Annotated in this window: 45 protein-coding genes, 1 tRNA gene, 1 rRNA gene and 1 pseudogene; 30 read left to right on the top strand and 18 right to left on the bottom strand. The window is 72.7% G+C overall.

What is annotated here, in order from left to right; translation table 11 throughout:
• Positions 1-145: 145 nt before the first annotated feature.
• Positions 146-262, top strand: a 5S ribosomal RNA gene (gene rrf, locus ACWEJX_RS22105).
• A 5-nt stretch (positions 263-267) separates the two neighbouring features.
• A tRNA-Thr gene (locus ACWEJX_RS22110) sits at positions 268-340 on the top strand.
• Between the two features lie 106 nt (positions 341-446).
• Here ACWEJX_RS22110 and ACWEJX_RS22115 read toward each other — a convergent pair.
• Positions 447-3,101 (bottom strand): SpoIIE family protein phosphatase, encoded by a 2,655-nt coding sequence (locus ACWEJX_RS22115; protein ID WP_451609131.1) that lies wholly within the window; start codon positions 3,099-3,101, stop codon positions 447-449.
• Positions 3,102-3,389: 288 nt separating this feature from the next.
• Between ACWEJX_RS22115 and ACWEJX_RS22120 the strand changes: the two genes are divergently transcribed.
• The 9 genes from ACWEJX_RS22120 (at position 3,390) to ACWEJX_RS22160 (ending at position 17,790) form a co-directional block, all read left to right on the top strand.
• Positions 3,390-8,891 (top strand): HAMP domain-containing protein, encoded by a 5,502-nt coding sequence (locus ACWEJX_RS22120; RefSeq protein WP_451609132.1) that lies wholly within the window; start codon positions 3,390-3,392, stop codon positions 8,889-8,891.
• A gap of 306 nt (positions 8,892-9,197) precedes the next feature.
• Positions 9,198-9,872 (top strand): response regulator, encoded by a 675-nt coding sequence (locus tag ACWEJX_RS22125; protein ID WP_403798631.1) that lies wholly within the window; start codon positions 9,198-9,200, stop codon positions 9,870-9,872.
• Positions 9,873-9,989: 117 nt separating this feature from the next.
• Complete coding sequence (locus ACWEJX_RS22130) at positions 9,990-12,806, top strand: DNA translocase FtsK (RefSeq protein ID WP_451609133.1); 2,817 nt, start codon at positions 9,990-9,992, stop codon at positions 12,804-12,806.
• Between the two features lie 259 nt (positions 12,807-13,065).
• Positions 13,066-13,914: a RodZ domain-containing protein gene (locus ACWEJX_RS22135; RefSeq protein ID WP_451609134.1), complete on the top strand. Its 849-nt coding sequence runs from the start codon at positions 13,066-13,068 to the stop codon at positions 13,912-13,914.
• Positions 13,915-13,996: 82 nt separating this feature from the next.
• Positions 13,997-15,523 (top strand): 30S ribosomal protein S12 methylthiotransferase RimO, encoded by a 1,527-nt coding sequence (rimO, locus tag ACWEJX_RS22140; protein WP_451609135.1) that lies wholly within the window; start codon positions 13,997-13,999, stop codon positions 15,521-15,523.
• The gene (gene pgsA / locus ACWEJX_RS22145; RefSeq protein WP_451609136.1) at positions 15,520-16,239 is read left to right on the top strand and encodes a CDP-diacylglycerol--glycerol-3-phosphate 3-phosphatidyltransferase; all 720 of its coding nucleotides are present in this window, start codon (positions 15,520-15,522) and stop codon (positions 16,237-16,239) included. The genes rimO and pgsA overlap by 4 nt, the downstream gene beginning before the upstream one ends.
• Complete coding sequence (locus tag ACWEJX_RS22150; RefSeq protein ID WP_451609137.1) at positions 16,236-16,778, top strand: CinA family protein; 543 nt, start codon at positions 16,236-16,238, stop codon at positions 16,776-16,778. The genes pgsA and ACWEJX_RS22150 overlap by 4 nt, the downstream gene beginning before the upstream one ends.
• Positions 16,779-16,887: 109 nt before the next feature.
• Positions 16,888-17,268, top strand: coding sequence for a helix-turn-helix domain-containing protein (locus ACWEJX_RS22155; protein WP_403798648.1), 381 nt, complete (start codon positions 16,888-16,890; stop codon positions 17,266-17,268).
• A gap of 252 nt (positions 17,269-17,520) precedes the next feature.
• Positions 17,521-17,790, top strand: coding sequence for a hypothetical protein (locus tag ACWEJX_RS22160; protein WP_451609138.1), 270 nt, complete (start codon positions 17,521-17,523; stop codon positions 17,788-17,790).
• On the opposite strand, the gene ACWEJX_RS22165 is transcribed toward ACWEJX_RS22160, so the two are convergent.
• The 3 genes from ACWEJX_RS22165 to ACWEJX_RS22175 all read right to left on the bottom strand — a co-directional run bounded on the left by ACWEJX_RS22165 (position 17,738) and on the right by ACWEJX_RS22175 (position 24,107).
• Entirely contained in the window at positions 17,738-18,511 is a 774-nt protein-coding gene (locus ACWEJX_RS22165; protein WP_451609139.1) for an SDR family NAD(P)-dependent oxidoreductase, read from the bottom strand. The two genes, ACWEJX_RS22160 and ACWEJX_RS22165, sit on opposite strands and share 53 nt — an antisense overlap.
• A 99-nt stretch (positions 18,512-18,610) precedes the next feature.
• A complete protein-coding gene (locus ACWEJX_RS22170; protein ID WP_451609140.1) occupies positions 18,611-19,402 on the bottom strand; it encodes a DNA-formamidopyrimidine glycosylase family protein in 792 nt (263 codons plus the stop codon).
• Between the two features lie 67 nt (positions 19,403-19,469).
• Positions 19,470-24,107, bottom strand: a complete 4,638-nt coding sequence (locus ACWEJX_RS22175) for an ATP-dependent helicase (protein WP_451609141.1) — start codon at positions 24,105-24,107, stop codon at positions 19,470-19,472.
• Positions 24,108-24,444: 337 nt separating this feature from the next.
• On the opposite strand from ACWEJX_RS22175, the gene ACWEJX_RS22180 reads away from it, so the two are divergent.
• The 3 genes from ACWEJX_RS22180 (at position 24,445) to ACWEJX_RS22190 (ending at position 26,552) form a co-directional block, all read left to right on the top strand.
• The gene (locus tag ACWEJX_RS22180) at positions 24,445-25,227 is read left to right on the top strand and encodes an AraC family transcriptional regulator (RefSeq protein ID WP_451609167.1); all 783 of its coding nucleotides are present in this window, start codon (positions 24,445-24,447) and stop codon (positions 25,225-25,227) included.
• Between the two features lie 138 nt (positions 25,228-25,365).
• Positions 25,366-26,247 carry an AzlC family ABC transporter permease gene (locus tag ACWEJX_RS22185; RefSeq protein ID WP_451609142.1) on the top strand — a complete coding sequence of 294 codons (882 nt, stop codon included), beginning with the start codon at positions 25,366-25,368 and terminating at the stop codon, positions 26,245-26,247.
• A complete protein-coding gene (locus ACWEJX_RS22190) occupies positions 26,244-26,552 on the top strand; it encodes an AzlD domain-containing protein (RefSeq protein WP_451609143.1) in 309 nt (102 codons plus the stop codon). Before ACWEJX_RS22185 ends, ACWEJX_RS22190 begins: the two co-directional genes overlap by 4 nt.
• Before the next feature lie 47 nt (positions 26,553-26,599).
• On the opposite strand, the gene ACWEJX_RS22195 is transcribed toward ACWEJX_RS22190, so the two are convergent.
• Positions 26,600-27,571, bottom strand: coding sequence for a hypothetical protein (locus tag ACWEJX_RS22195; RefSeq protein WP_451609144.1), 972 nt, complete (start codon positions 27,569-27,571; stop codon positions 26,600-26,602).
• Between the two features lie 79 nt (positions 27,572-27,650).
• On the opposite strand from ACWEJX_RS22195, the gene ACWEJX_RS22200 reads away from it, so the two are divergent.
• From ACWEJX_RS22200 to recX, 4 genes are all read left to right on the top strand, one after another.
• Positions 27,651-27,845, top strand: coding sequence for a DUF3046 domain-containing protein (locus tag ACWEJX_RS22200; RefSeq protein WP_403798673.1), 195 nt, complete (start codon positions 27,651-27,653; stop codon positions 27,843-27,845).
• A 331-nt stretch (positions 27,846-28,176) separates the two neighbouring features.
• On the top strand, positions 28,177-29,292 hold the full coding sequence (locus ACWEJX_RS22205; protein WP_451609168.1) for an AI-2E family transporter: 1,116 nt from the start codon (positions 28,177-28,179) through the stop codon (positions 29,290-29,292).
• 199 nt (positions 29,293-29,491) lie between these two features.
• On the top strand, positions 29,492-30,625 hold the full coding sequence (recA, locus tag ACWEJX_RS22210) for a recombinase RecA (protein WP_451609145.1): 1,134 nt from the start codon (positions 29,492-29,494) through the stop codon (positions 30,623-30,625).
• Positions 30,626-30,628: 3 nt separating this feature from the next.
• A complete protein-coding gene (gene recX / locus ACWEJX_RS22215; protein WP_451609146.1) occupies positions 30,629-31,195 on the top strand; it encodes a recombination regulator RecX in 567 nt (188 codons plus the stop codon).
• Positions 31,196-31,202: 7 nt separating this feature from the next.
• On the opposite strand, the gene ACWEJX_RS22220 is transcribed toward recX, so the two are convergent.
• The 8 genes from ACWEJX_RS22220 to ACWEJX_RS22255 all read right to left on the bottom strand — a co-directional run bounded on the left by ACWEJX_RS22220 (position 31,203) and on the right by ACWEJX_RS22255 (position 37,800).
• Positions 31,203-31,601 carry a rhodanese-like domain-containing protein gene (locus ACWEJX_RS22220; protein WP_451609169.1) on the bottom strand — a complete coding sequence of 133 codons (399 nt, stop codon included), beginning with the start codon at positions 31,599-31,601 and terminating at the stop codon, positions 31,203-31,205.
• 83 nt (positions 31,602-31,684) lie between these two features.
• Positions 31,685-32,248, bottom strand: a complete 564-nt coding sequence (locus tag ACWEJX_RS22225; RefSeq protein WP_451609147.1) for a cysteine dioxygenase — start codon at positions 32,246-32,248, stop codon at positions 31,685-31,687.
• Between the two features lie 43 nt (positions 32,249-32,291).
• Positions 32,292-32,399, bottom strand: a complete 108-nt coding sequence (locus ACWEJX_RS22230) for a putative leader peptide (RefSeq protein ID WP_403798682.1) — start codon at positions 32,397-32,399, stop codon at positions 32,292-32,294.
• An 11-nt stretch (positions 32,400-32,410) separates the two neighbouring features.
• Positions 32,411-34,069: an FAD-dependent monooxygenase gene (locus tag ACWEJX_RS22235; protein ID WP_451609148.1), complete on the bottom strand. Its 1,659-nt coding sequence runs from the start codon at positions 34,067-34,069 to the stop codon at positions 32,411-32,413.
• A gap of 191 nt (positions 34,070-34,260) precedes the next feature.
• Positions 34,261-35,163, bottom strand: coding sequence for an amino acid ABC transporter permease (locus ACWEJX_RS22240; protein ID WP_451609149.1), 903 nt, complete (start codon positions 35,161-35,163; stop codon positions 34,261-34,263).
• Positions 35,160-35,807 carry an amino acid ABC transporter permease gene (locus tag ACWEJX_RS22245; protein ID WP_403798690.1) on the bottom strand — a complete coding sequence of 216 codons (648 nt, stop codon included), beginning with the start codon at positions 35,805-35,807 and terminating at the stop codon, positions 35,160-35,162. The genes ACWEJX_RS22240 and ACWEJX_RS22245 overlap by 4 nt, the downstream gene beginning before the upstream one ends.
• Before the next feature lie 133 nt (positions 35,808-35,940).
• On the bottom strand, positions 35,941-36,858 hold the full coding sequence (locus ACWEJX_RS22250; RefSeq protein WP_451609150.1) for a glutamate ABC transporter substrate-binding protein: 918 nt from the start codon (positions 36,856-36,858) through the stop codon (positions 35,941-35,943).
• 156 nt (positions 36,859-37,014) lie between these two features.
• Positions 37,015-37,800, bottom strand: coding sequence for an amino acid ABC transporter ATP-binding protein (locus ACWEJX_RS22255; RefSeq protein ID WP_451609151.1), 786 nt, complete (start codon positions 37,798-37,800; stop codon positions 37,015-37,017).
• A 246-nt stretch (positions 37,801-38,046) separates the two neighbouring features.
• On the opposite strand from ACWEJX_RS22255, the gene ACWEJX_RS22260 reads away from it, so the two are divergent.
• Both ACWEJX_RS22260 and ACWEJX_RS22265 read left to right on the top strand, forming a co-directional pair.
• Positions 38,047-38,754: a response regulator transcription factor gene (locus tag ACWEJX_RS22260; protein ID WP_451609152.1), complete on the top strand. Its 708-nt coding sequence runs from the start codon at positions 38,047-38,049 to the stop codon at positions 38,752-38,754.
• A gap of 18 nt (positions 38,755-38,772) precedes the next feature.
• Positions 38,773-40,176, top strand: a complete 1,404-nt coding sequence (locus ACWEJX_RS22265; protein ID WP_451609153.1) for a HAMP domain-containing sensor histidine kinase — start codon at positions 38,773-38,775, stop codon at positions 40,174-40,176.
• 21 nt (positions 40,177-40,197) lie between these two features.
• On the opposite strand, the gene ACWEJX_RS22270 is transcribed toward ACWEJX_RS22265, so the two are convergent.
• The 4 genes from ACWEJX_RS22270 to ACWEJX_RS22285 form a co-directional block, all read right to left on the bottom strand.
• On the bottom strand, positions 40,198-41,196 hold the full coding sequence (locus tag ACWEJX_RS22270) for a TAXI family TRAP transporter solute-binding subunit (protein ID WP_451609154.1): 999 nt from the start codon (positions 41,194-41,196) through the stop codon (positions 40,198-40,200).
• 90 nt (positions 41,197-41,286) lie between these two features.
• A complete protein-coding gene (locus ACWEJX_RS22275) occupies positions 41,287-42,480 on the bottom strand; it encodes an RCC1 domain-containing protein (RefSeq protein ID WP_451609155.1) in 1,194 nt (397 codons plus the stop codon).
• Positions 42,481-42,531: 51 nt separating this feature from the next.
• Positions 42,532-43,695, bottom strand: a complete 1,164-nt coding sequence (locus ACWEJX_RS22280) for an RCC1 domain-containing protein (RefSeq protein WP_451609156.1) — start codon at positions 43,693-43,695, stop codon at positions 42,532-42,534.
• A 16-nt stretch (positions 43,696-43,711) separates the two neighbouring features.
• Positions 43,712-44,941 carry an RCC1-like domain-containing protein gene (locus ACWEJX_RS22285; protein WP_451609157.1) on the bottom strand — a complete coding sequence of 410 codons (1,230 nt, stop codon included), beginning with the start codon at positions 44,939-44,941 and terminating at the stop codon, positions 43,712-43,714.
• Between the two features lie 637 nt (positions 44,942-45,578).
• On the opposite strand from ACWEJX_RS22285, the gene ACWEJX_RS22290 reads away from it, so the two are divergent.
• The 3 genes from ACWEJX_RS22290 to ACWEJX_RS22300 are packed head-to-tail and all read left to right on the top strand — an operon-like array spanning position 45,579 to position 48,545.
• Entirely contained in the window at positions 45,579-46,103 is a 525-nt protein-coding gene (locus ACWEJX_RS22290; protein WP_451609158.1) for a hypothetical protein, read from the top strand.
• A gap of 56 nt (positions 46,104-46,159) precedes the next feature.
• Positions 46,160-47,113 (top strand): hypothetical protein, encoded by a 954-nt coding sequence (locus tag ACWEJX_RS22295; RefSeq protein WP_451609159.1) that lies wholly within the window; start codon positions 46,160-46,162, stop codon positions 47,111-47,113.
• A 58-nt stretch (positions 47,114-47,171) separates the two neighbouring features.
• Positions 47,172-48,545 carry a hypothetical protein gene (locus ACWEJX_RS22300; protein ID WP_451609160.1) on the top strand — a complete coding sequence of 458 codons (1,374 nt, stop codon included), beginning with the start codon at positions 47,172-47,174 and terminating at the stop codon, positions 48,543-48,545.
• Here ACWEJX_RS22300 and ACWEJX_RS22305 read toward each other — a convergent pair.
• Entirely contained in the window at positions 48,538-49,449 is a 912-nt protein-coding gene (locus ACWEJX_RS22305) for a LysR family transcriptional regulator (protein ID WP_451609161.1), read from the bottom strand. The two genes, ACWEJX_RS22300 and ACWEJX_RS22305, sit on opposite strands and share 8 nt — an antisense overlap.
• Positions 49,450-49,568: 119 nt before the next feature.
• On the opposite strand from ACWEJX_RS22305, the gene ACWEJX_RS22310 reads away from it, so the two are divergent.
• The 7 genes and pseudogenes from ACWEJX_RS22310 to ACWEJX_RS22340 form a co-directional block, all read left to right on the top strand.
• Complete coding sequence (locus tag ACWEJX_RS22310; protein ID WP_451609162.1) at positions 49,569-50,666, top strand: four-carbon acid sugar kinase family protein; 1,098 nt, start codon at positions 49,569-49,571, stop codon at positions 50,664-50,666.
• Positions 50,663-51,727, top strand: a complete 1,065-nt coding sequence (gene pdxA, locus ACWEJX_RS22315) for a 4-hydroxythreonine-4-phosphate dehydrogenase PdxA (RefSeq protein ID WP_451609163.1) — start codon at positions 50,663-50,665, stop codon at positions 51,725-51,727. Before ACWEJX_RS22310 ends, pdxA begins: the two co-directional genes overlap by 4 nt.
• A complete protein-coding gene (locus tag ACWEJX_RS22320; RefSeq protein WP_451609164.1) occupies positions 51,727-52,428 on the top strand; it encodes a HisA/HisF-related TIM barrel protein in 702 nt (233 codons plus the stop codon). Before pdxA ends, ACWEJX_RS22320 begins: the two co-directional genes overlap by 1 nt.
• Positions 52,429-52,447: 19 nt before the next feature.
• Entirely contained in the window at positions 52,448-53,980 is a 1,533-nt protein-coding gene (miaB, locus tag ACWEJX_RS22325) for a tRNA (N6-isopentenyl adenosine(37)-C2)-methylthiotransferase MiaB (protein ID WP_403798732.1), read from the top strand.
• Positions 53,981-54,009: 29 nt separating this feature from the next.
• A complete protein-coding gene (locus ACWEJX_RS22330; protein WP_451609165.1) occupies positions 54,010-54,333 on the top strand; it encodes a hypothetical protein in 324 nt (107 codons plus the stop codon).
• Between the two features lie 19 nt (positions 54,334-54,352).
• Complete coding sequence (locus ACWEJX_RS22335) at positions 54,353-55,060, top strand: class III extradiol dioxygenase subunit B-like domain-containing protein (protein ID WP_451609166.1); 708 nt, start codon at positions 54,353-54,355, stop codon at positions 55,058-55,060.
• Positions 55,061-55,122: 62 nt separating this feature from the next.
• A pseudogene (locus ACWEJX_RS22340) lies at positions 55,123-55,197 on the top strand (SCO4402 family protein); the annotation flags it as partial.

Below are 55,197 nucleotides of genomic sequence, written 5' to 3' on the forward strand. Positions count from 1 at the left end.
CGGATGTGGAAGCCCAGTAATGGGTGGAGCTGACCGGTACTAATAGGCCGAGGGCTTGTCCTCAGTTGCTCGCGTCCACTGTGTTAGTTCTGAAGTAACGAACACGCCCCCCTTCGGGGTGCGCGGCGGTTCAACTTCATAGTGTTTCGGTGGTCATAGCGTTAGGGAAACGCCCGGTTACATTCCGAACCCGGAAGCTAAGCCTTTCAGCGCCGATGGTACTGCAGGGGGGACCCTGTGGGAGAGTAGGACGCCGCCGAACAACCCGCCCTTTTAGCTCAGTCGGCAGAGCGTCTCCATGGTAAGGAGAAGGTCAACGGTTCGATTCCGTTAAAGGGCTCAGAGAAAAGGCCCCCGCCATCAGGCGGGGGCCTTTTTGCGTTCCCGGACAGCATCCGACCAAGAAGAGGCCGGCCCCCGAACCGGGGGCCGGCTTCCTTCCCTGCCTACTGGTGGTGCGGCTCCGGGATGCGCAGGGCCAGGATGGCCATGTCGTCGGAGGCCGGTGCCTGGGCGAAGCGCTCGACCGCCCGCAGCACGCGGGAGGCGACCGCCCCGGCCGTCAGGCCCGTACAGGAGCGGAGGACTTCGGCGAGGCCGTCGTCGCCCAGCATCCTGGTGCCCTCGCGGCGTTCGGTGACGCCGTCCGTGACGCACAGGAGGACGTCGCCCGGGTCGAGGGTGACCGTCTGCTCGTACAGCTCGAGGTCGTCCATGACGCCGAGGAGCGGCTGCGGGTCCGCGGCCGGGCGGACCGTGCCGTCCTGGCTGAGGCGGAGCGGCAGCGGGTGGCCGGCGCAGACGACCTTGAGGACCGCGGAGCCGTCCTCCTGGGGGCGCATCTCGCCGTAGAGGAGGGTGAGGAAGCGGCTGCGGGCGCCCTCGTCGAGGATGGCCGCGTTGAGGCGCTCCAGGACCGCGGGGCCGCCGAAGCCCTCGCGGGCGAGGAGGCGCAGGGCGTGCCGGGCCAGGCCGGTGACGGCGGCGGCCTCGGGGCCCGTACCGCAGACGTCGCCGATGGCGAAGCCGTACGCGCCGTCGCGGATGGGGAAGAGGTCGTAGAAGTCGCCGCCGACCTCGTTGCCCTCGCCGGCCGCGCGGTAGATGACGTCGACCTCGACGCCGGGGATGTCCGGGAGGCCGGGCGGCAGCAGGCTGCGCTGGAGCGACTGGCTGATGGCCATGCGCTCGGAGTAGAGGCGGGCGTTGTCCAGGGCCAGGGCGGCTCGGCGCGAGAGGTCCTCGGCGAGTTCCAGGCTCTCCTGGCGGAAGTGGTCGTCGGTGGGCCGGCCGAGCGTCAGCATGCCGATGACGCGGTTGCGGGCCACGAGCGGCAGCACGACGGTCTCGCCGCCGACGGCGGCCGCCGTGGCGAGCGCCGTGTGGATGCCGGAGGAGACCGGGCCGGCGGGGCCGTCGAGTTCGCGCATCGAGGCGCTGAGCGCGGAGCGGTGGGCGGCGTCGGCGGGGGCGGTCCAGACGCGGGCGCCCGGGGTGGGCACCGGGTCCGGCGGGTCGATGGAGGAGAGCAGGGCCTTCAGACCGTCGATCAGGTCCTCGTCCTCGTGCAGGACATAGGAGAGGTACGGGTCGGAGGCCTGGTCGGCGATCGTGTAGACGGCGCACCAGGTAGCCAGGGTGGGGACCGTCATCTGGGCCATCAGGGCCAGCGTCTGGTCCCGGTCGAGGGTGCCGGCCAGGAGGTCGGACGCCTCGACGAGGAAGCTGAGGGAGCCGCGGCGGAGCCGTTCGAGTTCGCCGAGGCGGGCGGATTCCACCGCCAGGGCGATGCGGTCGGCGGCGAACTGGAGGCGCAGGGCCTCCTCGTTGGAGTAGCGGTTGGCGGTCTCGGCCGCGACGCCGAGGGAGCCGGTGAGGCGGCCCTCGACCTTGAGCGGGACGGTGACGACCGAGCGCATGCCGGTGCCTTCGAGGAGGGGCACGGCGCCGGGGACGGCGGCCAGGTCCTCGTGGACGGCGGGCATGCGGGCGGAGCCGTAGCGGCTGGCGCCGGTCTCGACGGGGACGCGGGCGAAGCGCTGGCGGGCGGAGGGCAGGCCCGTGGTGGCCCGTACCTCCAGTTCGGTCTCGTCGTCGGTGGCGAGGAGCAGGAAGGCGGAGTCGCCGTCGAGCATGTCGCGGGCGCGTTCGACCGTGCGCTGGAGGAGGCCGTCGAGGTCGTCGGGGGCCGGGGAGCCGATGAAGACCTCGAAGGGGTCGGCGGCGGTGCCGCGGGCCTCGGGGCCGGTCTCGGCGCCGGCGGGGCGCTGCGGGGTCTGGAGGACCGCGCGCTCGTACTCACGGACGAGGAGGCAGACGGTGGACGGCTCGCCCTGGGCGTCGCGGACGCGGAGGTGCGAGGCGTAGACGGGGATGACGCGGCCGTCGGCGCAGCGGATGCCGTAGCTGCCCTCCCAGCGGGAGAGGCGGAGGGCCTCGGCGAGGCCGGTGCCGATGCCGGGCGTGTGCGGCCAGGCGGCGAGGTCGCCGAGGGGTTTGCCGGTGACCTGCTCGGAGGCGTATCCGAAGAGTTCCTCGGCGTGCTCGTTCCAGGAGGTGATGGCGCCTTCGGCGTCGAGCTGGACGACGGCGACGCGGACCCGGCTGTCGGTGAGGGGGAGCAGCGGGTCGGGCAGGACGGGGCCGGCGGAGCGGGTGCCGACGGGGCGCTCGGGGAGGTCGAGGTGGAACCAGACGTGTTTGCGGGTGGGGCTGTAGTCGACGCCCCAGCGGGAGGCGAGCGCGGCGCACAGCAGCAGGCCCCGGCCGTTCTCGCGGTCGTGGCTGTGCGCGGTGCGGCTCTGCTGGACGGGGATCTCGCGCTCGGGGTAGCGGTCGGCGACCTCGATGCGGACGCCGTCGTCGCGGCGCAGGCAGAGCACGTCGGCGGCGGTGCCGGCGTGGACGACGGCGTTGGTGACGAGTTCGCTGGTGAGGACGACCGCGTCGTCGACGACCTCGGCGTAGCCCCAGCCCTGGAGCGTGTCCCGGACGAAGGCGCGGGCGGTCGCGACGGACCGCCCGACGGGTTCGAAACTGGCAGCCGCCCGCGCGGTGATCACTGAACTCCTCGTACGCGTTTCGACGCCCGGCTCTGCCATGGTCGGTCTGCCCCTCCCGCTGTCCGTGCTCGCTTCGCGCCGTCTCGCCCCCGCCGGGCGGTCCGGGGCGGTTGGACAGCCGGATGCCAGGTTACTTACCTTCACTGCCCCGGCGGATGCCGGTCACGCACTTTGCGTCCCCGTTTGCGTTCTTGTTTGCGTCCCTCGGACGTGGGGACGTTGTGCGAAGCTGCCGAACTGTTATGGCCTGGTTCGGACCCGGTGAAACACTGGGCAGGCTGAAGCGAGAGACCGAACGGTCCGGTCGACCCCCTCGGGAGGGACACGGTGGAGTCTGGCACGACGACGCGGCGCGGTGGCGGTGCGCGGCCGAAGGGCGGCGGCCGGTCCCGGGGCGGGGGCACGGTGCAGGTGGACGCGGCGGCGCTGCAGCGCTTGCTCGCCGCGCTGGTGTCGATGCGGGACGGGAACTTCCGCAAGCGGCTGACGGTCTCGGGCGACGGGATCATGGCGGAGGTCGCTGCCGTCTTCAACGAGGTCGCGGACCGGCAGACGCATCTGACCGGGGAGATCTCGCGGGTGCGCCGGGTGGTGGGCCGCGAGGGCAAGCTGTCGGAGCGGCTCGAGACGGGCGCCGGCGAGGGGGCGTGGGCCTCGGCGGTCGAGGCGGCGAACGCGCTGGTGGACGAGCTGGCGCGGCCGGTGTCCGAGGTGAGCCGGGTGCTCTCGGCGGTGGCCGAGGGTGACCTCGGGCAGCGGATGGAGCTGCGTTCGGAGGGTACGGACGGTACGACGCGGCCGCTGCGCGGCGAGTTCCTGAAGGTCGCCCGTACGGTGAACAACCTGGTCGACCAGTTGTCGGTGTTCGCGGACGAGGTGACGCGGGTCGCCCTTGAGGTGGGCACCGAGGGCATTCTGGGCGGTCAGGCCCAGGTGCGCGGGATGTCGGGTTCGTGGAAGGACCTGACGGACTCGGTCAACACGATGGCCAACCAGCTGACGGCGCAGGTGCGGGACATCGCGCTGGTCACGACGGCGGTGGCCAACGGTGATCTGTCGCAGAAGGTCACGGCGAACGTGGCCGGCGAGATGCTGGAGCTGAAGAACACCGTCAACACGATGGTGGACCAGCTGTCCTCGTTCTCGTCCGAGGTGACGAGGGTGGCCCGCGAGGTGGGCACGGAGGGCGAGCTGGGCGGTCAGGCCGATGTGGCCGGGGTCGCCGGTGTGTGGAAGGACCTCACCGACTCCGTCAACACGATGGCCGGAAATCTCACCAATCAGGTGAGAGGGATCGCGGAGGTGACCACCGCGGTCGCCAACGGCGACCTGTCGCAGAAGGTACGGGTGTCGGCGCGCGGCGAGATCGCGCAACTCGCGGACACCATCAACCAGATGACGGAGACGCTGCGGACCTTCGCGGACGAGGTGACGCGCGTGTCCGGCGAGGTCGGCGCGCAGGGCATTCTGGGCGGTCAGGCGCAGGTGCCGGGTGCGGCGGGCACCTGGAAGGACCTCACGGACTCGGTCAACACGGTCTTCCGGAACATCACCACGCAGGTGCGGGACATCGCGCAGGTGACGACGGCGGTCGCCAGCGGCGATCTGTCGCAGAAGGTCACGGTCGATGTGGCCGGCGAGATGCTGGAGTTGAAGAACACCGTCAACACGATGGTGGACCAGCTGTCGGCGTTCGGTTCCGAGGTGACCCGGGTGGCCCGGGAGGTCGGCGTCGAGGGTCTGCTCGGCGGCCAGGCGCACGTGCCGGGTGCGGCGGGCACCTGGAAGGACCTCACCGACTCGGTGAACACCGCGTTCCGCAACCTGACCGGCCAGGTGCGGGACATCGCGCAGGTGACGACGGCGGTGGCCAACGGCGATCTGTCGCAGAAGGTCACGGTCGACGTGGCCGGTGAGATGCTGGAGTTGAAGAACACCGTCAACACGATGGTGTCGCAGCTCTCCTCGTTCGCCGACCAGGTGACCCGGATGGCGCGGGACGTGGGCACCGAGGGCCGGCTGGGCGGTCAGGCCCGGGTGGACGGCGTGTCGGGCCGGTGGCGCGAGCTGACCGACTCGGTGAACTTCATGGCCGGCAACCTGACCTCGCAGGTGCGGCAGATCGCCCAGGTGACGACGGCCGTGGCGCGCGGTGACCTGTCGCAGAAGATCGACGTGGACGCGCGCGGCGAGATCCTGGAGCTGAAGAACACCATCAACACGATGGTCGACCAGCTGTCCGCGTTCGCGGACCAGGTGACGCGGGTGGCCCGCGAGGTGGGCACGGACGGGCGGCTGGGCGGTCAGGCGCAGGTGCCGGGTGTCGCCGGTGTGTGGCGGGACCTGACGGACTCGGTGAACGGCATGGCCGGGAACCTGACGGCCCAGGTGCGCAACATCGCGCAGGTCGCCACCGCGGTCGCCCGCGGTGACCTGTCGCAGAAGATCGACGTGGACGCGCGCGGCGAGATCCTGGAGCTGAAGAACACCCTCAACACGATGGTCGACCAGCTCTCCAGCTTCGCCGACCAGGTGACGCGGGTGGCCCGCGAGGTGGGCACCGAGGGCATCCTGGGCGGTCAGGCCGAGGTGCAGGGGGTCTCCGGCACCTGGAAGGACCTGACCCAGTCGGTGAACATGATGGCGAACAACCTGACCTTCCAGGTCCGGAACATCGCCGAGGTCACCACGGCGGTCGCGAAGGGTGACCTGTCGAAGAAGATCACCGTCGACGCCAAGGGCGAGATCCTGGAGCTGGTGACGACCGTCAACACGATGGTCGACCAGCTGTCGAACTTCGCCGACGAGGTGACGCGGGTGGCCCGCGAGGTGGGCACCGAGGGCATCCTCGGCGGCCAGGCCCGGGTGCGCGGGGTCACCGGCATCTGGAAGGACCTCAGCGACAACGTCAACCTGATGGCCAACAACCTGACCAACCAGGTGCGGAACATCTCCCGGGTCTCCGCGGCCGTCGCCAACGGCGACCTGACGAAGAAGGTCACGGTCGAGGCCCGCGGCGAGGTCGCCGAGCTCGCCGACACCGTCAACACGATGGTGACGACGCTGTCGTCGTTCGCCGACGAGGTGACCCGGGTGGCCCGTGAGGTGGGCACCGAGGGCGAGCTGGGCGGCCAGGCGCGGGTGCCCGGCGTGTCGGGCACCTGGAAGGACCTGACCGAGTCGGTGAACTCGATGGCCGACAACCTGACCGGTCAGGTGCGCCAGATCGCCGCCGTCACCACCGCCATCGCCAAGGGCGATCTCACCAAGAAGATCGACATCGACGCGCGCGGCGAGATCCTGGAGCTGAAGAGCACCATCAACACGATGGTCGACCAGCTGTCGAACTTCGCCGAGGAGGTCACCCGGGTGGCCCGCGAGGTGGGCACCGACGGCCAGCTCGGCGGTCAGGCCCGGGTCCGGGACGTCGAGGGCACCTGGTGGGACCTGACCGAGTCCGTGAACGAGATGGCGGGGAACCTGACCCGGCAGGTGCGGGCCATCGCGGCCGTCGCCACCGCGGTGACCCGCGGCGACCTCAACGTCAAGATCGACGGTGTGGACGCGGCCGGTGAGATCCAGGCCCTCCAGGACAACATCAACACCATGATCGCCAACCTGCGCGACACCACCCTCGCCAACGACGAGCAGGACTGGCTGAAGGGCAACCTGGCCCGCATCTCCGGCCTGATGCAGGGCCGTCGGGACCTGGAGGACGTCGCCTCGCTCATCATGAGCGAGCTGACGCCCGTCGTCTCCGCGCAGCACGGCGCCTTCTTCGTGGCGATGCCGACCGGTTCCGCCAACAGCGACGCCGAACCGGTGGGCGAGGGCGAGGGCTCGTACGAGCTGCGGATGCGCGGCAGTTACGGCTACTCCGCCGGCTCCATGCCGACCTCCTTCCGGCCGGGCGAGACGCTCATCGGGACGGCCGCCGAGGAGAAGCGGACCATCCAGGTCAACGTGCCGCCGGGCTATCTGAAGATCTCCTCCGGTCTCGGCGAGGCCGCCCCGGCCCATGTGATCGTGCTGCCGGTGCTGTTCGAGGGCCGTGTCCTCGGCGTCATCGAGCTGGCGTCCTTCCAGCCGTTCACCCAGATCCAGCGCGACTTCCTCAACCAGATCGCCGAGCTGATCGCCACCACCGTCAACACCATCAGCGTCAACAGCCGCACCGAGATGCTGCTCAAGCAGTCGCAGGAGCTCACCGAGCAGCTGCGGGAGCGGTCGGCGGAGCTGGAGAACCGGCAGCTGGAGCTGCAGAACTCCAACGAGGAGCTGGAGGAGAAGGCCGAGCTGCTCGCCCGGCAGAACCGGGACATCGAGGTGAAGAACACCGAGATCGAGGAGGCCCGGCAGGTCCTGGAGGAGCGCGCCGAACAGCTCGCGGTCTCCATGCGCTACAAGTCCGAGTTCCTGGCCAACATGTCGCACGAGCTGCGCACCCCGCTCAACTCGCTGCTGATCCTCGCCAAGCTGCTCGCCGACAACGCCGACACCAACCTGACGCCCAAGCAGGTCGAGTTCGCCGAGACCATCCACGGCGCCGGCTCCGACCTGCTCCAGCTGATCAACGACATCCTCGACCTGTCGAAGGTCGAGGCGGGCAAGATGGACGTCTCGCCCACCCGGATCGCGCTGGTGCAGCTCGTCGACTACGTGGAGGCCACCTTCCGCCCGCTCACCGCGGAGAAGGGGCTGGACTTCTCGGTGCGGGTCTCGCCGGAACTGCCCGCCACGCTCCACACCGACGAGCAGCGGCTCCTGCAGGTGCTGCGCAACCTCCTGTCGAACGCGGTGAAGTTCACCGACACCGGCGCCGTCGAGCTGGTCATCCGGCCGGCCGGCGCGGACGTGCCGCAGTCGATCCGGGAGCAGCTCCTGGAGGCCGGGACGCTGCGCGACCCGGACGCCGACATGATCGCGTTCTCGGTGACGGACACCGGCATCGGCATCGCGGCCGGCAAGATGCGGGTCATCTTCGAGGCGTTCAAGCAGGCCGACGGCACCACCAGCCGCAAGTACGGCGGTACGGGCCTGGGCCTGTCCATCAGCCGGGAGATCGCCCGCCTGCTCGGCGGCGAGATCTACGCGGCGAGCGAGCCGGGCCGCGGTTCGACCTTCACCCTGTACCTGCCGCTGAGCCCGACGGCGCCCGCGCAGTCGGGCACCGGCCAGGACGCCATGGAGGGGTACGAGGGCCCCGACGGCCAGGACGGCCGCTACGGGCACGAGGGCGGCGCCGGGTTCGCCGAGGGCATGGTGCACTTCGCACCCGCACCCGCGCCGGCCGAGGCCCGCTCGGGGGCCGGCGCGCTCTTCCGGCACCGCCGCAAGACGTCCCCGCAGCGGGCACAGCTGCCCGGACAGGCCGGGCAGTCCGGAAACGGCGAGCACGCCGCGGGCGACGAGCGGGCGGAGGCCGATCCGCGTCCGGTGTTCTCGTTCGCGGGCGAGAAGGTGCTGATCGTCGACGACGACATCCGCAACGTGTTCGCGCTGACCAGCGTCCTGGAGCAGAACGGGCTCGCGGTGCTCTACGCGGAGAACGGCCGGGAGGGCATCGAGGTCCTGGAACAGCACGAGGACGTGTCCGTGGTGCTGATGGACATCATGATGCCCGAGATGGACGGATACGCGACGACCAGCGCGATCCGGCGGATGCCGCAGTTCGCCGGCCTGCCGATCATCGCGCTGACCGCCAAGGCGATGAAGGGCGACCGGGAGAAGGCCATCGACTCCGGCGCCTCCGACTACGTCACCAAGCCGGTCGACCCGGACCATCTGCTCACGGTCATGGAGCAGTGGATGCGGGCGGAGGGGCGCTAGGGGGTGTCCGACGGCTCCGGGCCGGGGCCGGGCCCCGCGGGCCCGGCCCCGGCGGACCGTCGCCAGGCGGGTGTGAGAGCCCGTCGGACGGGGAACCTTCTGGTCTCCCGCCGCGTTCGACGTACGGGCAGAGACTGTGTGCTCCGTGACAATGCGGTGACAGGGTGTGGCGACGGGTGGGGTGCGGCTACGATGACCGGCACAAGGACGGACGGCGCATGGGAGCCGTCATCTGGGGCGGCGCCCGGTGCTGTCCCCGGCTCACGGAGCCGGAGCGAGGCAGTGCCGGGACGAGGAGGACGGGGCATGGTGCAGAAGGCCAAGATCCTCCTGGTCGATGACCGGCCGGAGAATCTGCTGGCGCTGGAGGCCATTCTCTCCGCGCTCGATCAGACACTGGTGCGGGCATCCTCCGGGGAGGAAGCGCTCAAGGCGCTGCTGACCGACGATTTCGCGGTCATCCTGCTGGACGTCCAGATGCCCGGCATGGACGGATTCGAGACGGCCGCGCACATCAAGCGGCGGGAGCGGACCCGGGACATCCCGATCATCTTCCTCACCGCGATCAACCACGGCCCCCACCACACCTTCCGGGGGTACGCGGCGGGCGCGGTCGACTACATCTCCAAGCCGTTCGACCCGTGGGTGCTGCGCGCCAAGGTGTCGGTCTTCGTCGAGCTGTACATGAAGAACTGTCAGCTCCGCGAGCAGGCCGCGCTGCTCCGGCTCCAGCTGGAGGGCAGCGGCCCCGGCGGCCAGACGAAGGAGTCCGCGGGGCTGCTCGCCGAGCTGTCGGCCCGGCTCGCCGCCGTCGAGGAGCAGGCCGAGGCGCTCTCCAAGCAGCTCGACGACGACTCGGCCGACGCGGCCGCCGTCGCCACCGCGGCGCACCTGGAGCGCAAGCTCACCGGGCTGCGCCGGGCGCTCGACGCGCTGGAGCCGGGGGCGGGTGCGGCACCGACGCTGCCCGCACAGAACTGACGCAGGGTCACCTCGTCGGCGCCCACCGTGAGCGGGCGTCAGTTTCGTGCCCCGGCAGGCACGACACGAACGGGTGAGCGTGTTTCCCCGGTGGCGTACACCGGTAACCTCAGCACCATGGCCTCACGTACGTCCGGCAAGGGTTCCCAGGGCACGGCGGGCACCGCGAAGCGAGCCGCCGGCCGTACGAGCGGCACCGCGAAGAAGGCGGCGCCCGCCAAGTCCGCCGCCAAGTCCCCGGCCAAGCCTCCCGCGAAGAAGGCGCCCGCCAGGAAGGCCGCCGCAGGCGGGCGCGCGCCCGCGCGCAAGACCGCGGCGAAGAAGCCCGCACCGCGCCCGGCGCCGTCCCCGACCGGGGGCGTCTACCGGCTGGCGCGCGGCCTCTGGCTCGGCCTCGCCCACGGCGTCGGGGCGATGTTCCGGGGGATAGGGCGGGGCGCCAAGGGCCTCGACCCGGCGCACCGCAAGGACGGACTCGCGCTGCTGCTGCTCGGCGTCGCCCTGATCGTCGCCGCCGGCACCTGGTCCAATCTGCGCGGCCCCGTCGGTGACCTGGTGGAGATGCTGGTCACCGGCGCCTTCGGCCGGCTCGACCTGCTCGTGCCCCTGCTGCTCGGCGCGATCGCCGTCCGGCTGATCCTCTACCCGGAGAAGCCGGAGGCCAACGGCCGCATCGTCATCGGCCTGTCCGCGCTGGTCATCGGCGTGCTCGGGCAGGTCCACATCGCCTGCGGCTCGCCCGGCCGCGGCGACGGCACGCAGGCCATGCAGGACGCCGGCGGGCTCATCGGCTGGGCCGCCTCCAAGCCGCTCGTCTTCATGACGGGCGAGGTCCTGGCGGTGCCGCTGCTCGTGCTGCTCACGATCTTCGGACTGCTCGTCGTCACCGCCACCCCCGTCAACGCCATCCCGCAGCGTCTCCGCGCGCTCGGCGCCCGGCTCGGCATCGTCGAACCGGAGTACGACCCCGAGGAGGCCGGCGGGTACGAGGAGTACGGCGACGACTGGCGGGACGACGTGCCCCGGGCCGCCCGCCCGGCCCGCCGCCGCGCCCCGGGGCCGGGGCGGGAGTACGACCCCGACCGCGCCGAGGCCGACGCCCTGGAGCGGCGCGGCCGGCGCCGTACGCCGCCCGCGTCCGCGTTCGACACGGGCGGGCTCGACCCGGTCGACGTCGCCGCCGCGGCGGCCGCCGCGCTCGACGGGGTCGTGCTGGGCGGCATGCCGCCGTCCCCGCTGGTCGCCGACCTGACCCGGGACGTCACCGCCGAGCGGGCCGCCGCCCGGGCCGCCGCCCCGGCCGAGGCCCCCGAACCGGTCGACGAGGCCCCGGCCGCCGCGCCCGTGCCGACCGCGCGGGGCGCCGCCAAGGACCGGACCGGCGGTGCGGTGCCCGACCTGACGAAGCCGGCGCCCGAGCCGACCGACCTGCCGCCACGTGCCGAGCAGCTGCAGCTCGCCGGCGACATCACGTACTCCCTGCCCTCCATGGACCTCCTGGAGCGCGGCGGCCCCGGCAAGACCCGCAGCGCCGCCAACGACGCCGTCGTCGAGTCGCTGACCAACGTCTTCTCCGAGTTCAAGGTCGACGCGGCCGTCACCGGCTTCACCCGCGGCCCGACGGTCACCCGCTACGAGGTCGAGCTCGGCCCGGCCGTCAAGGTCGAGAAGATCACCGCGCTCACCAAGAACATCGCGTACGCCGTGGCCAGCCCCGACGTGCGGATCATCTCGCCGATCCCGGGCAAGTCCGCGGTCGGCATCGAGATCCCCAACACCGACCGCGAGATGGTCAACCTCGGCGACGTGCTGCGGCTCGCCGAGGCCGCGGAGGACGACCATCCGATGCTCGTGGCGCTCGGCAAGGACGTCGAGGGCGGCTATGTGATGGCCAACCTGGCGAAGATGCCGCACATCCTGGTCGCCGGCGCCACCGGCTCCGGCAAGTCCTCCTGCATCAACTGCCTGATCACCTCGGTGATGATAAGAGCGACCCCGGAGGACGTCCGGATGGTCCTCGTCGACCCCAAGCGGGTCGAGCTCACCGCGTACGAGGGCATCCCGCACCTGATCACGCCGATCATCACCAACCCCAAGCGGGCCGCCGAGGCGCTGCAGTGGGTCGTGCGCGAGATGGACCTGCGCTACGACGACCTCGCCGCCTTCGGCTTCCGGCACATCGACGACTTCAACCAGGCGATCCGGGACGGCAAGGTGCAGCTGCCGCCGGGCAGCGAGCGCGAGCTCCAGCCGTACCCGTACCTCCTGGTGATCGTCGACGAGCTCGCCGACCTGATGATGGTCGCGCCCAGGGACGTCGAGGACGCGATCGTCCGCATCACCCAGCTGGCCCGCGCGGCCGGCATCCACCTGGTGCTCGCCACCCAGCGGCCCTCCGTGGACGTCGTCACCGGCCTGATCAAGGCGAACGTGCCCTCGCGGCTCGCCTTCGCCACGTCCTCGCTCGCCGACAGCCGGGTCATCCTCGACCAGCCGGGCGCCGAGAAGCTGATCGGCAAGGGCGACGGCCTGTTCCTGCCGATGGGCGCCAACAAGCCGACCCGCATGCAGGGCGCCTTCGTCACCGAGCACGAGGTCGCCGCCGTCGTCCAGCACTGCAAGGACCAGATGACGCCGGTCTTCCGGGACGACGTCACCGTCGGCACCAAGCAGAAGAAGGAGATCGACGAGGAGATCGGCGACGACCTCGACCTGCTGTGCCAGGCCGCCGAGCTGGTCGTCTCGACCCAGTTCGGCTCCACCTCGATGCTCCAGCGGAAGCTGCGGGTGGGCTTCGCGAAGGCCGGCCGGCTGATGGACCTGATGGAGTCGCGGAACATCGTCGGACCGAGCGAGGGCTCGAAGGCACGGGACGTACTGGTCAAGCCGGACGAGCTGGACGGGGTACTCGCGCTGATCCGCGGCGGGGAGTAAGGGGCGCGGGGCAAGGGGGAGTCAGGGGCCCGGGCGGACGGGGCTGCCGTAACGAGACCCGGCCGAGACTCACTCGTAAGGGAACGAGGGCAACCGTTTCCCTTGGCCGTACGTCAAGTTGGAGGGAGGGGGAAGCCCGTGTCCCCGCCCTCGGGCCGTACGAACGGCGTACAAACGCGCCCGCCCGGTTGCCCCACCCTTTCGTACCACCCATAGACTGAACATCCAGCAGGTGGCTACACGCTCGAAAGGCGCTCCCGTGTCCATCGGCAACTCCCCCGAATCCCCCGAGGACGACCGGAACTTCCCGGCAGATGACCGGGATTCGATCGGTCGTGCCCTTCAGCAGGCCCGTGTCGCCGCCGGTCTCACCGTCGAAGAAGTCAGCGCCTCCACCCGGGTGCGCGTTCCGATCGTGCACGCGATCGAGGAGGACGACTTCTCGCGCTGCGGCGGCGACGTCTACGCCCGCGGGCACGTCCGTACGCTCGCGCGCGCCGTCGGGCTCGATCCGGCACCGCTGATCGAGCAGTACGACGCGCAGCACGGCGGCCGTCCCTCGCCCACCCCCGCCGCCCCGCTGTTCGAGGCGGAACGCATCCGCCCCGAGCCCCGCCGCCCCAACTGGACCGCCGCCATGGTCGCGGCGATCGTGGCCGTCGTCGGCTTCGTCGGCTTCACGATGTTCAACGGGGCCGAGCCGGGCACCGGCGGCGCCGTCGCGGAGGGCCCCGCCCCGGCGACCAAGGCCGGCACGACGGCACCCGCGCCCGCCAAGCCCAAGCCGGTCAAGCCGGCCCCGGCCAAGCCCGTGCCGTCCGAGAGCGCCATCGCGGCGGTCCCGGCGGACAAAGTCACGGTCAAGCTGACCGCGGTCGGCGACAAGAGCTGGATCTCGGCCAAGGCCCACGACGGCAAGCTGCTCTTCGACGGGCTGCTGCTCGCGGGCGAGTCCAAGACCTTCCAGGACGACGAGCGCATCGATCTCATCCTCGGCAACGCCGGCCCGATCGAGCTCTACGTCAACGGGAAGAAGATCGAGGACACCTTCGAGTCCGGCCAGGTGCAGCGCCTGACGTACACCAAGGGCGACCCCGAGGCGGGCTGAGCCCCGCGCAGGATGTGACGGCCGTCGCGCAGGTGAACCCTGCGCGACGGAGGTACGGCCGGGACGAAGTAGTCTTGAGTCCATGCCCGAACGCCGTACCGTCGCCCTTGTCACTCTCGGCTGCGCCCGTAACGAGGTGGACTCGGAGGAGCTCGCAGGCCGCTTGGCAGCGGACGGCTGGGAGCTCGTCGAGAACGCCGAGGACGCAGACGTCGCCGTCGTCAACACCTGTGGCTTCGTCGAGGCCGCCAAGAAGGACTCCGTCGACGCCCTCCTCGAAGCCAATGATCTGAAGGACCACGGCCGCACCCAGGCCGTCGTCGCCGTCGGCTGCATGGCCGAGCGCTACGGCAAGGAGCTCGCCGACGCGCTGCCCGAGGCCGACGGCGTGCTCGGCTTCGACGACTACGCCGACATCTCCAACCGCCTCCAGGTCATCCTCAGCGGTGGCAGCGTCGAGGCGCACACCCCGCGCGACCGGCGCAAGCTGCTGCCGCTGTCGCCCGTGGAGCGCCAGCAGGCCGCCGCGTCCGTGGCCCTGCCGGGGCACGGGGACACCGTCGAGGCGCCCGAGGCCGCCGTGACGGCCGTGGCGCCGGAGAACGTGCCCGCCGACCTCCCCGAGGGCCTCGCGCCCGCCTCCGGGCCGCGTGCGCCGCTCCGCCGCCGTCTGGACACCAGCCCCGTCGCCTCCGTGAAGCTGGCCTCCGGCTGCGACCGGCGCTGCTCCTTCTGCGCCATCCCGTCCTTCCGCGGCTCCTTCGTCTCGCGCCGCCCGTCCGACGTGCTGAACGAGACCCGCTGGCTCGCCGAGCAGGGCGTGAAGGAGATCATGCTGGTCTCCGAGAACAACACCTCGTACGGCAAGGACCTCGGCGACATCCGCCTCCTGGAGAGCCTGCTGCCCGAGCTGGCCGCCGTCGACGGCCTGGAGCGCGTCCGGGTCAGCTACCTGCAGCCCGCCGAGATGCGCCCCGGTCTGATCGACGTGCTCACCTCGACCGAGAAGGTCGTGCCGTACTTCGACCTGTCCTTCCAGCACAGCGCTCCCGACGTGCTGCGGGCGATGCGCCGCTTCGGCGACACCGACCGCTTCCTGGAGCTCCTGGAGACCATCCGCTCCAAGGCCCCGACCGCCGGTGCCCGCTCCAACTTCATCGTCGGCTTCCCCGGCGAGACCGAGGCGGACTTCAAGGAGCTGGAACGCTTCGTCACCCACGCCCGGCTCGACGCCATCGGCGTCTTCGGCTACTCCGACGAGGACGGCACCGAGGCCGCCACGTACGAGCACAAGCTGCCGCAGGACGTGGTCGACGAGCGCCTCGCCCATCTGTCCCGGCTCGCGGAGGAGCTCACCGCGCAGCGCGCGGAGGAGCGGATCGGCGAGACCCTGGAGGTACTGGTCGAGTCCTTCGACGAGGAGGAGGACGGCTGGATCGGCCGCGCCGCCCACCAGGCGCCGGAGACCGACGGCCAGGTGGTCGTCACGGCGGACTCGGCCGAGGGCCTCGGCCTCGCTCCGGGCCGTATGGTCAGGGCCGAGGTGGTCGCCACCGAGGGCGTCGACCTCGTGGCCGAGTGTCTGATGGCTGAGGAGGCGGGCAGATGACCGGAGTGCCGGCATCCGCGACGGACGGGACCGGAAGGCCTGCGCCCCGCGGGAAGCTGGGCGCTGCCGCCGTCAATCAGGCCAGCCTCTGGAACATCGCCAACATCCTCACCATGATCCGCCTGGTGCTCGTGCCCGGCTTCGTGGTGCTGCTGCTCCAGGACGGCGGACACGACCCCGCCTGGCGTGCCTGGGCGTGGGCGGCGTTCGCGGTGGCCATGATCACGGACGTCTTCGACGGGCATCTGGCACGCACGTACAACCTGGTCACGGACTTCGGGAAGATCGCCGACCCGATCGCCGACAAGGCGATCATGGCGGCCGGGCTGATCTGCCTGTCCTCCCTCGGCGACCTGCCGTGGTGGGTGACCGGGGTGATCCTCGCCCGGGAGCTCGGCATCACGCTGATGCGGTTCTGGGTGATCCGGCACGGGGTCATTCCGGCCAGTCGTGGCGGCAAGATGAAGACCCTCGCGCAGGGCACGGCGGTCGGCATGTACGTGCTCGCGCTCGTCGGTCCGCTCGCCACCCTGCGCTGGTGGGTGATGGCGGTCGCCGTCGTGCTGACGGTCGTCACCGGTCTGGACTATGTGCGACAGGCGGTCGTGCTGCGCCGGCGTGGACTCGCCGCGGAACGGGCGGCGGCCGCGGAGACGGCCGGGAGCACGGCCGGTGGAACGTCCGGCGGAACGTCCGGAGGGACGGAGACACGATGAACCAGGCCGCCCGGGTGCTGGAGCTGCTCGCGGAGCGTGGTCACACGCTGGCCGTCGCGGAGTCCCTCACGGGTGGTCTGGTGGCCGCGACGCTCGTGGACGCGCCCGGGGCCTCCAAAGCCTTCCGCGGCTCCGTCACGGCCTACGCCACGCCCCTCAAGGAGCAGCTGCTCGGCGTGGACGGCACCCTTCTGGCGGAGCGCGGTGCGGTCGACCCGGACGTCGCGCTGCAGATGGCGGCCGGTGTGCGGGACCGGCTCGGCGCCGACTGGGGCGCCGCGACGACGGGCGTGGCCGGGCCCGAGCCGCAGGACGGGCAGCCCGTGGGGACGGTCTACGTGGCCGTGGCGGGTCCGCCCGGGGAGGCCGCGGGGGCGGTCGGAGCGCGGAAGGTGGCCTCGTTGCGGTTGAACGGCGGTCGAGCGGAAATCCGTAGAGAGAGTGTACGGAGCGTGCTCGAATTGCTGTGTGAACTGCTCGCCGACGAACACTCGGAAAATGCGCGGGCACAGGATACGGAACAGAACGGGGGAGAATGATGTTTGCAGCCATGAGTGAACACGACATCGCTCCCCGCACGGCCGCGGCGCGAGGCGGTACGGTGGGGCGTGAAGGATGCGGCTACGCGGTCCGAGGAGGGAGCCACCGATGATTCTGCTCCGTCGCCTGCTGGGTGACGTGCTGCGTCGGCAGCGCCAGCGCCAGGGCCGTACTCTGCGCGAAGTCTCCTCGTCCGCCCGAGTCTCGCTCGGCTATCTCTCCGAGGTGGAGCGGGGGCAGAAGGAGGCTTCCTCCGAGCTGCTCTCCGCGATCTGCGACGCGCTGGACGTACGGATGTCCGAGCTCATGCGTGAAGTGAGCGACGAGCTGTCACTGGCCGAACTGGCCCAGTCGGCGGCGGCCGGTGAGCCGATGCGAGCACCGGTGCGACCGATGCTCAATTCGGTGTCGGTGACGTCGGTGACCGGTGTGCCCGAGCGGGTGACCATCAAGGCGCCCGCGGAGGCGGTCGACGTCGTCGCCGCCTGACGGCGCAGCACGAACCGGAAGTACGACCAGAAGTACAAGCCGGAATGGCGTGAAGCCCCGGTCGGTGCCCTGTACGGGTGCCGGCCGGGGCTCTTCCGTTGGAGATGCCGAGTCCGGGGGTGGCATGCCATGGTGGAGTACGTGCGCCTGGAGGGTACGGGCTGCGATGCGGCCCCGTGCGCCGGGCTTGCCTCTTGTGCGCCCTCCCGCCGGGTGATCCTGCGGGACTAGCGTCGACCGGAGGAGGCGGCCATGGTACGGCGACGGGTTCCGCTGGTGACGCTCATGCTGGTCGCGGCCGGACTGGTGGCCGGTGGGCTCTGGTGGTGGGCGGTGCTGCGTCTGCTGCTGGTGCCGGGGGAGACGGGACCGGTCGAGGGGGCGGTGGCCGCGGGCGGTTGGGGGCTGAGCCTGTTGCCGGTGCACGTGGCCGCCTCGTCCGGGAAGCGCGGGGCCGCGCGGGGCGGGGTCACCAGGGCATCGCGACGCCGCCGTTGGGACGCAGGATCTGACCCGTCGTGAACGACGAGGCGTCACAGGCGAGATGGAGCACCGCGTGCGCGATGTCCTCCGGTTCGCCCACCCGGCCCAGCGGTGAGACGCGCGCCATCGTGGCCTCTGCCTGCTCCTGGGCGGCGGGCTCGTGGCGGTCGGTCATGGGCGTGCGGACCCAGCCCGGGGCGACGGCGTTGACCCGGATGCCGTGCCGGCCCACCTCGGCGGCGAGCGTCTTGGTCAGCTGCACCACCGCCGCCTTGGTGACGCTGTAGCAGAGCAGGCCCGGGCTCGCGGTGTCCATCGCGCCCGAGGCCATGGTGACGACGGAGCCGGGCACGCCGTGCTCGATCATCGAACGGGCGGCCTCCTGGCAGGCGTGCAGCACGCCCTTGAAGTTCACCGCGAGGACCCGGTCGAGGTCCTCGTCGCGGGTCTCCAGGACCGTGCTCGTGTGCATGATCCCGGCGACGGCCGCCATCACGTGCAGGGGACCCGCGGAGCGTACGGCGGCGGCGAGGGCGGCGCGGTCGGTGACGTCCAGGACGTGGACGTGCGCGGTGCCGCCCAGGCGCCCGATCCGGGCCGCGGTCTCCTTGAGGCCGGACTCGTCGCGGTCCGCGCAGTGCACGGTCGCGCCCGCCTCGGCGAGGAGTTCGGCGGTCGCGCGGCCGATGCCGCTCGCCGCGCCGGTGACGAACGCGGTGCGGCCGGTGAGGTCGTACGCCGTGCGGGCGGTGAGGGCCATGTCCGGACGGTACGACCGTATCTGACGGATCGTCAATTGGTCGACGCGGGTTTTGCGGCGCCGGTCAGGCGGGTGTCATGTACGGGCGAGGGGACCGCGCTACTGCTCCTGCTGCGGTCCGCGCTGGCAGCCCGGGCACCAGTACGTCACCCGGTCGGCCAGCTCGGCCTTGTGGACCGGGCCTCCGCAGCGCGGACAGGGGCGGCCCTCGCGCCCGTACACGTACAGCCGCTCGTGGCGGCGGCTCGTGGTCGTGCGCATGCCCGGGTGGTCCTTGTTCGCCTCCAGGAGCCGGTGGGCGGTGGCCACCAGGCGTTCGGGGACGCCGGGGCCCAGCTCGCCGAACGGGAGCCAGGGCGTGACGCCGGCCAGGAACGCCAGCTCCGACTTGTAGACGTTGCCGATCCCGGCGAGATTGCGCTGGTCGAGCAGTGCCTCGCCGAGCGGCCGGGCCGGGTCGGCGCCGAGCCTGCGGACCGCCTCCGCGGGATCCCAGTCCGGGCCGAGCAGATCGGGCCCCAGATGACCGACCGCCTTCTCCTCCTCCGCGGTGCGGATCAGCTCCAGGACCGGCAGCCGGTAGCCGTACGCCGTGAACTCCGCGTTCCCGAGGATCGCCCGGATCTGGTGCGCGGGCCCGCCGCGCGGGCGCTCGCCCGTGGCGTACACCTGCCACGCGCCGTCCATCCGCAGATGCGAGTGGAGCGTGAGCCCGCCCTCGACCCGGGTGAGCAGGTGCTTGCCGCGCGGGGTGACGTCGAGCACCCGGCGGCCGGTGAGATCGGCCGTCGCGAACCGGGGTACGCGCAGGTCGCAGCGCGTCAGGACCCGGCCGGCGAGTGCCGTGTCGAGCCGATGCGCTTCGTACCAGACGGTGTCTCCTTCGGGCATGGACCCATCATCCCGCGCGGCAGGCGCGGGCGATGGCGACGGCAGGGCTCGGTCATGCCCTCCCCGGTCAGGCCCGCAACCGCAGGCCTCGGGGCGTGGCGTGGAAGCCGGCGGCCTCCAGCGGGCGGGCGAGGGGCGAGGTCAGGGCCGTCGCGCCGTTGATCCGCTCCACCGTGACCGTGCCGAGCGAGCCCGCCGAGGCGGCCGCCGCCAGGGCTTCGGCGGCCGCCCGGAGCGCCGGGGCCTCCGGGTCGACGGGCCAGGAGAGCAGCGTCTTGCCGCCGCGCTCCATGTAGAGCGTCAGCTCGCCGTCGACGAGGACGACCATCGCGCCCGCCTTGCGGCCCGGTTTGTGACCGGCGCCGGTCGGCGGCTCGGGCCAGGACAGGGCGGCCCCGTACGCGTTCGCCGGATCGGCCGCCGCCAGCACCACCGCGCGCGGGCCGGCGCCCTCCTCGGCGCCCCGGTCCCGCGCGTTCGCGGCCGCGCGCAGCCGGTCCACCGCCCCGTCCATGGCGAACTGGGCGGCGCCCAGGCCCTCCACCACATAGCCGCGGCGGGCCTGCCCGCTGTCCTCGAAGGCCGACAGGATCCGGTACGTCGCCGAGAAGCCGCCCTCGACGCCCTCCGCGGCCACCGCGCCCCGGGTGACCACGCCGTGCCGGTCCAGGAGCGTACGGGCCAGGGCGTGCGCGCGGTGCGTCGGCTCGGGCTCCAGCGGCGGCAGCAGCGACCAGCGGCCGCTCACCGTGGGCGGCCCGGTGCGGGAGGCCGGGCGGGCGGACGCGCTCAGCGTCCCGTACCGGCCGCGCGGGACCGTGCGGCGGGCACGGTGGGCGGTCGAACCGGCCGTGCGCCCCGAGCCGAGCAGCGAGCGCAGCGGGGCCAGGGTGTCGTTGGTCAGCCGCCCGGACCAGGCCAGGTCCCACAGGGCGTCCGCGAGCTGCGGATCGGTGGCGTCCGGGTGGGTGGTGGCCCGCACCTGGTCGGCGATCTGGCGGAAGAACAGCCCGTACCCGCCGGAGAGCGTGGTCAGGACCGACTCGTGGAGCCCGGTCAGCTCCAGGGGGTGCGGTGGCGGCAGGAGCAGCGGCGCCGCGTCGGCCAGATAGAGCGAGATCCAGCCGTCCTTGCCGGGCAGCGCCCCGGCACCCGCCCAGACGACCTCGCCGGTCGTCGTCAGCTCGTCGAGCATGCCCGGCGCGTAGTCCCGCACCCGGGACGGCAGGATCAGCTTCTCCAGGGCGGAGGCGGGCACCGGCGCGCCCTGGAGCTGCTCGATCGCCCGGGCCAGGCCGTCGATCCCGCGCAGGCTGCTGCCGCCCAGGTGCTGCCACTGGGGCAGGAAGGTGGCGAGCGCGGCCGGCGGGACCGGCTCCAGCTCGTGCCGCAGCGCGGCGAGGGAGCGGCGGCGCAGCCGGCGCAGCACGGCGGCGTCGCACCACTCCTGGCCGATGCCGGACGGGTGGAACTCGCCCTGGACCACCCGGCCGGCGGCGGCCAGGCGCTGCAGGGCGCCGTCGGTGACCGCCGGGCCGAGGCCGAAGCGGGTGGCGGCCTGCGAGGAGGTGAACGGGCCGTGGGTGCGGGCGAAGCGGGCGAGCAGATCACCCAGCGGGTCCTTCACCGGCTCCGTGAACGCCTCCGGCACGCCCACCGGGAGCGCCGTGCCGAGCGCGTCCCGCAGCCGGCCCGCGTCCTCGATCGCCGCCCAGTGGTGGGCGCCCCCGATCCGCACCCGGATCGCCCGCCGGGCCCGCCCGAGCTCCGCCGCCCAGTCGGCCTCCGCGCCGCGCTCGGCCAGCTCCGCGTCCGTCAGCGGCCCGAGCACCCGCAGCAGATCGGCGACGCCCTCGACGTCCTTGATCCGCCGGTCCTCGGTGAGCCACTGGAGCTCCCGCTCCAGCTCGGTGAGCACGTCCGCGTCGAGCAGTTCGCGCAGCTCCGCCTGGCCGAGCAGCTCGGCGAGCAGCCGCGAGTCGAGCGAGAGCGCGGCCGCCCGGCGCTCGGCGAGCGGCGAGTCGCCCTCGTACAGGAACTGCGCCACGTACCCGAAGAGCAGCGAGCGGGCGAACGGGGACGGCTCCGGAGTGGTGACCTCGACCAGGCGCACCCGCCGCGCCTCCAGGTCGCCCATCAGCTCGCGCAGCCCGGGCACGTCGAAGACGTCCTGGAGGCACTCGCGGACCGCCTCCAGGACGATCGGGAACGAGCCGAACTCGCTCGCCACCTGTAGCAGTTGCGCCGCCCGCTGCCGCTGCTGCCACAGCGGGGTGCGCTTGCCCGGATTGCGCTTGGGCAGCAGCAGGGCGCGCGCCGCGCACTCCCGGAACCGGGAGGCGAACAGGGCCGAGCCGCCGACCTGGTCGGTGACGATCTGCTCGATCTCGCCCTTGTCGAAGGCGACATCGGCGGCGCCGACGGGCGCCTGCTCGCTGTCGAAGGCGGTGTCGGCGAACCGGCCCGGGTCCACCGGCTCACTGTCGAGCAGGTCGAGACCCATCAGATCCGCGTCCGGCAGGCGCAGCACGATGCCGTCGTCGGCGTGCATGACCTGCGCGTCCATCCCGTACCGCTCGGCGAGCCGGGCGCTCAGCGCGAGCGCCCAAGGGGCGTGCACCTGCGCCCCGAACGGCGAGTGGACGACGACCCGCCAGTCGCCCAGCTCGTCGCGGAAGCGCTCCACCAGGATCGTCCGGTCGTCGGGCACATGGCCGCACGCCTCGCGCTGCTCGGCCAGATACGCGATCACGTTCTCCGCGGCCCAGGCGTCGAGCCCGGCGGCGAGCAGCCGCAGCCGGGCGTCCTCCGGGGCCAGGGCACCCACCTCGCGCAGGAACGCGCCGACCGCGCGGCCCAGTTCGAGCGGGCGGCCCAGCTGGTCACCCTTCCAGAACGGCAGCCGGCCCGGCACGCCCGGCGCGGGCGAGACCAGGACCCGGTCGCGGGTGATGTCCTCGATGCGCCAGGAGGTCGTGCCGAGCGTGAACACGTCGCCGACCCGCGACTCGTACACCATCTCCTCGTCCAGCTCACCGACCCGGCCCCCGCCCTTCTTCGGGTCGGAGCCGGCCAGGAACACCCCGAAGAGGCCCCGGTCGGGGATGGTGCCGCCCGAGGTGACGGCGAGCCGCTGGGCGCCGGGCCGGCCCGTGACCGTGCCGGCCACCCGGTCCCACACCACGCGGGGGCGCAGCTCGGCGAAGGCGTCGGAGGGATAGCGGCCGGCCAGCATGTCCAGGACCGCCGTGAACGCCGACTCCGGCAGCGCCGCGAACGGCGCCGCCCGGCGGACCGTCGCCAGCAGGTCGTCGAACTGCCAGCTGTCCAGGGCGACCATCGCCACCAGCTGCTGGGCGAGCACGTCCAGCGGGTTCGCCGGGACCCGCAGCGACTCGATGGAGCCGGTCCGCATCCGCTCCGTCACCACCGCCGACTGCACCAGGTCGCCCCGGTACTTCGGGAAGACCACGCCTGTCGACACGGCGCCCACCTGGTGCCCCGCGCGGCCCACGCGCTGCAGCCCGGAGGCCACCGAAGGCGGCGACTCGACCTGCACGACCAGGTCCACCGCGCCCATGTCGATGCCCAGCTCCAGACTGGACGTCGCCACCACGGCCGGCAGCCGGCCCGCCTTCAGGTCCTCCTCGACCTGGGCGCGCTGCTCCTTGGAGACCGAGCCGTGGTGCGCCCGGGCCAGCAGCGCGGGCGCGCCCTGCGCCGCGCCCGACTGCGCCATGATCTCGGCGGGCGGCGCGCCGTCCGGCAGGGCCTCGCCGGTGGCCCGCTCGTACGCGATCTCGTTCAGCCGGTTGCACAGCCGCTCGGCGAGGCGGCGCGAGTTCGCGAAGACGATGGTCGAGCGGTGCGCCTGCACCAGATCGGCGATCCGCTCCTCCACGTGCGGCCAGATCGACGGCCGGTCGCCGCCCTCCGCCGCGTCGGACGCGGGCGAGCCACCGAGCTCGCCCATGTCCTCCACCGGCACGACCACGGAGAGGTCGAACTCCTTGCCCGACGGCGGCTGGACGATCTCCACCTTCCGCTGCGGCGAGAGGTACCGGGCGATCTCCTCCACCGGCCGCACCGTCGCCGACAGGCCGATCCGGCGGGCCGGGCGCGGCAACAGCTCGTCCAGCCGCTCCAGGGACAGCGCCAGATGCGCGCCGCGCTTGGTCCCGGCGACCGCGTGCACCTCGTCCAGGATCACCGTCTCCACGCCCGCGAGCGCGTCGCGAGTGGCCGACGTCAGCATCAGGAACAGTGACTCGGGCGTCGTGATCAGGATGTCCGGCGGCCGCGTCGCGAGCGCCCGCCGCTCGGCGGCCCTGGTGTCGCCCGAGCGGATGCCCACCTTGACGTCGGGCTCCGGCAGCCCGAGCCGCACCGACTCCTGACGGATGCCGGTCAGCGGCGAGCGCAGATTGCGCTCCACGTCGACCGCGAGCGCCTTCAGCGGCGACACGTACAGCACCCGGCAGCGCTTCTTCGCGTCGGCGGGATGCGGCGTGGCCGCGAGCCGGTCGAGCGAGGCCAGGAACGCGGCGAGCGTCTTGCCGGAACCGGTCGGCGCCACCACGAGCACGTCGGACCCCGCGCCGATGGCCCGCCAGGCACCTTCCTGCGCGGCGGTGGGCGCGCTGAAGGCCCCGGTGAACCAGCTGCGGGTCGCGGGGGAGAACGAGTCGAGTGCGGACCTGACCATGCCCCCCATCGTGCACCCCGCCACTGACAACCGCCCGGACCTGGGGAAACCTGCCGGTGGACGGGTTGCGGGGGTGGCGCAGAATGAGGACATGGCGAGCTCTGACGCGCAGAACGGGGACGAGGGCCGGGCGACTCCGGCGCCGGAGCCCGGCGGCCGCGGCGCGGCGGGCGCGGCGGCGCCCGGTCACGGCGGACCCGGCCCGTACCGGCCGGCCGCCGGCCGGGACGCGGTGCGGCCGCGGGGGCACGCGGTTGCCGAGGGCGACCGGAGCGGTGCGCCGGGCGGCGGCCCCGGGCGGGCCGGGGAGCGGGCGCGCTACTGGCAGCCGGCCGGGCTGCCCGGGGTGGATCTGCTGCACGCGCACTACGTGCGCAAGTCGTTCTCCCGGCACACGCACGAGAGCTTCGTCTTCGCGGCCATCACCGAGGGCGTCGAGGCGTTCCACTACGGCAGCGACCTCGTGCACGCCGCGCCGGGCCAGATCGCGCTGGTCAACCCCGACACCCCGCACACCGGGCACGCCGGCGTGCCCGAGGGCTGGACGTACCGCACGATCTACCCCGACGCCGGGCTGATCCGCGCCATCGCGGACGACACGATCGCGCTGCGCGGTGACGTCGGCTTCACCACGCCCGTCGTGGACGACCCGTACGCGGCGCGGCTCATCGTCGGCGTGCACCGGGCCGCAGAGGAGGGCAACGCGCTCGCCGCCGACAGCCTGCTGCGGTTGGTCACCGCGCGGATGCTGCGCAGCCACGGCGGCCGGATCACCCCGCTGACCCCGCGCGCGGCGGGAGCGCGGGACGCGGCACGCGCGCGTGCGCTCCTGGAGGAGCGGATGGCCGAGCCGCCGACCCTGGAGCGGCTCGCGGCCGAGCTCGGCACCAGCCCCTTCGCGCTGCTGCGGGCGTTCCGGGCCGCCTACGGGATGCCGCCGCACACCTGGTTGACCGACGCCCGGGTCCGGCGGGCCCGGCGCCTCCTGGACGCGGGAACGCCACCGGCCGAGGCGGCCGTCACGGTCGGGTTCACCGACCAGTCGCACCTCAACCGGCACTTCACCCGGAGCATCGGGGTGCCGCCGGGCGCGTACCAGCGGGCCCGCAGGGGACGCTGACCGGGCCGAGGGTCCGAGCGAGGGCCGAGCGGGTCCGCGCGAGGCGGCCGGGGGTGCGCGCGAGGCGGCCGGGAGTGCGGGCGGTCGGCGCAAGAACGTACAAGACCGGTCGCGAACCGCCCTCGTACCGTCGCTGACGTGGCAGAACAGACAGCACCTCCCGCAATACCCGTGCGTGAAGAGCCTCCCGAGCCCCCTGCGACCGCCGCCAAGAGCGACGCCGCCGTCGTGCGCGACGCCCTCGGGGTCGGCGTCGCCGTCGGGCTCTCCGGCTTCGCCTTCGGCGTGACCTCGGCCGGCTCCGGCCTCAGCCTGCTCCAGACCTGCGTGCTGAGCCTGTTCGTCTTCACCGGCGCCTCGCAGTTCGCCCTGGTGGGCGCGCTCGCGGCGGGCGGAAACCCGTTCACGGCCGCCGCCGGGGCCTTCTTCCTCGGCACCCGCAACGCCTTCTACGGACTGCGGCTGTCCCAGCTGCTCGCGCTGCGCCGACTGGTGCGGCCGTTCGCCGCGCAGTGGGTGATCGACGAGACCACGGCCGTGGCCCTCGCCCAGTCCACCCGCCGGGCCGCCCGCATCGGCTTCACCGTCACCGGACTCAGCCTGTACGTGCTGTGGAACGTCTCGACGCTGCTCGGCGCGCTCGGTGCGGAGGCCATCGGCGACACCCGCGTCTGGGGCCTGGACGCGGCCGGACCCGCGGTCTTCCTCGCGCTGCTCGCGCCCATGCTGAAGACCGCCACCGAGCGGGCCACCGCCGCCCTTGCCGTGCTGCTCGGCCTGGGCCTGCTGCCCGTGCTCCCGGCCGGCGCGCCGGTCCTGGCCGCCGCGCTCGCCGCACCTGCCGTGCTCTGGCTCCGGGGCCGCCGCGAAGGTCGTGACCCCGGCGAAGGTCGTGACCCCGGCGGCCGTCGTGACCGGCGCGACCTCCGCGAAGGCCGTGCCGCCGGCGACCGCCGTAGCCGGCGCGGCCGCCGTGACCGGCGTGACCACCGTGACCCGCGCAAGGAGAGTGTCCGATGAACGTCTGGCTCGCCATCGCGCTGACCGCCGCCGGCTGCTACCTGGTCAAACTGCTCGGCCTGCTCGTCCCGGCCGACACCCTGGAACGCCCGCTCGTCCAGAAGCTCGCCGCGCTGGTCCCGGTCGCCCTGCTCGCGGCCCTCACCGCCCAGCAGACCTTCAGCGCCCAGGGCACGCTCACACTCGACGCCCGCGCCGCCGGCCTCGGCGCGGCGGCCGTCGCGCTGCTCCTGAGGGCCCCGTTCCTGGTGGTCGTCGGCGCGGCTGTGGTCGTCACGGCAGGGGTCCGGGCGCTGACCGGCTGACGGCCCGGGCGCCGAGCGGTTGGTGCCGGGCCCGGCGACCGGCGCCCTCAGCCGATCGTCCGGCCGTGTGCGCGCAGCGTTCGCAGTGCCTCCACGGTGACGATCGGGCGCCACTCCAGGGCCGGGCCCGGCGCCCACTGGCGCCAGTTGATCGGCCAGCCGCCGTCCGCGTCCTGGGCGGCGGCGAGGTGGTCGAGGGACCGGGCCATCTCCTCCTCGGTGAACCAGCGGCGGGCGAGCGAGTCCGGCACGCGCGCGTAGTCGTGCGGATAGTGGTGCTCGCCCGGCGCGTAGCCCGCGGCGACCGGGTAGTCCTCCGGCCGCTCCGGGTCGAGCACCGCGAGCCCCTGCTCGCGCACCATGCGGCCGAGCCGGTCGCTCGCCGCCTGCGCGCGGGCGCGGTCCGGGACGCCGTCGAGGAAGGCGACGGCGGCCTGGATCTCGTACGGGTGGGACTTCTCCAGGGCGTCCACGGCGGCCCAGCAGAACTCGGTCGCCCGGAACAGCCAGGCGTGCCAGACCTGGTTGCGGTGCAGCAGGCCGACCACCGGGCCGGTGGCGAGCAGCTCGCTCGGCGGGGCGTCGACGACGGGCACGAACGGCGCCGCCGGATATCCGCGTTGGGAGGGGTGCACGGCGGGCAGCGCGCCGTCGTGGGTGGACACCTCGGTCAGATAGCGGCAGATCCGCTCGACCCGCAGCCCGCCGCACCGGCCGATGGAGTCGAGCACCCGCAGCGCGTGCGCGGTGTGCAGGGGCTGGCTGACCGGTCCGCGCAGATCGGGTTCGAGGGCGTGGCCGTAGCCGCCGTCCTCGTTGAGGTACGCGGTGAGCGCGGCCTCGACCGGGTCCGCGCCGCCGCGCAGGAAGTGGTAGGCGAACCGGCGCTGTTCGAGCACGCGGGCGGTCAGCCACACGAACCGCTCGGCCCGCGCGAGCGGCGAGGCGTGTGCGGACCCCGACACCGACTCGAGCGGAGACGCGGACGGAGCGGGGATTTCTGGAGGATTTCCGGCCATGTTCCGACCGTAGGCGGGAAACCGCGTCTGACAAGGGCTTCGGCCCGGGCTGCACTCGTGAGGGCGGGATACTGGGGTCATGCGGTTGACGATTTTCTGGGAACTGATGGCCGACCACTTCGGTGCGTCCTACGCGGAGACCTTCGCCCGGGACCATGTGATGTCGGAGCTCGGCGGACGCACGGTGCACGAGGCGCTGGACGCCGGCTGGGAGGCCAAGGACGTCTGGCGGGCGGTGTGCACGGCGGTCGGGGTACCGGCCGAGAAGCGATGATGTGACGGGTCCGGGCAGGAATGTCCGTGCGGTGCGCGAGACTGGCGGGGTGGCCCCGACTGACGCGAACGACGAGACCGACGAGACCGACGACGAGACCCGTGACGACATCCACCCCGACCTCCGTCCCGAACCGCTCCCCGAACCCCGCTCCGCGCACGGGCCCGGCCCCCGTCCCGGCCCGCGCGGCAGCACGGCCGGCACGGTGACCGCCGACCCGGCCGCGTCCGACGCGGCGGCGACCGCCCGGTCCGCGTCCGACCCGGCCTCGACCGGCCCGGCCCCGACCGCCCCGCCCGTGGCCGACCCCGCCTCCGGCGGCGTCGCGCGGATGCCTCGCTGGCTGCCCCGCGCCCTGATACTCGCTCTGGCCCTCTACGCCTGCTTCCAGCTCGGGAACTGGGCCTTCCACCAGCTCGTCGGGCTGCTCGTCAACGTCCTGCTCGCCTTCTTCCTGGCCCTCGCCATCGAGCCGGCCGTCGGGCGGATGGCGGCGCGCGGGATGCGCCGCGGGCTCGCCACCTTCCTGGTCTTCTTCGCCGTGCTCATCGCCGGCATCGGCTTCGTCGTGATGCTCGGGTCGATGCTCGCGGGCCAGATCGTCGACATGGTCGAGAACTTCCCCAAGTACCTCGACCTGCTGATCAACTGGATCAACCAGCACTTCCACACCGAGCTGTCCCGGGTCGCGGTCCAGGACAGCGTGCTGCGCTCCGGCTGGCTGCAGAAGTACGTGCAGAACAGCGCCTCCGGTGTCCTGGACGTCTCGGCGACCCTGCTCGGCGGCATGTTCAAACTGCTGACGATCTTCCTCTTCGCCTTCTACTTCGCCGCCGACGGGCCGCGGCTGCGCCGCGCGCTGTGCTCCGTGCTGCCGCCGGCCAAGCAGACCGAGGTGCTGCGGGCCTGGGAGATCGCCGTCGACAAGACCGGCGGCTACCTCTACTCGCGCGGCCTGATGGCGCTGATCTCGGGCGTGGCGCACTTCGTGCTCTTCGAGATCCTGGGCGTGCCGTACGCGCCGGCGCTCGGCGTCTGGGTCGGCCTGGTCTCGCAGTTCATCCCGACCATCGGCACGTACCTCGCGGGCGCCCTGCCGATGCTGATCGCCTTCACCGTGGACCCCTGGTACGCGCTGTGGGTGCTGGTGTTCGTCGTGGTCTACCAGCAGTTCGAGAACTACATGCTGCAGCCCAAGCTGACGTCGAAGACCGTGGACATCCATCCGGCCGTGGCCTTCGGCTCGGTCATCGCGGGCACGGCCCTGCTCGGCGCGGTCGGCGCCCTGATCGCCATCCCCGCCGTCGCCACCCTCCAGGCGTTCCTCGGTGCCTACGTGAGGCGGTACGACGTGACCGACGATCCGCGCGTGCACGGCCACCGGCGGTACGGGGAGGCGGTCGTCGCCCGGCTGCAGAGGGCGCTGCACCAGCGGAAGGAGCAGTAGCCGCGGGCGGGTGCGGCACCGGCGTGGTGCGCTTGACACCAAAATCGAACATCCATTCTTATGGGTTCCCGGGCCTTGGAACCACGGGCTTGTCGCCGAGTTATCCACAGGCTGAGAGGGACGCCGGGGCCCATTGTCAGTGGCAGGGGTTAGCGTCTTTCACATGAAGCGATCGACTCAAGCAAACCGGGTGGAACCCATGGCAGGAACCGACCGCGAGAAGGCGCTCGACGCCGCGCTCGCACAGATTGAACGGCAATTCGGCAAGGGTGCCGTCATGCGCATGGGAGAGCGCTCGAGGGAGCCGATCGAGGTCATCCCGACCGGTTCGACCGCCCTCGACGTCGCGCTCGGCGTCGGCGGCCTGCCGCGCGGCCGTGTCGTGGAGATCTACGGCCCGGAGTCCTCCGGTAAGACGACCCTGACCCTGCACGCCGTGGCCAACGCGCAGAAGGCCGGCGGCCAGGTCGCCTTCGTGGACGCCGAGCACGCGCTCGACCCCGAGTACGCCCGCAAGCTGGGCGTCGACATCGACAACCTCATCCTGTCCCAGCCGGACAACGGTGAGCAGGCCCTCGAGATCGTCGACATGCTGGTGCGCTCCGGCGCCCTCGACCTGATCGTCATCGACTCCGTCGCCGCGCTCGTCCCGCGTGCGGAGATCGAGGGCGAGATGGGCGACTCGCACGTCGGTCTCCAGGCCCGACTGATGAGCCAGGCGCTGCGGAAGATCACCAGCGCGCTCAACCAGTCCAAGACCACCGCGATCTTCATCAACCAGCTCCGCGAGAAGATCGGTGTGATGTTCGGCTCGCCGGAGACCACGACCGGTGGCCGCGCCCTGAAGTTCTACGCCTCCGTGCGCATCGACATCCGCCGCATCGAGACCCTGAAGGACGGCACGGAGGCGGTCGGCAACCGGACCCGCTGCAAGGTCGTCAAGAACAAGGTCGCGCCCCCCTTCAAGCAGGCCGAGTTCGACATCCTCTACGGCCAGGGCATCAGCCGCGAGGGCGGCCTGATCGACATGGGCGTGGAGCACGGCTTCGTCCGCAAGGCCGGTGCCTGGTACACCTACGAGGGCGACCAGCTCGGCCAGGGCAAGGAGAACGCCCGCAACTTCCTGAAGGACAACCCCGACCTCGCCAACGAGATCGAGAAGAAGATCAAGGAGAAGCTGGGCGTCGGCGTGCGGCCCGAGGAGCCCTCGGCGGAGCCGGGCGCGGACGCCGCCGCGAGCGGCACGGACGCGGCGGGCGACGAGGCGGGCAAGTCCGTCCCGGCCCCGGCCAAGGCCGCCAAGGCGACCAAGGCCACGGCGGCCAAGAGCTGACCCGTGACCGGTCGCACCGAATGGCCGGACGACAGCCCCGACTCGTCGAGGGCCGAGAAGGAGCTGTCGTCCCAGGACCCGGCTGAGCGGGCGCGGGCGATCTGCCTGCGCCTGCTCACCGGGACCCCCCGCACCCGCAAGCAGCTCGCCGACGCCCTGCGCAAGCGGGAGGTCCCGGATGAGGTCGCCGAGGAGGTGCTCTCCCGCTTCGAGGACGTCGGGCTCATCGACGACGCGGCCTTCGCCGGGGCCTGGGTCGACTCCCGGCACCACGGCCGGGGCCTGGCCCGCCGTGCCCTCGCCCGCGAGCTGCGCACCAAGGGCGTCGACCCCACCCTGATCCAGGAAGCGGTCGACCGGCTCGACTCCGACCAGGAGGAGGCCCGGGCCCGCGAGCTCGTCGACCGCAAGCTGCGCGCCACCCGCGGCCTCGACCGCGACCGGCGGCTGCGCAGACTCGCCGGCATGCTCGCCCGCAAGGGGTACCCCGAGGGCATGGCGCTGCGGGTGGTCCGCCAGGCCCTGGCGGAAGAGGGCGAGGACACCGAGGGCCTGGAGGAGCCGTTCTAGGGCCCTGCTACCCCGTGGCCGGGCGCCTCGGGAGCAGGACCGGGAGTCCCGCCGCCTTCCAGGCCTGGAAGCCGCCGATGACGTCGGTCGCGCGGCGCAGCCCCAGCCGGCGCAGGGACTCGGCGGCGAGGGAGGAGGCGTAGCCCTCGTTGCAGAGGACCACGACCCGAAGATCGTGGCTGTCGGCCTCGGGGAGGCGATGGCTGCCGAGCGGGTCGAGGCGCCACTCCAGTTCGTTGCGCTCGACGACCAGCGCGCCCGGGATCAGGCCGTCCCGTTCGCGCAGGGCCGCGTAGCGGGTGTCGATCAGCAGGGCGTCCCCCGCGCGGTAGGCCGCGTGGGCGGTGCGGGCGTCGATCCGGTCCAGGCCGGCCCGTACCCGCTCCAGCAGTTCGTCGATACCGATCCGTTCGCCGACCCACTCGTCGGCCCGCTCGCCGGCCCCATCACCGACCCGCTCGCCGGTCGGTCCACCGGCCCGTTCGTCGTTCACTGCCAGTCCTCCGGGCGCTCGACCTGCTCCAGGCGCAGGACCGCGCCGGTCCGGCTGAAGCGGCGGATCAGGGGGAGCGGCGGGTAGTAGGCGTGCACCGAGATCGCGTGACCGTCGGGGGACTCGTTGAGCACCTCGTGCACATGGTGGCGGCCGAAGGCCCGGCCGCGGCCGGCCGGCAGGGCGCGGCTGCGGTCGACGTCGTCGGCGAGTTCCAGGTTCTTCCAGCCGCCCGCCGGAAGCCGCACCGCGAGGGAGTTCTCGCGCAGGGTGCCGCGCGCGGTGGCGAAGGCGCCGAACGACTCGGCGTGGTCGTGCCAGCCGGTCCCCGTGCCGGGCGGCCAGCCGATGAGCCAGGCCTCGCTGCCGCCCGGGCCGTCGAGCCGCACCCAGGTACGGCCCTCGGGGTCGAGCGGAAGCGAGTCGATCAGCGCGGTGTCGGCGGCCGTGCGCCGGACGAAGTCCAGCAGATCGGCCTGGCCGGGGGAAACGAGGGAGGCGGGGGACCCGGGTGCGGGGGAGCCCGGAACGGGCGCAGGGGTGTGCTGAGTCTGGGGCACGGATGACCGTCCTGAGGTTCGCGAAGCTGCAAGGGAGGCGAATTCAGCAGGACGGGCGACACACGCAGCCCGCGTAGCGGATCAGGTCCACATGGACCCTCCGCCACAGGCGCACAGGGGTGTCGGTCACGCTCCGGAGTACACCACGCACGCCCGCGGTGGTCAATTGGCCTCTGCCACCGCGTCTTCGCTCGCCTCCGGCTCCGCCGCCTCCTCGTCCGCCCCGCTCCCGCCCCGCACCGCGTCCGCCGCCGCGTGCAGTTCCTCCGGCCGCACTCCGGCGAAGGCGGCGGCCAGATGGCCGTCGGGCCGGACGAGCAGCACCGCGTGGGCCGGCGCGCCCGGATATGCCTCGGTGACCAACAGTTCCGCGGGGGCGGGCAGCGCGTCCACGGCCTCGGCGAGCCGGGGCATCACGCCCGCGCTCACCCAGTGCCGGCGGTCCCACACCCCGGTGCCGGGGGCGACGAGCACGACGAGCAGCCGGCCCTGACCGAGCCGGTCCCGGAGCCGTACGGTCGTGCCGTCGGGCGCGGTCACCCGTACGTCCTCGACCGGACCGCCGTCCGGTGTGCCCACCGGGATGCGGCCCTCGGTGGGCTCGGGCGCGAGCGGCGAGTGCGGATAGGCGGGCAGCGCGCCCAGCGGACCACGGCCCAGGTGCCCGTCGGTGAGCAGGGCGTCGTGGCTCCGTCCGCCGCCCGGCAGGATGGTGCGCAGCCCACCGCCGCCGCGCAGCACCGGCAGCGCCTGGTCGGCCGCGCGCAGCAGGGCGGCGACGGCGGCCCTGCGCTCGCTCTGGTAGCTGTCGAGCAGTACGGGCGAGGTGTCCGGGTGGTGCCAGGTGTGGGCCAGTTTCCAGGCCAGGTTGTCCACGTCCCGCAGGCCCTCGTCGACGCCCTGGGTGCCGACCGCGCCGAGCAGGTGCGCCGCGTCGCCGGCGAGGAGGACCCGGTCCACCCGCCAGCGCCGGGCGAGCCGGTGGTGCACGGTGTGGACGCCGGTGTCGATGAGCTCGTACGCCGGGGTGGTGCCCTCGCACCAGCCGGCCAGGGTGTCGCGGATGCGGCTGACGAGCGCCTCGGGGGTGACCAGGTCGCCGCGCGGCGGCAGCAGCCAGTCGATCCGCCACACCCCGTCGGGCAGCGGCCGCGCGGCGATCTCGTCGCCGACGCCCCGCCATGGCGGCTGACGGTGCAACAGGGCCTCGCCGGGCCAGGGGAGTTCGGTGCGCAGCGCGGCGACCGCGTGGCGTTCCACCGCCGTACGGCCGGGGAAGCGGACGCCGAGCAGCTTGCGCACGATCGAGCGGGCGCCGTCGCAGCCGACCAGATGACTGCCGCGCCACCAGGTGCCGGCCGGGCCCCGGGTGTGGGCGCGGACGCCCAGCGCGTCCTGCTCGATCGTGTCGACCCGGGAGTCGGTGACGAGGGTGACGAGCGGCTGCCGGGCGATGGCGTCGCGCAGGCCGCGGGCGAGGGCGTGCTGCGGGACGTGCAGCGGGGCGGCCGGGGCTTCCGGGCCGTCCTCGGCGCCGTCCTCGCCCGGGAGGCCCAGGTCGAGGGCGACGTGCCGGGTCTGCTGCCGACGGCGCATCGCGCGCCAGCCGACCCAGCGCAGGCCCTCGTCACGCAGCGTGGCGCAACCGAGCCGCTCGACCAGGGCGGCCATGTCGGCGCGCAGCACGACGGTGCGCGCGGGGCGGGGTTCCTCCTTGCCCGGGGTCTCGTCCAGGACGACGCTGGGCACGTCCTGGGCAGCGAGGGCGAGGGAGAGCGCGAGGCCTACGGGCCCCGCGCCCACGATGATCACCGGGTCCACGGTGCGGCTCCTGAACCTGAATGCGCGCAGGGCCGTACGGTCTCGTTCCGTACGGCCGCGCGGGAAGCACAGCAGAGGGTGGCGCGGGCCCGGAGCTTGATCACAGAACGTATGCAACCCACTGCGGGTGCGTGCGTCAAGTGACAAGGGCAGCGGCGGTCGCCACTGCCCCCGGATGATGTCACATGCCGTCAGTTCTGTGCGGAACCGGCCCCGCCGGTGCCGCCGTGCTGCCCGGCGTCGGCGGTGACGACGATCGCCTGGGCCTCCGCGTCGGAGACCTTGATGCCGGTCTTCGCCCGCCGGCCGCGCTTCTCGATCCAGGTCGCGAGCGCGGACAGCGCCAGGCACAGCGCGATGTAGATGGCGCCGAAGACCACGATCACGGACACGTACGGGTACTGGCCGTTGACGAGCGTGTTGGAGGCGATCAGGCGGGCCGAGTAGAGCAGCTCGGGGTAGAGGATGACGAAGCCGAGCGAGGTGTCCTTCAGGGTGACCACCAGCTGGCTGATGATCGTCGGCAGCATGGCCCGGACCGCCTGCGGCAGCAGGACGCTGGTCATCACCTGCGTCTTGGTCATGCCGAGCGCGTACGCCGCCTCGCGCTGGCCGCGCGGCACCGCGTTGACGCCGGCGCGCAGCACCTCGGCCTGGACGCAGCCGTTGTAGACCGACAGGCCGAGCGCGAGCGCCCACATCGAGTAGTCGGTGAGGAAGCCGACCCACACCGCGAAGATCGTGATGAGCAGCGGGATCGAGCGGAAGACCTCGATGAAGGCGGTGGCCGCCCAGCGGACCGCCGCGTGGTCGGAGAGCCGGCCGACGGCGAGCAGCACGCCGAGGACGAGGGAGCCGACGGCGGCGAGGCCGAACGCCTTCAGGGTGGCGAGCAGCGCGTCGGCGATGTTCTGCCGGATGCCCGCGTAGTTGAAGATGTCCCACATCGCGTAGTCGAGGTGGCCCTTGTCGCTCAGCCGCATGATGCTGACGACGAGCAGCGCGAGGAGGGCGAGGGTGCCGACGACGGCGTAGATCCGGTTGCGGACCTTGGCCTTGGGGCCGGGCGTGTCGAAGAGAACGCTGGCGCTCATCGGGCGACCTCCAGGTTGCGCTCAAGGAGTCGGAAGAGTCCGCTGATGGCGAAGGTGATGACGAGGTAGGCGAGCGCGACCCAGACGAAGATCGGGACGATCGCGTAGCCCTGCTCGCTCATCAGCGTCTGCCAGCCGAACAGTTCGGTGACGCTGAAGGCGCCGGCGATGGCCGAGTTCTTGGTCAGCGCGATGAAGATCGAGCTCAGCGGGGGCAGCACGGTCCGGGTGGCCTGCGGCAGCACGATCAGCCGCAGCGTCTGCGTGAAGGTCAGGCCCAGCGAGCGGGCGGCCTCGGCCTGGCCGAGCGGCACGGTGTTGATGCCGGAGCGGACGGCCTCGCAGACGAACGAGGAGGTGTAGAAGCCGAGCGCGAGCGAGGCGAGCACGAAGGGGCTCATGCCCGGGAAGAGGATCTCCGGGACGACGAAGAAGAAGACCAGGAAGAGCAGCGTCAGCGGGGTGTTGCGCAGCAGCGTCACCCAGGCGGTGCCGAAGAAGCGCAGCGGGGGAACGGGGGAGACCCGGAAGCCGGCGATGACGACGCCGAGCAGCAGCGCGATGACCGAGCTCACGACGGTGATCTCCACGGTTCCTATGAAACCGTTGCGGAACTCCGCGAAATTGTCGAGCAGTACGTTCATGAGGACTCCGCGTCGGCAGTCGGCGGCAGGCTTGCGCGAGGCAGGCTTACGGGCAGGGGTGGGGCGCCCCGTGGCACCGAGGGGAGGGGGACGGTGCCACGAGGCGCTCGCTCAGGGGTGGTTCAGCGGCGGATCAGTAGCGGATGACCGCCGGCGGCTCGGTGTAGGCCGAGCCGGAGAGGCCGAGGGTGGCGTCGTAGATCCGCTTGTAGGTGCCGTCCTTCTCGTGCGACTCGAGGATGCGGTTCACCTCGTCGCGGAGGGCCTTGTCGTCCTTGTTCATGCCGATGCCGTACGGCTCCTCGGTGAACGGCTTGCCGACGACCTTGAGCTTGCCGGCGTTGGCGGCGGCGTAGCCCTTGAGGATCGAGTCGTCGGTGGTGACGGCGTCGACCTGCTTGGTGAGCAGCTGCTGGACGCAGTCGGAGTACTTGCCGAGCTCGACGGTCTCCGCGCCGTACTTCGGCTTCTTGATCTCCTGGAGCGGGGTCGAGCCCGTGATCGAGCAGACCTTCTTGCCCTTCAGGGTCTCCGGGCCGGTGATCGCGGTCTCGTCCTTGCGGACCAGGAGGTCGGCGCCGGCCTTGTAGTACGGGCCGGCGAAGCCGACCTGCGCCTTGCGCTTGTCGTTGATCGTGTAGGTGCCGACGTAGTAGTCGACCTGGCCCGTGGCGATCGCCGTCTCACGGAGCTTGGAGTCGACCGTCTTCCACTCGATCTTGTCCTCGGAGAAGCCCAGGTCGGCGGCGATCATCTTGGCGATCTCGATGTCGAAGCCGGAGCGCTTCTTCGTGGCCTGGTCCTCGAAGCCGAGGTACGGCTGGTCGGCCTTGGAGCCGATGATCAGCTTGCCGCGCTCCTTGGCCTTCTTGAAGGTCGGCGAGTTCAGGTCGACACCGCCGGAGACGGTGTACGTGGGCAGCGCGGGGGCGTCGGCGTCGCCGGGCTTGGCGGCGGGCTTGTCACCGGCCGAGCCCTCCTTGCCGCCACAGGCGGTCGCGGTCAGCGCGAGCACGGCAACGGCCACGGCCGCGGTCTTGCGGAGCTTCATCGTGAAAATCCCTCAGGTCGTGGATAGTTGATCGTCAGTGTGCAGCAAGTAGCCGGGAGTGACGAAGGAGTTCCGGACGCGTGGCGCCAGGGGTACGGATCACGGGAACCGTCAGTGGCGGGTCACCGGGTCCGTCGGTGGCGGTCACGGGGGCCGTCAGTGGTGCAGGATCTTCGACAGGAAGTCCTTGGCACGGTCGCTGCGCGGGTTGCTGAAGAACTCGTCCGGGGTGGCCTGTTCGACGATCCGGCCGTCCGCCATGAACACCACGCGGTTGGCGGCCGAGCGGGCGAAGCCCATCTCGTGCGTGACGACGACCATCGTCATGCCCTCCGCGGCCAGCTGCTGCATGACGTCCAGGACCTCGTTGATCATCTCCGGGTCGAGCGCCGAGGTCGGCTCGTCGAACAGGATGACCTTCGGGCCCATGGCGAGCGCGCGGGCGATGGCCACGCGCTGCTGCTGGCCGCCGGAGAGCTGCGCCGGGTACTTGTCGGCCTGCGTGCCGACGCCGACCCGGTCGAGCAGGGCGCGGGCCCTGGCCTCGGCCTCCTTCTTCTCCACGCCGCGGACCTTGATCTGGCCCAGCATCACGTTCTCGAGCACGGTCTTGTGCGCGAAGAGGTTGAAGGACTGGAAGACCATGCCGACGTCCGACCGCAGCCGCGCCAGCTCCCTGCCCTCCTGGGGCAGCGGCTTCCCGTCGATGGTGATGCTGCCGGAGTCGATCGTCTCCAGGCGGTTGATGGTGCGGCACAGTGTGGACTTGCCGGACCCGGACGGACCGATGACCACCACGACCTCGCCGCGGTGGATCGTCAGATCGATGTCCTGGAGTACGTGCAGCGCGCCGAAGTGCTTGTTCACGGCGGACAGCACGACCAGGTCGTCCGTCGCCCGCACGGCGTCCTGCGAACCCTTGGTCACTGACACTCCGCTCATCGGCTTCTCGCTCCGTCCTGCTCGGTTGGGTTGGACACTAGAGATCGGGCGGGACGAGCGTCATCACATCTGAGCGAAGTTTGAGCATAACGATAGGGTCGCGACCGGATACGCTGCGTGAACGGTATGGCCCTGACCTCCGCGCCCTGGTACACAGATAGTCATCACCTCGCGCACCACCCCGCGCATCACCCCGCGCGTCACCCAGCTCATCACCCCGCGCCGAGATCGAAAGAGGAGGGCTCCGTGAGACTGCTGCTCGTCGAAGACGACGACCACGTAGCCGCCGCGCTCTCCGCGATCCTCGCCAAGCACGGCTTCTCCGTGACCCACGCCCGCAACGGCGAGGAGGCGCTGCAGGCCGTGCTGCCCGCCGCGCACGGCGAGCGCCCCTCGTACGGGGTGATCCTGCTCGACCTCGGCCTGCCGGACCTGGACGGATACCAGGTCTGCGGCCGCATCCGTAAGCTCACCAGCACCCCCGTGATCATGGTGACCGCCCGCTCCGACGTGCGCTCCCGGATCCACGGCCTCAATCTCGGCGCCGACGACTACGTCGTCAAGCCCTACGACACCGGTGAGCTGCTCGCCCGCATCCACGCCGTCAGCCGGCGCAGCGCCGCCGGTGAGGAGACCACCGGCACCGGCGAGGACAGCACCACCCTGCGGCTCGGCGCCGTCACCGTCGAGCTGCCGACCCGCCGGGTCAGCGTCGACGGCGAGGTCGTCCCGCTCACCCGCAAGGAGTTCGACCTCCTCGCGCTGCTCGCCCAGCGCCCCGGCGTGGTGTTCCGCCGCGAGCAGATCATCAGCGAGGTCTGGCAGACCAGCTGGGAGGGCACCGGCCGCACCCTGGAGGTCCATGTCGCCTCCCTGCGCTCGAAGTTGCGCATGCCCACCCTGATCGAGACCGTGCGGGGCGTCGGCTACCGCCTGGTCCCGCCCGCCGCGTGAGCCCGGCCCCGATCTCCCGTGCGCACCCGTCTCCTCCCGCTCCTGATCGTCCTGATGGCCGGCGTCCTGCTCGCCCTCGGCTTCCCGCTGGCCGCCAGCACCGCCGCCTCCGAACAGCAGCGGGTGGTGGTCGACCGGCTCGACGACTCGGCCCGCTTCGCCGCCCTCGCCCAGTTCGTCAGCGAGAACCGCTTCGTGTTCGACGAGCGCCGCACCACCCTCGGCCGCGAGCTCCTCAGCTACCACGAGGTGTACGGGATCCGGGCCGGCATCTTCTACCGTGACAACCGGTCGATGGCCGCCGCCCCCGAGGACTGGGTCGTCCCGTACGACGGCGAGGCCAGACGCGCCTTCAACGAGGCGCTGCTCGGCCGCCGCAGCCACGACCCCTCGCAGGTCTGGCCCTGGCAGGGCAACGCCCGGCTGATCGTCGCCTCACCGGTCGTACGGGACGGGGACGTCGTCGCCGTCGTCGTCACCGACTCGCCCACCGGCGAGCTGCGCTCCCGCATCCTGCACGGCTGGCTGCTGATCTTCGCCGGCGAGGCCGCCGCCATGCTGCTCGCCGTCGGCGCCGCCTTCCGGCTCACCGGCTGGGTGCTCAGGCCCGTACGCGTCCTGGACGCCGCCACCCACGACATCGCCACCGGCCGGCTGAAGTCCCGCGTCGCCGCCGCCGGCGGACCGCCCGAACTGCGGCGGCTCACCGACTCGTTCAACGAGATGGCCGACCACGTCGAGGACGTCCTCGAACAGCAGCGGGCCTTCGTCGCCGACGCCTCCCACCAGCTGCGCAACCCGCTCGCCGCGCTGCTCCTGCGCATCGAGCTGCTCGCCCTCGAACTGCCCGAGGGCAACGAGGAGATCGCCTCCGTACGCACCGAGGGCAAGCGGCTCGCGCAGGTCCTCGACGACCTGCTCGACCTCGCGCTCGCCGAGCACACCGCCGCCGACCTGCGGCTCACCGACATCGGCGCGCTCACCGCCGAGCGGGTCGCCTCCTGGCGGCCGGTAGGCGACGAGAAGGGCGTGGCGATCGTCGCCGACGTCGCCGCCCTGACCGCCTGGGCGGACCCGGTGGCGCTGTCCAGCGCGCTCGACGCGGTGATCGACAACGCGCTGAAGTTCACCCCGGCGGGCGAGGACGTCGACGTCGCCGTCCGGCTCACCCCCGGCGGGCGTCTCGTCGAGATCGAGGTCGCCGACCACGGGCCCGGGCTCACCGACGAGGAGCTGGAGCGCGTCGGCGACCGCTTCTGGCGCTCGGGCCGCCACCAGAACGTCAAGGGCTCGGGCCTCGGCCTGTCCATCGCCCGGGTGCTGCTCGCGGCGGGCCACGCCACGATCACGTACGCGCGGAACGAGCCGCACGGCCTGAAGGTGACCGTACGCGTGCCGCGCGACGACCCGCGTGCCCCGTGACGACCAGCGGAGCGCGGGCGATCAGGGCTTCACGGAGCGGTAGTACCGCCGGGCGCCCTCGTGCAGCGGGATCGGGTCGGTGTAGATCGCGGTCCGCAGGTCCACCAGCTGGGCCGGGTGCACCTGGTTGCCGATCCCGTCGCGGCTGCCGATGACCGTACGGGTGATGCCCTCGACCAGGTCGGGATCGGCCTTGTCCATGGTGACCAGGATGTTCGCCACCGCCAGCGTCTCCACCGGGTTGCCGTCCTGGGCGAGCGTGTAGGCGTCGGCCGGGATCACCGCCGAACGGTAGAAGCGGGTGGACTCGCCCACGTCGTGCAGGCTGTCCACCAGAGCGGCGTCCAGCGGCACAAGGCGGACCGGCAGCCGCTCGGACAGCTCCTGCACGGCCTGGGTGGGCAGCCCGCCCGACCAGAAGAACGCGTCCAGCTTCCCGCGCTCCATGAGCCCCGGCATGGTGTCGATGCCCGCCGACACGGGCTTCACGTCCACGTCCGGGGTGAGCCCGGCGGCCGCCAGGACCCGGTCGGCGATCAGCCGCACCCCCGACCCCGCCTGGCCGACGCCGACGCGCAGCCCGCGCAGATCGGCCACCGACTGGATGGACGAGCCCTTGCGGACGACGAGCTGCACGTAGTCGTCGTAGAGCCGCGCGCAGCCGCGCAGGTGCTCGAAGCCGGGCCTGCGGTCGCGCTGGTACTGGGCCACCGCGTCCGCCGTCGCCACCGTGAAGTCGGCCTCGCCCGAGGCGAGCCGGGCGAGGTTCTGCTGCGAGCCCTCGCTGTCCTTCAGCGTTATCGAGACGTCCGGCAGGTCCTTGGCCAGCGCGCGCTGGAGCAGGGCTCCGTACTTCTGGTAGACGCCCGTCGGTACGCCGGTGCTGAAGGTGATGTGCCCGCTCGGCGTCTTCGCGCCGAACGGAACCAGCCACCACACGAGCACTCCCGCGACCACCAGGAGAGCCGCCGAGACCTGGAGCAGGCGGCGGCGGGCGGTGCGGGAGAGTGCGGCGGGCATGGCGCGATCCTGCCAGCTTCGTCCCCGTCCTGGCCAGGGCGGACCCGTGCCGGGCCCTGTCCAGGACGGGGGGTGAGCCGCGCGTGGCGCTCAGTAGGCGAAGCTGGACTTCCCGGTCATCGTCGTCGACACATGGGTGATCGCGCTGCCCGGCGGCAGCGCCGTCGTGGCCGCCGTGCCGGTGGTCGCGGTCGTCGTCCCGTCGCCGAGCTGCGCGGCGGCGTTGCCGCCCCAGCCGATCACCGAGCCGTTGTCGAGCGCGGCGATGGTGTAGTCGGCGCCGCCCGCGATGTCCTGCACGCCGACGAGCTGATCGAGCACGACGGCGGTGGTGCGGTTGGCGGCGGTGCCGTCGCCGAGCTGCCGCTCGGTGTTCTTGCCCCAGCCGGCCACGCTGCCGTCGTCCAGGATCGCGAAGCTGGTCGCGTTGGTCGCGAAGACCTTGGCGACGGCGTCGAGGTAGGCGACGTCCACGGCCTTGTTGCTGTCCGTGGTGGTGTCGTTGCCGAGCTGGCCCTCGGTGCCCTTGCCCCAGGCCTTGACCGTGCCGTCGGCGGTCAGCGCGAGGACGTACTCGCAGCCCACCGAGATCGACTCGACGTCGGTCACGTCCGGCACCATCTGCGGGGTGTCGCGGGTGGTGTTGTTGCCGGTGCCGAGCCGCCCGTTGTCGCCCTTGCCCCAGGTCCAGACGGTGCCGTCCTGGCGCAGCGCCACGCTGAAGTCACAGCCCGCGCCGACGTCCTTCACCTTGTCCAGGCTCTGCACCGGCAGCGGAGTCTTGGCCGGGTCGGTGGTGTCCTTGCCGGTGCCCAGCTGCTTGGAGGTGTTGCTGCCCCAGGCGAGGATCCGGCCGCCCTTCACCGCGAGGACGTGGTTGAGGCCGGCCGAGATCGCGCTGACGCCGGTGAGGCCGGCGACCGTGCCCGGGAAGTTCTGACCGGTGGTGGTGCCGTTGCCGAGCTGTCCGACGCCGTTGGCTCCCCAGGACTTCACGGTGCCGTCCTTCAGGAGCGCGACGGCGAAGGCGGTGAGGGCGGCGCCGGTGCCGGTGCCCGTGCCGCCGCCGGAGAGCTTGCGGACGTCGTCCCGGGCGATGCCGGTGACGGCCGACGGGGTCTGCTGGGCGAGCGTGGAGCCGTTGCCCAGCTGGCCCTGGGCGTTCTCGCCCCAGGAGCGGACCCAGGGGTCGGTGCCGGCGCGGGACTGGGCGTGGGCCGGGGTGAGCGGGAGCGCCGCGAGGGACAGGGCGGCGAGGAGGGTGAGACGCAGGGGTGGGGTCATCTGCGTGCCTTTCGTTCTGTCGGTGGACCTGTCGGTGGACCGACCTTCGGATCAGTAGGCGTAGCTCGTCTTCCACGGGAGGGAGGCCGGCAGGCGGGTGGTGCCGCTGCCCGGCGGCAGGGCGGTGACGGGCGACGGGGACGAGGTGGTGGTGCCGTCGCCGAGCTGGCCGGCGCTGTTGTCGCCCCACGCGAGGACGGACTGGTCGTCGAGGAGGGCCACGGTGTGCTTCCAGCCCAGGGACAGGGCCTCGACGCCCTTGAGCCCGGGTACGGGGACCGGGACGGCGCGGTTGGCGGTCGTGCCGTCGCCCAGCTGGCCGTTGCCGTTCCAGCCCCAGGCGCGCGCATCTCCGTCGGCCGTCACGGCCACGTTGTGGTACCAGCCGGCGTGGACCGCCTTGACCTCGTCCAGGAGTTTCACGTCCACGGGGGACGAGCTGTTGTCGAAGCCGTCGTTGCCGAGCTGGCCGCTGGAACCCCGCCCCCATGCCCTGACCGTTCCGTCGGAGGCGAGGGCCACGGAGTGGAAGCAGCCCGCGGCCACGGCCACGACATCCGTGAGGCCGGGCACCCGCTTCGGGGTGTTCTGGTCGACGAGGGTGCCGATGCCGAGCTGGCCGTCGTTGTTCCGGCCCCAGGTCCAGACCGTGCCGTCCTCGCGCAGGGCGAGGGTGTGATGGCAGCCGAGGGCGATGTCCTTGACCTTGTTCAGGCTCTGTACGGCCACGGGCCGCGTGGTCGCGGTGGTCGAGGTCGCTCCGTTGCCGAGCTGGCCGTTGTCGTTGGCGCCCCAGGCCCACACGCGCCCGCCGCGTACGGCGGCCGCGAAGCTGTACCCCGTGCCGACCTCCGAGACTCCGGAGAGTCCGGCGACGGCCGCGGGGGCCGGCCGGTTCGTCGTGGTGCCGTCGCCCAGCTGGCCGTTCGCGTTGCCGCCCCAGGACTGGACGGTGCCGTCCCTGAGCAGGGCGAGCGCGAAGTCCAGATTGGCGTTGCCGCCGCCGGTCGCCAGCTCGCGCACGTCGTCGCGTCGGATGCCCCGGACGGACGCCGGCGTCTGCTGGTCGACCGTGGACCCGTTGCCGAGCTGCCCGGAGCCGCCCAGGCCCCAGGCCCGTACCCACGGATCGCTCGGCTCGGCGTGCGCGGGGGCGCCCAGGGCGAGCACCGCGGCCAGCGCGACGGTCACGCGTACGAGGGAGCAGTACGTCATCACGTACGCACCCCGCTCAGTACGCGTACGTCGTGTTGCCGCCCAGTGACGCCACCACGTCCTTGATCTTCGAGCCCTCGTCGAGCACCTGCACCGGCGAGGAGCGGGACACGGTCGTGCCGTTGCCGAGCTGGCCCTCGCTGTTGTTGCCCCAGGTGTCGACCGTGTCGGCGATGATCGCGACGCCGTGGCGCGCGCCCGCCGCGAGGTGCTGGACGCCCTCCAGGCGCGGGATCTCGACCGGGGCGGTGCGGTTGGTCAGCGAGATGTCGGAGTCGGTGGCCTCGTCCGACTCCAGGAGCTGGCCGTACTGGTTGTTGCCCCAGCCCCAGACGTGGCTGTCGCTCATGACGGCGTAGTTGTGGAAGGCGCCCGCCTCGATCCGGGAGACGCCCTCCAGCCAGTCGACGTCGACCGGGACGGTGGAGGACTTGGTGCTGGAGTTGCCCAGCTGGCCGTAGAGGTTGTAGCCCCAGGACTTCACGGTGTCGTCGGCGGTCAGGGCGAGGGCGTGGTAGCAGCCCGCGTCGATGGAGACGACGTTCTCCAGGCCCTGGACCAGCCGGGGCACGGAGCTGGTCTGGCGGTTGCCGGTGCCGAGCTGGCCGTGGATGCCGCGGCCCCACGCGTACACCTTGCCGTTCTCCAGGAGCGCGAGGCTGAAGTCGCAGCCGGCCGAGATCTGTTTGACCTTCGGCATGCCCTGGACGCGGTCCGGGTAGACGCGGCTGTCGCCGGTGCGGTTGTTGCCGAGCTGGCCGTAGGAGTTGTCGCCCCAGGAGTAGACCTGGCCGCTGGTGTCGAGCGCGAGGGCGTGCCGGCCGCCGGCCGCGATGTCCTTGATGTTGTTCAGGCGCGGGACGGTGGTCGGCACGGTCTGGTTGTCGTTGCCGCCGTTGCCGAGCTGGCCCGAGGAGTTGTGGCCCCAGGCCTTCACGGTCTTGTCGGTGCGGGCGAGCACGAACGAGTCCGCCGAGGACGTGCCGCCTGCCGACATCTGGTCGACGTCGCCGCGGAACAGGTTGCTGACGGAGGCGGGGGACAGGCTGTCGTTGAGCGTGCCGTTGCCCAGCTGGCCGGTGCGTCCGGCGCCCCAGGCGAGGACGGTCGGCGCGGCCTCGTTGGCCGTGGCGGCGGGAGCGAGCGCGGGAAGCGCGGTGAGCGCGGCGACCCCGGTGACGGCGGCGAGGCTCCGGCGGAGCCGGCGGCGCAGGGGAACGCGTCGGGACCGGTGTGATCGGGACATGGTGCTGCTCTCCTTCGTGAGGCCGTACGAGGGCGCACGAGCCGCACGGGGACGCACGAGCTCGGACGGGGTCGTACGGGGAGGGCTCGGCCCGCGGGCATGGCGCGCCCGGGGCCGTCCGGACGGCCGGGACGGGCCGTCGGACACAGCAGCAGCCTTGCCGAGGGTGATCACCGGCGCGATCCGGGAGCGTTGAAACAGCCGTATGGCGGACGGCTGTTCGAGGTCGCGGCCGTGGCGGCGAATTCACCGGATCGTGGCGGCGCGCGCCGGGTTCCGCCCGCCCCCTGGGCGGAGCCGCCGACCGGCGGCGGCCGGGCGGGTGAGACCCCGCGCGAGGCGGGCCCGGATCCGTCACCCGACCGGCCCGGCGATCCATCCGGAGGGGGCCCGCCACACCGCTCGGACCACTACTCCGGGCGGCGATGTTGGCAGCCCGTCCGGCGGACCCCGGGTGCGCTCCGCCGATGCGGTGAGCGGGCCTCGGGGCCCGCGCCGCGCCGTGTGTCCTGCCGGGGCGCCGGGACCGGTCCGGTTAGCGTCGGAATGCGCTTGGCGATCTTGATGGCGGTCCCTGCCGTGATCGCCGCGCCCGTCGCCGTACCCGTCAATTCACCTCCGTCCCCAGGGAGTTGCCATGCCCTCCGTGACCCGTGTCCGCCGTCCGCTGCTCCTGCGGCGGGCGATCGGCGCCGCCGTCCTCGCCTCCGCGCTCGTCCTTTCGGGCGGGGCGGCCGCCACCGCCGCCTCCGTCGCCTTCGCCGAGGAGTGCAAGCCGGACGACCAGGAGTGTCTGGACAAGGAGACCAACGCCAACGAGGCGAAGGAGATCGCGGCCGAGAAGAAGAAGACCAAGGAGTCCGCCACGCAGGCCGACAAGGACATCAAGGAGATCGGCAAGGACCTGGAGAAGTGCAAGCCCGGCTCGCCGGGCGCGGACGCCTGCATGTCCGGGCTCGCCAAGGGCAACAACGGCGAGCAGAAGGGCATGGACGACATGACCGCCGCCGTCAACGGCTTCAAGCCCGAGACGACCAGCAGCGCCGCCGACGTCGGGAGCGCCACCTGCGCCGACTTCCCGGCCTCGCTCCCCGCGGGCTCCGCCGACCCGGCACTGTCCCCCTTCCCGGTCTCGCAGCTCTGCTCGCTGCTCGGTTCTTGATCCCTGGCCCGTCGGGCCCGCCCGCACCCGTACGCCCCGTCCCGAAGGGATGTCCCATGCCCTCGCGCCGTCCCGCGCTGCTCCTGCTCCACGCCCTCGTCCCCGCCCTGGCCCTCGGCCTCGCCGGGCCGCTCGCCCCGGCCGCCGTCGGCGCCGACGAGGGGCCCGGCGAACCGCCGACCCCGACCGCCGTCGCCGCCGACGGGCGCCCGGCGAAGGTCGCCGACGTCCTGAAGTACTGCGACACCAAGCCCGACGCCTGCCGCTTCGTCATCGACCCCAAGCAGGGACGCGAGTTCGCGACCGCCGTACGGTCCCTCGGCAACTCGGTCGTCAACTGCACCGAGAGCGACATGAGCGTCGACCGCACGGTCACCCTGCGCACCACCAGCACCGACAACATCGGCGGTGAGATCTCCGGCAAGATCACCGCGGAGGGCACCATCACCGCCTCCGGCGAGGTCACCACCAACCTCACCAACGACATGACCAGCGAGCACAAGACGCCGAACCTCAAGGACGGCCCGACCTCCACGAACGGCACCAAGACCAGCGTCGCGGCCGGCGGCAAGGTGGCCGGCTCGATGAGCGCCAAACTCGCCTTCGAGGCAGCCTTCAAGGCCACGTACTCCAAGTCGTGGACGATCGACAACACCGAGACGACGACCTACAAGTCGACCGTCAAGCCCTACGACATGCTGGTCTTCGGCGCGAGCGCCGCCATGCGGCGGGTCGTGGGCAAACTCGTCGCCGACTCCGGCTCGCAGATCTCCGGCATCGCCGTGGACAGCCCCTCCATGGTCAACTCCAGCAGCTTCGTCGCCCAGACCTACGCCGCCCCGGCCAATCTGTGCGGCCGCACCCGCCCCACCGGCAACACGGCCGGCGGCACCGCTCCCAACCCCGGCCCGCCGTCGTCCCCGCGCTCGCTGCCCGCCCGTGACGCGCTCGCCCCCGGCGCCGTACCGAAGCGGGTCGACGTCCTGCGGCCCGACCGCAGCGGTTCCTGAGCCCCCACCTCCGTCCCGCCCCTGGCACGCACCACCCCCACACGAGGAGCTCGTCCCCATGTCTTCCTCTCTCCGCGCCCTCGCGGCAGCGAGCCTGCTGCTCCCCGCCGCCCTCGCCGGCTCACCGGCCCCCGCCCAAGCCGCCGCCTCGCAGGCCGTCGACGTCCTCAACGGCGACTTCGCCGCCCCCGCCACGACCGCCGCCGGTCCCACCACCGTCGGCCTCGACTTCTGGAACGGCCTGAACCAGCGCTTCTCGCCGTCCGCGTCCGGCCGCACCGACGACTCTTACGGCGTCGGCCTCGACAAGGGCGGCAACACCCTCAGCCAGCGGCTCCGCGGCGTCCGCAAGGGCGCCCAGGTCACCGTCAGTTACGAGGACAGCCCGTCCGTCTCCAAGGACTGCACCGGCGAACAGGTCGCGAGCGGCCAGCCGTACAGCGTCCAGGGCTCCGGTGGCACGGTCACGGACGTCACGACCGCCGGCGATCCGGACCGGGTCAAGGGCAAGCCGGGGTCCGGCGTCTGGACGAAGCGGAGCTACGCCTTCACGGCCAACGAGAACGAGCCGACGCTCACCTTCACCTCCCGGCTCGCCGATCCCAAGATCCCGCCGGCGTGCAGCCCGATGATCGCCCGCGTCCGCGCCGTCGAGGTCCCGCCCGCGCTCGACAAGACCGTCGACAAGACCGACCTGGGCCGGGCCGAGGCGTTCAAGGGCAACGAGCGCGAGGCCACCCTGTCCAACGCGGCGCGCGCCTGCAACGGCGAGAACTCCTGCGTCTTCCGGCCCGACTTCCGTACCTCCTTCCGCTACTACGACCGGGCCCGGGTCGTCGGCGAGGCGTTCGTCAACTGCACCCGCAACACCCTCGAACACACCCGGGTCGTCTCCTTCTCCGAGCGCGCCTACGACAGCGTCTCCCAGACCTACGCCGCCGACGGCGTCGCCCTGATCGACGCGGCCAAGCTGCCCACCACGGGCGACCGCGCGGAGGACGAGAAGCGGATCAGGAGCACGCCGATCGCCGCCCAGTTCTCCCTCGCGTACGAGAAGGGCTGGCAGCGCGCCTGGCAGTGGTTCAGCGGCGAGCAGCGCAACGTCGTGGAGCACATCCAGCCCGGCGAGGTCAGCTGGATCGAGCTCCAGCCCAGCCGGGAGCGCGTCGAGGGCTGGTTCCTCAGCAAGAAGGACGACTACCGGCTGCACGCCGTGATCGACGGGCCCTCCCGCGGGACGCCCGACCGGCTGCTGCAGCGCACCGGACCGATGGCCGAGGCGGAGAAGCAGCGCTGCGCCGCCGACCGGCCCATGACCACGACGCCGGTCGGCGCCGGGGCGGCCGCCTACTCCACGGACAAGGGGGTCCGCAGCGTGCCGGTGCCGGCCACCGGTGCGGTACGGGCGATCCGCACCGTCCCGCTCAACTGATGCGGCACGGGGCGGGCGGAGCCAGGTCCGCCGCCTGCTCGCGCAGCCAGCCGAGCAGCGCGCCGATCCGCGCGTCCCGCTCCGGCGGGCGCGGGCTGAGCAGCCCGTAGCCCGTGCCGTCCGCGACGAAGCCGTACGGGGCCGCCAGTTGGCCCCGTACGAGATCGTCGCGGACGAGTGCGTACGGGCCCACGGCGACGCCCACGCCGGCGACGGCGGCCTGGAGCGCGAGGTAGAAGTGCTCGAAGGTCTGCTCGCCGGCCACCGATGGCGACCGGCCGGTCAGGCGGCGCCAGTCGGTCCAGGCGGCCGGCCGGGTCGCGGTGTGCAGCAGCGTGACCGGCGCCCCGGCCCGGAGGCGTTCCGCCGCCTCCGGGCGGCAGACCGGGCCGATCCACTCGTCGAAGAGCGGCACCCGGCTCACCCCGTCCGGCACCGGGAAGTCGTCCCGGCGAAGGGCCGCGTCGACGGCCCCCGGCCGGCCGGGCGTGAACGCCACCGGCCCACCACCCGCCGACAGGTGCACGGTCAGCTCCGGATGCGCGGCCGCGAGCTCCGGCAGGCGCGGGATCAACCAGCGCATGAGCAGCGTCGGTTCGCAGGACAGCGCCAGCGGACCGGTGTCCCGCTCCCGGCCCGAGACCTCCCGGGCGGCCGTCTCGATCACGTCCAGCGCGTCCCGGACGGCGGCGGCGAGCCGGCGGGCCTGCGGGGTGGGCCGCAGCGAGCGCGGGCCGCGCTCGAAGAGCTCCGCGCCGAGGGCCTTCTCCAGGTTCCGGATCTGCCGGCTGACCGCACCGTGGGTGACGTGGAGCTCCTGGGCGGCCCGGGTCATGCTGGCGTGCCGCACGGTCGCCTCGAAAGGCAGCAGGGTGGTCAGCGGGGGCAGCTCCGGCCAGCTCATGTGTGCAATCTAGTCACAGGTGGAGTGAGAAGGAATCGCTTGTCCTGCGGGTTCGTGCGGCGCGATGGTTGATCTCGTCACGCACGCTCCAGCAGCGCCGATCGAGGGACCCATCCGCGATGCCGCCTTCCACCGTCGTCGTCCTCGCCGACGACCTCACCAGCGCCGCCGACGGCGCCGCACCCTTCCGCAGGTCGGGCCACCGCGCCCGCGTCCTCTTCGACCCGGCGGCGCCGGGCGCTCCCGTTCCCGGCGACGGCGTCACCGCCGTCGACCTCGGCACCCGGATCGTCGACGAGACCGAGGCCGCCGCCCGTACGCGGCGTGCCGCCGCCACGTACGCCGATGCCGAGCTCGTGCTCAAGACGGTCGACTCGACCCTGCGCGGCCATGTCGCCGCCGAACTGCGTGCCGCCCTCCACGGATCCGGCCGCCGCGCCGCGATCCTGGCCCCCGCCTTCCCCGCCGAAGGCCGTACGACGGTGGCGGGAGTGCAGTACGTGCGGGGCGTACGGGTCGACGCGAGCGAGTTCGCCCGCGACCCGGCCCACCCGGTGCGCACCGCCGACCTCGCCCGCGTCCTGCCCGAGGCGGTCCTCGTCGAGCCGGAACCCGCCCGGCTCGCGGGACTGCCCCGACTGGTCGAGCAGGGCGGCGTGTTCGTCTGCTCCGCCGTCTCCGACGCCGACCTCGACGCCGTCGTCGCCGCCCTGCCCGGCCCCGAGGACGTCCTCTGGGTCGGCTCCCCGGGCCTCGCCGACGCCCTGGCCCGCCGATATCCCCGTCACCCCGCCGCACCGCCGTCCGAACTCCCGCCCGTGCAGCGCCCCTTGGCCGTCGTCGGCAGCGCCAACCCGGCCAGCAGGCGCCAGCTCGCCGCGCTGCGGCCGGTGGGCGCCGCCGTGCACACCCCCGAGGAGCGCGCCGCCGACCCGGCCGAGCCGCTCGTCCGGCTCACCGAGGAGGTACGGGAACGCGTGCGCGACGGGCAGGCCGACGGGCTCGTCCTCACCGGCGGGGAGACCGCCGCCGCCGTCCTCGGCGCGCTCGGCGCCACCGGCATCGAGCTGTACGACGAGCCCGAACCCGGCATCGCCCGCGGCACCCTGCACGGCCCCGGCGCGCCCCGCCTGCCCGTCCTGATCAAGGCGGGCGGCTTCGGCGACGACGGCACCCTCCTCCGCCTCACCGCACTCCTGGCCGGAGGCACCCGTTGACCGGAGAGCCGTCGACCGGAGACTCGTCGACCGGAGAGCCGTCGGCCGGAGACCCGTCGACCGGACACCCGCTGACCCGCCCCATCGCCGTCACCATGGGCGACCCGCACGGCATCGGTCCCGAGATCACCGTCCGCGTCTGCGCCGACCCGCGCCGCCCCGCCCCCGTCCTCGTCGTCGGCGACCCCGGCGCCCTCGCCCGCGCCTGCCGCACCACCGGCACCGGCCTCCGCGTCCGTACGGTCGACACCCCCGCCGGCGCCGGCCGCACCCCCGGCGTCCTCGACGTCCTCCCCGCGGGCACGGGCCTGCCCGGCGACCCCGCGCTCGGCACCGTCGCCGCCGCCGCGGGCGCGGCCTCCTACGCCTACGTGCGCAAGGGCGTCGAACTCGCCCTCGCCGGGCACGTGCGGGCGCTCGTCACCGCCCCCGTCAACAAGGAGGCCCTCCGGCTCGCCGGCGTGCCGCACCCCGGCCACACCGAGATCCTCGCCGAACTCACCGGCACCGAGCGCTACGCGATGATGATGGCCAACGACGAACTGCGGGTCGTCCTCGTCACCGTCCACCAGTCACTGCGCACCGCGCTCGACGCGCTCACCGTCGAGCGGGAACTGGACACCATCCGCCTCGCCCACGAGACCCTCGGGGGCCGGGGCGGGAGCACCGGGCCGCGGATCGCCGTCGCCGGGCTCAACCCGCACGCGGGCGAGAACGGCCTCTTCGGCCGCGAGGACCTCGACGTCATCGCACCCGCCGTGCGCGCCGCCCGCGCCGAGGGCATCGACGCGAGCGGGCCCTGGCCGGCCGACACCGTGTTCATGCGGGCGCGGGCGGGCGAGTTCGACGCCGTCGTCGCCCAGTACCACGACCAGGGCCTGATCCCGGTGAAGTACCTGGGCCTGGAACACGGCGTCAACATCACCCTCGGCCTGCCCTTCGTCCGCACCAGCGTCGACCACGGCACCGCCTTCGACCTCGCGGGCACCGGCACCGCCGACCCCGCCAGCCTGCTCACCGCCCTGCGCCATGCCGCCGAGCTCACGCCCCAGGACTTCTGATGGACTTCGTCTTCATGCTCACCCGGGCCGACCGGACCGTCACGGACTGCCTCCACGTCCTCGACTCGATCCGCGAGCTCGGCATCACCCACATCGGCTTCAAGGACGTCGGCGTCGACCCGGCCACCCTGCGCCTGCTGCACGAGCGGATCCGGCAGCTCGGCGCCACCAGCCACCTGGAGGTCGTCGCCACCGGCCGCGACCAGGCCCTCGACTCGGTCCGTGCCGCCGTCGACCTCGGCGTCGACTGGCTGATGGGCGGCACCTGGATCGACGAGACCCTCGCCCTGCTCGCCGGGAGCCGGATCCGCTACCTGCCCTTCGTCGGCGAGCCCCAGGGCCACCCGACCCGCCTGGCCGGCACCCCGGCCCGGATCGCCGCCGACTGCCGCCGCGCCGAGGCCGCCGGCTGCGCGGGCGTCGACCTGCTCGCCCACCGCGCCACCGAGGCCGAACCGCTCGACCTGGTCCGCGCCGCCCGCGCCGCGACCACCGGCCGGCTCGTCGTCGCCGGCTCCATCGACACCCCGGCCCGCATCCGGGCCCTGGCGGAGGCGGGCGCGGACGCCTTCACCGTCGGCTCGGCGGCCTTCGCGGGCACGGTCCGGCCGACCGCGGGCGGCCTCGCCGCCCAGCTCACGGCGGTCCTGGAGGCGAGCCGGCCGCCGGCCCCCGGCCCGCTCGGCACCACACCCCTCTAGGCCCCCTTACCCTTGTCAGGTGACCAGCAGCAAAGACGGGACCGGAGCCGTGGCCGAGCAGGGCGTGACGCGAACCTACGAAGTACGCACCTACGGGTGTCAGATGAACGTCCACGACTCCGAGCGGCTCTCCGGCCTCCTGGAGGACGCCGGCTACGTGCGCGCCCCCGAGGGCTCCAACGGTGACGCCGACGTCGTGGTCTTCAACACCTGTGCGGTCCGCGAGAACGCCGACAACAAGCTGTACGGCAACCTCGGCCACCTCGCGCCGATGAAGGCCGCCCGGCCCGGCATGCAGATCGCCGTCGGCGGCTGCCTGGCGCAGAAGGACCGCGACACCATCGTCAAGCGGGCCCCCTGGGTCGACGTCGTCTTCGGCACCCACAACATCGGCAAGCTGCCGGTGCTCCTGGAGCGCGCCCGCGTCCAGGAGGAGGCGCAGGTCGAGATCGCGGAGTCCCTGGAGGCGTTCCCGTCGACGCTGCCGACCCGCCGCGAGTCCGCCTACGCCGCCTGGGTCTCCATCTCCGTCGGCTGCAACAACACCTGCACCTTCTGCATCGTCCCCGCGCTGCGCGGCAAGGAAGAGGACCGCCGTCCCGGCGACATCCTCGCCGAGATCGAGGCGCTGGTCGGCGAGGGCGTCTCCGAGATCACCCTGCTCGGCCAGAACGTCAACGCGTACGGCTCCGACCTGGGCGACCGCGAGGCGTTCAGCAAGCTGCTGCGGGCCTGCGGGGAGATCGAGGGCCTGGAGCGGGTCCGCTTCACCTCGCCGCACCCGCGCGACTTCACGGACGACGTCATCGCCGCCATGGCCGAGACCCCGAACGTGATGCCGCAGCTGCACATGCCGCTGCAGTCCGGCTCGGACACCGTCCTGAAGGCGATGCGCCGCTCGTACCGGCAGGAGCGTTTCCTCGGGATCATCGAGAAGGTGCGCGCCGCCATCCCGCACGCCGCCATCTCCACCGACATCATCGTGGGCTTCCCCGGCGAGACCGAGGAGGACTTCGAGCAGACCATGCACGTCGTCCGCGAGGCCCGCTTCGCGAACGCCTTCACCTTCCAGTACTCAAAGCGCCCCGGCACCCCGGCGGCCACCATGGAGGGCCAGATCCCCAAGGAGGTCGTGCAGGCGCGCTACGAGCGCCTCGTCGCCCTCCAGGAGGAGATCTCCTGGGAGGAGAACAAGAAGCAGGTCGGCCGCACCCTCGAGGTCATGGTCGCCGAGGGCGAGGGCCGCAAGGACGGCGAGACGCACCGCCTCTCCGGCCGCGCCCCCGACAACCGCCTCGTCCACTTCACCAAGCCGGACGAGGACGTGCGCCCCGGCGACGTCGTGACCGTTGAGATCACCTACGCCGCCCCGCACCACCTCCTCGCCGAGGGCCCGACCACCGCCGTCCGCCGCACCCGCGCGGGCGACGCCTGGGAGAAGCGCCAGGCGGACGCGGCGGCGAAGCCGGCGGGCGTGATGCTGGGCCTGCCGAAGATCGGCGTCCCGGAGCCGCTGCCGGTCGCGGACGCGCCGGCGTGCGGGAGCCACTGACACCGACACGACACCAACGGGGGGACCGCATGGGGAAGTGGGCCGTCGTCGCGCAGGACGTGTCCGGGGCAGACGCCAAGCTGGTGACCGAGATGACCGGCAGTCGGGCGGAGGCCGAGGCGGCGCTGCGGCGCTTCGCGCTCACCTACCACAAGCCGATGCGGGAGAAGCGACGCTGGGTGTACCGCCTGGGCGAGGACCGTTGTCTCGTCCGGGTGATGGGGCTCGTGGGGATCACGGACACGGTCCTGAGCCTCGCCGAGCTGGTGTACGACTCGGCCGACCCGGACGCCGCGTACCCGGCCTGGCCGGCGGGGACCGCGACTCCGGAGGACCGTCCACCAGCCCGTTAGCGGCAGTAGGCTGCGGATCATGCTTGTCGCCGCCGCCGTCTGTCCCTGCCCCCCGCTGCTCGTGCCCGCCGTCGCGGCCGGTGCCGCCGCCGAGCTCGCCGAGGCGCGTACGGCCTGTTCCGACGCGCTCGGGGTGCTCGCCGCCTCCCGTCCCGACCGGCTCGTGGTGGTCGGGCCCGCCGCCGAGGGTGCGCGGGGCGTGTTCCCGGGCGGGTCGGCCGGGTCGTTCGCCGGGTTCGGCGTCGAGCGGACCGTACGGCTCGGCAGCGGGCCCGGCGGCGAGCGGCCGCTGCCCGCGTCGCTCGCCGTGGCCGGCTGGCTCCTGGAGCGGACCGACTGGGCCGACGCGCCCGTCGAGGGCCTCGGGGTCGGGGAGCCGCTGGAGGCGGCGCGGTGTGCCGCGACCGGGCGGGAGATCGCCGGGTCGGCGGAGCGGGTCGCGCTGCTCGTGATGGGCGACGGCAGCGCCTGCCGTACGGTGAAGGCGCCCGGCTACCTGGACGAGCGCGCCGAGGGCTTCGACGCGGAGGTCGCGCGGGCGCTCGGCGAGGCCGATACCGCGGCCCTGCTCGCCCTCGACGAGCGGCTCGCGTACGAGCTGAAGGCGGCCGGCCGGGCCCCGTGGCAGGTGCTCGCGGGCGCCGCCGAGGGCGCGGACCTGGCGGGCCGGCTGCTGTACGAGGACGCGCCCTACGGCGTCGGCTACTTCGTGGCCGCCTGGAGCTGACCCGTACCCGACCCGTACCCGACCCGTCCCTGGTCCGTCCCTGGTCCGCACGGCCACGGCAAGAGCACCACGGCTGGCCGGAGGCGGTGCGGGCCGCGCGCGAGGCGCACATACGCATGGCGACGGCCGACGGGGAC

The sequence above is a fragment of the Streptomyces sp. NPDC004788 genome (assembly GCF_053601115.1).

What these genes read in the sequence shown, in the direction of transcription:
- ACWEJX_RS22115 (WP_451609131.1), bottom strand. Translation starts at nt 3,101, where the DNA reads ATGGCAGAGCCGGGCGTCGAAACGCGTACGAGGAGTTCAGTGATCACC.
- ACWEJX_RS22125 (WP_403798631.1), top strand. Translation starts at nt 9,198, where the DNA reads ATGGTGCAGAAGGCCAAGATCCTCCTGGTCGATGACCGGCCGGAGAAT.
- ACWEJX_RS22130 (WP_451609133.1), top strand. Translation starts at nt 9,990, where the DNA reads ATGGCCTCACGTACGTCCGGCAAGGGTTCCCAGGGCACGGCGGGCACC.
- rimO (WP_451609135.1), top strand. Translation starts at nt 13,997, where the DNA reads ATGCCCGAACGCCGTACCGTCGCCCTTGTCACTCTCGGCTGCGCCCGT.
- pgsA (WP_451609136.1), top strand. Translation starts at nt 15,520, where the DNA reads ATGACCGGAGTGCCGGCATCCGCGACGGACGGGACCGGAAGGCCTGCG.
- ACWEJX_RS22150 (WP_451609137.1), top strand. Translation starts at nt 16,236, where the DNA reads ATGAACCAGGCCGCCCGGGTGCTGGAGCTGCTCGCGGAGCGTGGTCAC.
- ACWEJX_RS22155 (WP_403798648.1), top strand. Translation starts at nt 16,888, where the DNA reads ATGATTCTGCTCCGTCGCCTGCTGGGTGACGTGCTGCGTCGGCAGCGC.
- ACWEJX_RS22160 (WP_451609138.1), top strand. Translation starts at nt 17,521, where the DNA reads ATGGTACGGCGACGGGTTCCGCTGGTGACGCTCATGCTGGTCGCGGCC.
- ACWEJX_RS22165 (WP_451609139.1), bottom strand. Translation starts at nt 18,511, where the DNA reads ATGGCCCTCACCGCCCGCACGGCGTACGACCTCACCGGCCGCACCGCG.
- ACWEJX_RS22170 (WP_451609140.1), bottom strand. Translation starts at nt 19,402, where the DNA reads ATGCCCGAAGGAGACACCGTCTGGTACGAAGCGCATCGGCTCGACACG.
- ACWEJX_RS22175 (WP_451609141.1), bottom strand. Translation starts at nt 24,107, where the DNA reads ATGGTCAGGTCCGCACTCGACTCGTTCTCCCCCGCGACCCGCAGCTGG.
- ACWEJX_RS22190 (WP_451609143.1), top strand. Translation starts at nt 26,244, where the DNA reads ATGAACGTCTGGCTCGCCATCGCGCTGACCGCCGCCGGCTGCTACCTG.
- ACWEJX_RS22195 (WP_451609144.1), bottom strand. Translation starts at nt 27,571, where the DNA reads ATGGCCGGAAATCCTCCAGAAATCCCCGCTCCGTCCGCGTCTCCGCTC.
- ACWEJX_RS22200 (WP_403798673.1), top strand. Translation starts at nt 27,651, where the DNA reads ATGCGGTTGACGATTTTCTGGGAACTGATGGCCGACCACTTCGGTGCG.
- ACWEJX_RS22205 (WP_451609168.1), top strand. Translation starts at nt 28,177, where the DNA reads ATGCCTCGCTGGCTGCCCCGCGCCCTGATACTCGCTCTGGCCCTCTAC.
- recA (WP_451609145.1), top strand. Translation starts at nt 29,492, where the DNA reads ATGGCAGGAACCGACCGCGAGAAGGCGCTCGACGCCGCGCTCGCACAG.
- ACWEJX_RS22240 (WP_451609149.1), bottom strand. Translation starts at nt 35,163, where the DNA reads ATGAGCGCCAGCGTTCTCTTCGACACGCCCGGCCCCAAGGCCAAGGTC.
- ACWEJX_RS22245 (WP_403798690.1), bottom strand. Translation starts at nt 35,807, where the DNA reads ATGAACGTACTGCTCGACAATTTCGCGGAGTTCCGCAACGGTTTCATA.
- ACWEJX_RS22250 (WP_451609150.1), bottom strand. Translation starts at nt 36,858, where the DNA reads ATGAAGCTCCGCAAGACCGCGGCCGTGGCCGTTGCCGTGCTCGCGCTG.
- ACWEJX_RS22255 (WP_451609151.1), bottom strand. Translation starts at nt 37,800, where the DNA reads ATGAGCGGAGTGTCAGTGACCAAGGGTTCGCAGGACGCCGTGCGGGCG.
- ACWEJX_RS22270 (WP_451609154.1), bottom strand. Translation starts at nt 41,196, where the DNA reads ATGCCCGCCGCACTCTCCCGCACCGCCCGCCGCCGCCTGCTCCAGGTC.
- ACWEJX_RS22275 (WP_451609155.1), bottom strand. Translation starts at nt 42,480, where the DNA reads ATGACCCCACCCCTGCGTCTCACCCTCCTCGCCGCCCTGTCCCTCGCG.
- ACWEJX_RS22280 (WP_451609156.1), bottom strand. Translation starts at nt 43,695, where the DNA reads ATGACGTACTGCTCCCTCGTACGCGTGACCGTCGCGCTGGCCGCGGTG.
- ACWEJX_RS22285 (WP_451609157.1), bottom strand. Translation starts at nt 44,941, where the DNA reads ATGTCCCGATCACACCGGTCCCGACGCGTTCCCCTGCGCCGCCGGCTC.
- ACWEJX_RS22290 (WP_451609158.1), top strand. Translation starts at nt 45,579, where the DNA reads ATGCCCTCCGTGACCCGTGTCCGCCGTCCGCTGCTCCTGCGGCGGGCG.
- ACWEJX_RS22295 (WP_451609159.1), top strand. Translation starts at nt 46,160, where the DNA reads ATGCCCTCGCGCCGTCCCGCGCTGCTCCTGCTCCACGCCCTCGTCCCC.
- ACWEJX_RS22300 (WP_451609160.1), top strand. Translation starts at nt 47,172, where the DNA reads ATGTCTTCCTCTCTCCGCGCCCTCGCGGCAGCGAGCCTGCTGCTCCCC.
- ACWEJX_RS22305 (WP_451609161.1), bottom strand. Translation starts at nt 49,449, where the DNA reads ATGAGCTGGCCGGAGCTGCCCCCGCTGACCACCCTGCTGCCTTTCGAG.
- ACWEJX_RS22310 (WP_451609162.1), top strand. Translation starts at nt 49,569, where the DNA reads ATGCCGCCTTCCACCGTCGTCGTCCTCGCCGACGACCTCACCAGCGCC.
- ACWEJX_RS22320 (WP_451609164.1), top strand. Translation starts at nt 51,727, where the DNA reads ATGGACTTCGTCTTCATGCTCACCCGGGCCGACCGGACCGTCACGGAC.
- ACWEJX_RS22330 (WP_451609165.1), top strand. Translation starts at nt 54,010, where the DNA reads ATGGGGAAGTGGGCCGTCGTCGCGCAGGACGTGTCCGGGGCAGACGCC.
- ACWEJX_RS22335 (WP_451609166.1), top strand. Translation starts at nt 54,353, where the DNA reads ATGCTTGTCGCCGCCGCCGTCTGTCCCTGCCCCCCGCTGCTCGTGCCC.